Source organism: Treponema primitia ZAS-2 (genome assembly GCF_000214375.1).
In the GTDB taxonomy this organism is placed as follows: Bacteria; Spirochaetota; Spirochaetia; order Treponematales; family Breznakiellaceae; genus Termitinema; species Termitinema primitia.
On the sequence record NC_015578.1, the window covers coordinates 3,978,691 to 4,036,361 of the forward strand.

Annotated in this window: 61 protein-coding genes (2 of these 61 only partly in view); 18 read left to right on the forward strand and 43 right to left on the reverse strand. The window is 41.5% G+C overall.

Annotated features, from left to right (window positions below):
- The 3 genes in view from TREPR_RS17290 to TREPR_RS17300 are tightly spaced (at most 13 nt apart) and all read left to right on the forward strand, a layout consistent with a single transcriptional unit that may run on beyond the window.
- On the forward strand, positions 1 to 239 hold the 3' end of the coding sequence (locus TREPR_RS17290) for an alpha/beta fold hydrolase (protein ID WP_015709639.1). Its footprint begins 535 nt before the window's first position; the window shows 239 of its 774 coding nt (coding positions 536–774); its start codon lies off the left edge, out of view; its stop codon occupies positions 237 to 239.
- Positions 236 to 1,792 (forward strand): Mur ligase family protein, encoded by a 1,557-nt coding sequence (locus TREPR_RS17295; protein ID WP_015709640.1) that lies wholly within the window; start codon positions 236 to 238, stop codon positions 1,790 to 1,792. Before TREPR_RS17290 ends, TREPR_RS17295 begins: the two co-directional genes overlap by 4 nt.
- Before the next feature lie 13 nt (positions 1,793 to 1,805).
- On the forward strand, positions 1,806 to 2,984 hold the full coding sequence (locus tag TREPR_RS17300) for a D-alanine--D-alanine ligase family protein (protein ID WP_015709641.1): 1,179 nt from the start codon (positions 1,806 to 1,808) through the stop codon (positions 2,982 to 2,984).
- Between the two features lie 54 nt (positions 2,985 to 3,038).
- On the opposite strand, the gene TREPR_RS17305 is transcribed toward TREPR_RS17300, so the two are convergent.
- The 37 genes from TREPR_RS17305 to vapB all read right to left on the reverse strand — a co-directional run bounded on the left by TREPR_RS17305 (position 3,039) and on the right by vapB (position 39,144).
- A complete protein-coding gene (locus tag TREPR_RS17305; RefSeq protein ID WP_015709642.1) occupies positions 3,039 to 4,562 on the reverse strand; it encodes a polysaccharide biosynthesis/export family protein in 1,524 nt (507 codons plus the stop codon).
- Positions 4,563 to 5,205: 643 nt separating this feature from the next.
- Positions 5,206 to 5,415, reverse strand: a complete 210-nt coding sequence (locus TREPR_RS17315; protein WP_015709645.1) for a hypothetical protein — start codon at positions 5,413 to 5,415, stop codon at positions 5,206 to 5,208.
- Positions 5,393 to 5,626, reverse strand: coding sequence for a hypothetical protein (locus tag TREPR_RS17320; RefSeq protein WP_015709646.1), 234 nt, complete (start codon positions 5,624 to 5,626; stop codon positions 5,393 to 5,395). Before TREPR_RS17320 ends, TREPR_RS17315 begins: the two co-directional genes overlap by 23 nt.
- Positions 5,627 to 5,785: 159 nt before the next feature.
- Entirely contained in the window at positions 5,786 to 6,088 is a 303-nt protein-coding gene (locus TREPR_RS18290) for an AAA family ATPase (RefSeq protein WP_081468694.1), read from the reverse strand.
- Between the two features lie 867 nt (positions 6,089 to 6,955).
- On the reverse strand, positions 6,956 to 7,867 hold the full coding sequence (locus TREPR_RS17330) for a hypothetical protein (protein ID WP_015709647.1): 912 nt from the start codon (positions 7,865 to 7,867) through the stop codon (positions 6,956 to 6,958).
- Positions 7,868 to 7,882: 15 nt separating this feature from the next.
- A complete protein-coding gene (locus TREPR_RS17335) occupies positions 7,883 to 9,442 on the reverse strand; it encodes an MBOAT family O-acyltransferase (RefSeq protein WP_015709648.1) in 1,560 nt (519 codons plus the stop codon).
- Positions 9,443 to 9,533: 91 nt separating this feature from the next.
- Complete coding sequence (locus TREPR_RS17340; RefSeq protein WP_015709649.1) at positions 9,534 to 11,000, reverse strand: polysaccharide biosynthesis/export family protein; 1,467 nt, start codon at positions 10,998 to 11,000, stop codon at positions 9,534 to 9,536.
- Complete coding sequence (locus TREPR_RS17345; protein ID WP_015709650.1) at positions 10,997 to 12,004, reverse strand: Wzz/FepE/Etk N-terminal domain-containing protein; 1,008 nt, start codon at positions 12,002 to 12,004, stop codon at positions 10,997 to 10,999. The genes TREPR_RS17340 and TREPR_RS17345 overlap by 4 nt, the downstream gene beginning before the upstream one ends.
- Positions 12,005 to 12,015: 11 nt before the next feature.
- On the reverse strand, positions 12,016 to 13,206 hold the full coding sequence (locus tag TREPR_RS17350; protein ID WP_015709651.1) for a UDP-N-acetylglucosamine 4,6-dehydratase: 1,191 nt from the start codon (positions 13,204 to 13,206) through the stop codon (positions 12,016 to 12,018).
- An 11-nt stretch (positions 13,207 to 13,217) separates the two neighbouring features.
- A complete protein-coding gene (locus tag TREPR_RS17355) occupies positions 13,218 to 13,883 on the reverse strand; it encodes a sugar transferase (protein ID WP_015709652.1) in 666 nt (221 codons plus the stop codon).
- Positions 13,880 to 14,755: an NAD-dependent epimerase/dehydratase family protein gene (locus TREPR_RS17360; protein WP_041611288.1), complete on the reverse strand. Its 876-nt coding sequence runs from the start codon at positions 14,753 to 14,755 to the stop codon at positions 13,880 to 13,882. Before TREPR_RS17360 ends, TREPR_RS17355 begins: the two co-directional genes overlap by 4 nt.
- 41 nt (positions 14,756 to 14,796) lie before the next feature.
- Positions 14,797 to 15,537, reverse strand: coding sequence for a glycosyltransferase family 4 protein (locus tag TREPR_RS17365; RefSeq protein ID WP_201765750.1), 741 nt, complete (start codon positions 15,535 to 15,537; stop codon positions 14,797 to 14,799).
- Positions 15,538 to 15,541: 4 nt separating this feature from the next.
- Positions 15,542 to 15,916 carry a glycosyltransferase gene (locus TREPR_RS18840; protein ID WP_201765751.1) on the reverse strand — a complete coding sequence of 125 codons (375 nt, stop codon included), beginning with the start codon at positions 15,914 to 15,916 and terminating at the stop codon, positions 15,542 to 15,544.
- The gene (locus tag TREPR_RS17370) at positions 15,909 to 16,958 is read right to left on the reverse strand and encodes an ATP-grasp domain-containing protein (RefSeq protein WP_015709654.1); all 1,050 of its coding nucleotides are present in this window, start codon (positions 16,956 to 16,958) and stop codon (positions 15,909 to 15,911) included. Before TREPR_RS17370 ends, TREPR_RS18840 begins: the two co-directional genes overlap by 8 nt.
- Positions 16,959 to 16,978: 20 nt before the next feature.
- Complete coding sequence (locus TREPR_RS17375) at positions 16,979 to 18,418, reverse strand: DUF362 domain-containing protein (protein WP_148257371.1); 1,440 nt, start codon at positions 18,416 to 18,418, stop codon at positions 16,979 to 16,981.
- 114 nt (positions 18,419 to 18,532) lie between these two features.
- A complete protein-coding gene (locus tag TREPR_RS17380) occupies positions 18,533 to 19,525 on the reverse strand; it encodes a hypothetical protein (RefSeq protein ID WP_148257372.1) in 993 nt (330 codons plus the stop codon).
- 1 nt (position 19,526) lies between these two features.
- Positions 19,527 to 20,792, reverse strand: coding sequence for a nucleotide sugar dehydrogenase (locus TREPR_RS17385; protein WP_015709658.1), 1,266 nt, complete (start codon positions 20,790 to 20,792; stop codon positions 19,527 to 19,529).
- Positions 20,793 to 20,798: 6 nt separating this feature from the next.
- The gene (locus TREPR_RS17390) at positions 20,799 to 21,770 is read right to left on the reverse strand and encodes an SDR family oxidoreductase (RefSeq protein WP_015709659.1); all 972 of its coding nucleotides are present in this window, start codon (positions 21,768 to 21,770) and stop codon (positions 20,799 to 20,801) included.
- Positions 21,771 to 21,785: 15 nt separating this feature from the next.
- Positions 21,786 to 22,871: a glycosyltransferase gene (locus TREPR_RS17395; RefSeq protein ID WP_015709660.1), complete on the reverse strand. Its 1,086-nt coding sequence runs from the start codon at positions 22,869 to 22,871 to the stop codon at positions 21,786 to 21,788.
- The gene (locus TREPR_RS17400) at positions 22,859 to 23,962 is read right to left on the reverse strand and encodes a glycosyltransferase (protein ID WP_015709661.1); all 1,104 of its coding nucleotides are present in this window, start codon (positions 23,960 to 23,962) and stop codon (positions 22,859 to 22,861) included. Before TREPR_RS17400 ends, TREPR_RS17395 begins: the two co-directional genes overlap by 13 nt.
- Positions 23,959 to 25,131 carry a hypothetical protein gene (locus TREPR_RS17405; RefSeq protein ID WP_015709662.1) on the reverse strand — a complete coding sequence of 391 codons (1,173 nt, stop codon included), beginning with the start codon at positions 25,129 to 25,131 and terminating at the stop codon, positions 23,959 to 23,961. Before TREPR_RS17405 ends, TREPR_RS17400 begins: the two co-directional genes overlap by 4 nt.
- A gap of 69 nt (positions 25,132 to 25,200) precedes the next feature.
- A complete protein-coding gene (asnB, locus tag TREPR_RS17410) occupies positions 25,201 to 27,090 on the reverse strand; it encodes an asparagine synthase (glutamine-hydrolyzing) (protein ID WP_015709663.1) in 1,890 nt (629 codons plus the stop codon).
- Between the two features lie 25 nt (positions 27,091 to 27,115).
- Positions 27,116 to 28,207: a glycosyltransferase family protein gene (locus tag TREPR_RS17415; RefSeq protein ID WP_201765752.1), complete on the reverse strand. Its 1,092-nt coding sequence runs from the start codon at positions 28,205 to 28,207 to the stop codon at positions 27,116 to 27,118.
- 69 nt (positions 28,208 to 28,276) lie between these two features.
- On the reverse strand, positions 28,277 to 29,587 hold the full coding sequence (locus tag TREPR_RS17420) for an O-antigen translocase (RefSeq protein WP_015709665.1): 1,311 nt from the start codon (positions 29,585 to 29,587) through the stop codon (positions 28,277 to 28,279).
- On the reverse strand, positions 29,581 to 30,681 hold the full coding sequence (locus TREPR_RS17425) for a DegT/DnrJ/EryC1/StrS family aminotransferase (RefSeq protein ID WP_015709666.1): 1,101 nt from the start codon (positions 30,679 to 30,681) through the stop codon (positions 29,581 to 29,583). The genes TREPR_RS17420 and TREPR_RS17425 overlap by 7 nt, the downstream gene beginning before the upstream one ends.
- A gap of 56 nt (positions 30,682 to 30,737) precedes the next feature.
- A complete protein-coding gene (locus TREPR_RS17430) occupies positions 30,738 to 31,358 on the reverse strand; it encodes an HAD family hydrolase (protein ID WP_015709667.1) in 621 nt (206 codons plus the stop codon).
- A gap of 55 nt (positions 31,359 to 31,413) precedes the next feature.
- Complete coding sequence (locus TREPR_RS17435; RefSeq protein ID WP_015709668.1) at positions 31,414 to 32,355, reverse strand: transketolase family protein; 942 nt, start codon at positions 32,353 to 32,355, stop codon at positions 31,414 to 31,416.
- Positions 32,352 to 33,188: a transketolase gene (locus TREPR_RS17440; RefSeq protein WP_015709669.1), complete on the reverse strand. Its 837-nt coding sequence runs from the start codon at positions 33,186 to 33,188 to the stop codon at positions 32,352 to 32,354. Before TREPR_RS17440 ends, TREPR_RS17435 begins: the two co-directional genes overlap by 4 nt.
- A 45-nt stretch (positions 33,189 to 33,233) precedes the next feature.
- Entirely contained in the window at positions 33,234 to 34,109 is an 876-nt protein-coding gene (locus tag TREPR_RS17445; protein ID WP_015709670.1) for an NAD-dependent epimerase/dehydratase family protein, read from the reverse strand.
- A gap of 88 nt (positions 34,110 to 34,197) precedes the next feature.
- The gene (locus TREPR_RS17450; protein WP_015709671.1) at positions 34,198 to 35,280 is read right to left on the reverse strand and encodes an acyltransferase family protein; all 1,083 of its coding nucleotides are present in this window, start codon (positions 35,278 to 35,280) and stop codon (positions 34,198 to 34,200) included.
- Positions 35,277 to 36,347 carry an ATP-grasp domain-containing protein gene (locus TREPR_RS17455; protein ID WP_015709672.1) on the reverse strand — a complete coding sequence of 357 codons (1,071 nt, stop codon included), beginning with the start codon at positions 36,345 to 36,347 and terminating at the stop codon, positions 35,277 to 35,279. Before TREPR_RS17455 ends, TREPR_RS17450 begins: the two co-directional genes overlap by 4 nt.
- A gap of 57 nt (positions 36,348 to 36,404) precedes the next feature.
- Positions 36,405 to 36,668 (reverse strand): hypothetical protein, encoded by a 264-nt coding sequence (locus tag TREPR_RS18030; protein WP_052299752.1) that lies wholly within the window; start codon positions 36,666 to 36,668, stop codon positions 36,405 to 36,407.
- A 79-nt stretch (positions 36,669 to 36,747) separates the two neighbouring features.
- Positions 36,748 to 37,005: a methyltransferase domain-containing protein gene (locus TREPR_RS18035; protein WP_281054615.1), complete on the reverse strand. Its 258-nt coding sequence runs from the start codon at positions 37,003 to 37,005 to the stop codon at positions 36,748 to 36,750.
- A 265-nt stretch (positions 37,006 to 37,270) separates the two neighbouring features.
- Complete coding sequence (locus TREPR_RS18295) at positions 37,271 to 37,708, reverse strand: sugar 3,4-ketoisomerase (RefSeq protein WP_015709673.1); 438 nt, start codon at positions 37,706 to 37,708, stop codon at positions 37,271 to 37,273.
- Positions 37,705 to 38,103 carry a sugar 3,4-ketoisomerase gene (locus tag TREPR_RS17465; RefSeq protein WP_015709674.1) on the reverse strand — a complete coding sequence of 133 codons (399 nt, stop codon included), beginning with the start codon at positions 38,101 to 38,103 and terminating at the stop codon, positions 37,705 to 37,707. The genes TREPR_RS18295 and TREPR_RS17465 overlap by 4 nt, the downstream gene beginning before the upstream one ends.
- Before the next feature lie 422 nt (positions 38,104 to 38,525).
- Complete coding sequence (gene vapC / locus TREPR_RS17470; RefSeq protein ID WP_041611291.1) at positions 38,526 to 38,921, reverse strand: type II toxin-antitoxin system tRNA(fMet)-specific endonuclease VapC; 396 nt, start codon at positions 38,919 to 38,921, stop codon at positions 38,526 to 38,528.
- Between the two features lie 4 nt (positions 38,922 to 38,925).
- A complete protein-coding gene (gene vapB / locus TREPR_RS17475; protein WP_245534759.1) occupies positions 38,926 to 39,144 on the reverse strand; it encodes a type II toxin-antitoxin system antitoxin VapB in 219 nt (72 codons plus the stop codon).
- Positions 39,145 to 39,352: 208 nt separating this feature from the next.
- On the opposite strand from vapB, the gene TREPR_RS17480 reads away from it, so the two are divergent.
- Both TREPR_RS17480 and TREPR_RS17485 read left to right on the forward strand, forming a co-directional pair.
- Positions 39,353 to 39,943 (forward strand): type IV toxin-antitoxin system AbiEi family antitoxin domain-containing protein, encoded by a 591-nt coding sequence (locus TREPR_RS17480; RefSeq protein WP_041611292.1) that lies wholly within the window; start codon positions 39,353 to 39,355, stop codon positions 39,941 to 39,943.
- The gene (locus TREPR_RS17485; RefSeq protein ID WP_015706267.1) at positions 39,940 to 40,818 is read left to right on the forward strand and encodes a nucleotidyl transferase AbiEii/AbiGii toxin family protein; all 879 of its coding nucleotides are present in this window, start codon (positions 39,940 to 39,942) and stop codon (positions 40,816 to 40,818) included. Before TREPR_RS17480 ends, TREPR_RS17485 begins: the two co-directional genes overlap by 4 nt.
- A gap of 47 nt (positions 40,819 to 40,865) precedes the next feature.
- On the opposite strand, the gene TREPR_RS17490 is transcribed toward TREPR_RS17485, so the two are convergent.
- The 6 genes from TREPR_RS17490 to TREPR_RS17515 form a co-directional block, all read right to left on the reverse strand.
- Positions 40,866 to 41,267 (reverse strand): type II toxin-antitoxin system VapC family toxin, encoded by a 402-nt coding sequence (locus tag TREPR_RS17490; RefSeq protein WP_015706266.1) that lies wholly within the window; start codon positions 41,265 to 41,267, stop codon positions 40,866 to 40,868.
- Complete coding sequence (locus TREPR_RS17495) at positions 41,264 to 41,503, reverse strand: type II toxin-antitoxin system Phd/YefM family antitoxin (RefSeq protein ID WP_041610946.1); 240 nt, start codon at positions 41,501 to 41,503, stop codon at positions 41,264 to 41,266. Before TREPR_RS17495 ends, TREPR_RS17490 begins: the two co-directional genes overlap by 4 nt.
- A 154-nt stretch (positions 41,504 to 41,657) precedes the next feature.
- Complete coding sequence (locus TREPR_RS17500) at positions 41,658 to 42,869, reverse strand: ATP-binding protein (protein ID WP_015709677.1); 1,212 nt, start codon at positions 42,867 to 42,869, stop codon at positions 41,658 to 41,660.
- A gap of 76 nt (positions 42,870 to 42,945) precedes the next feature.
- A complete protein-coding gene (locus tag TREPR_RS17505; RefSeq protein WP_015709678.1) occupies positions 42,946 to 43,398 on the reverse strand; it encodes a hypothetical protein in 453 nt (150 codons plus the stop codon).
- Positions 43,391 to 43,678, reverse strand: a complete 288-nt coding sequence (locus TREPR_RS17510) for a nucleotidyltransferase domain-containing protein (protein ID WP_015709679.1) — start codon at positions 43,676 to 43,678, stop codon at positions 43,391 to 43,393. The genes TREPR_RS17505 and TREPR_RS17510 overlap by 8 nt, the downstream gene beginning before the upstream one ends.
- The gene (locus TREPR_RS17515) at positions 43,675 to 44,088 is read right to left on the reverse strand and encodes a VanZ family protein (RefSeq protein WP_015709680.1); all 414 of its coding nucleotides are present in this window, start codon (positions 44,086 to 44,088) and stop codon (positions 43,675 to 43,677) included. Before TREPR_RS17515 ends, TREPR_RS17510 begins: the two co-directional genes overlap by 4 nt.
- A gap of 342 nt (positions 44,089 to 44,430) precedes the next feature.
- Between TREPR_RS17515 and TREPR_RS17520 the strand changes: the two genes are divergently transcribed.
- From TREPR_RS17520 to TREPR_RS17580, 13 genes are all read left to right on the forward strand, one after another.
- Positions 44,431 to 45,228, forward strand: a complete 798-nt coding sequence (locus tag TREPR_RS17520; protein ID WP_015709681.1) for an undecaprenyl-diphosphate phosphatase — start codon at positions 44,431 to 44,433, stop codon at positions 45,226 to 45,228.
- Between the two features lie 117 nt (positions 45,229 to 45,345).
- On the forward strand, positions 45,346 to 46,029 hold the full coding sequence (locus TREPR_RS17525) for a nucleotide exchange factor GrpE (protein ID WP_015709682.1): 684 nt from the start codon (positions 45,346 to 45,348) through the stop codon (positions 46,027 to 46,029).
- A 41-nt stretch (positions 46,030 to 46,070) separates the two neighbouring features.
- On the forward strand, positions 46,071 to 48,014 hold the full coding sequence (gene dnaK / locus TREPR_RS17530) for a molecular chaperone DnaK (RefSeq protein ID WP_015709683.1): 1,944 nt from the start codon (positions 46,071 to 46,073) through the stop codon (positions 48,012 to 48,014).
- A gap of 57 nt (positions 48,015 to 48,071) precedes the next feature.
- A complete protein-coding gene (dnaJ, locus tag TREPR_RS17535; RefSeq protein ID WP_015709684.1) occupies positions 48,072 to 49,196 on the forward strand; it encodes a molecular chaperone DnaJ in 1,125 nt (374 codons plus the stop codon).
- Between the two features lie 206 nt (positions 49,197 to 49,402).
- Positions 49,403 to 50,806, forward strand: coding sequence for an electron transport complex subunit RsxC (gene rsxC, locus TREPR_RS17540; protein ID WP_015709685.1), 1,404 nt, complete (start codon positions 49,403 to 49,405; stop codon positions 50,804 to 50,806).
- Between the two features lie 11 nt (positions 50,807 to 50,817).
- Positions 50,818 to 51,870, forward strand: coding sequence for an RnfABCDGE type electron transport complex subunit D (locus TREPR_RS17545; RefSeq protein ID WP_015709686.1), 1,053 nt, complete (start codon positions 50,818 to 50,820; stop codon positions 51,868 to 51,870).
- Positions 51,867 to 52,478 carry an RnfABCDGE type electron transport complex subunit G gene (locus tag TREPR_RS17550; RefSeq protein ID WP_015709687.1) on the forward strand — a complete coding sequence of 204 codons (612 nt, stop codon included), beginning with the start codon at positions 51,867 to 51,869 and terminating at the stop codon, positions 52,476 to 52,478. Before TREPR_RS17545 ends, TREPR_RS17550 begins: the two co-directional genes overlap by 4 nt.
- Positions 52,475 to 53,083, forward strand: a complete 609-nt coding sequence (gene rsxE, locus TREPR_RS17555; RefSeq protein WP_015709688.1) for an electron transport complex subunit RsxE — start codon at positions 52,475 to 52,477, stop codon at positions 53,081 to 53,083. Before TREPR_RS17550 ends, rsxE begins: the two co-directional genes overlap by 4 nt.
- The gene (locus TREPR_RS17560; RefSeq protein ID WP_015709689.1) at positions 53,080 to 53,676 is read left to right on the forward strand and encodes an electron transport complex protein RnfA; all 597 of its coding nucleotides are present in this window, start codon (positions 53,080 to 53,082) and stop codon (positions 53,674 to 53,676) included. Before rsxE ends, TREPR_RS17560 begins: the two co-directional genes overlap by 4 nt.
- A gap of 12 nt (positions 53,677 to 53,688) precedes the next feature.
- Positions 53,689 to 54,507 carry an RnfABCDGE type electron transport complex subunit B gene (locus TREPR_RS17565; RefSeq protein WP_015709690.1) on the forward strand — a complete coding sequence of 273 codons (819 nt, stop codon included), beginning with the start codon at positions 53,689 to 53,691 and terminating at the stop codon, positions 54,505 to 54,507.
- Positions 54,491 to 55,324: a DUF6675 family protein gene (locus TREPR_RS17570; protein WP_015709691.1), complete on the forward strand. Its 834-nt coding sequence runs from the start codon at positions 54,491 to 54,493 to the stop codon at positions 55,322 to 55,324. The genes TREPR_RS17565 and TREPR_RS17570 overlap by 17 nt, the downstream gene beginning before the upstream one ends.
- A gap of 59 nt (positions 55,325 to 55,383) precedes the next feature.
- On the forward strand, positions 55,384 to 56,790 hold the full coding sequence (locus TREPR_RS17575; RefSeq protein WP_041611293.1) for an MBL fold metallo-hydrolase RNA specificity domain-containing protein: 1,407 nt from the start codon (positions 55,384 to 55,386) through the stop codon (positions 56,788 to 56,790).
- A gap of 15 nt (positions 56,791 to 56,805) precedes the next feature.
- A protein-coding gene (locus tag TREPR_RS17580) for an aldo/keto reductase (protein ID WP_015709693.1) crosses the window boundary here: on the forward strand, positions 56,806 to 57,671 show its 5' portion. 340 nt of this gene lie beyond the right edge of the window; the window shows 866 of its 1,206 coding nt (coding positions 1–866); its start codon is at positions 56,806 to 56,808; its stop codon lies beyond the right edge, outside the window.

Sequence of the window (57,671 nt, forward strand, 5' to 3'; positions counted from 1 at the left end):
TAAAGGTTATCAACGAAGACCTGACCCCCCTGCTCCCGCAGATTTCCTATCCCACCCTGATAATCTGGGGAGACGCGGATCTTGAAACCCCCCTGGAGGACGGAAAAACCATGGAACGCCTTATCCCTGATGCCGGATTAGTAACCCTGAAAAATGCCGGCCACTACTCCTTCCTGGACCAGAGCTTCACTTTTTCCCGGGTACTCGACTCATTCCTGAATATTACGAGGGCCTCATGACACTTATCCTGCAAATCGCAGTACTACTGTCCTTCATCATCTGCTATTGCCTCAGTTCTCTCTACGACTACCATATGTTTCAGCTCAATTCGTACAAACCTGCTACCCATCTCAAATGGATAGCCCATAATTTTTACAAAGCCTATTTATTACGCCACATACTGATACTGCCCATTTTCGGCGCAGCCTTCTTTCATTCCTACGCAGCCGCCGCAGTTTCATCCGCTTTGTTCTTAATACAAGCCTACTGTAACCGTCCCCGGAAAGCCAAAAAGCCCCTGGTGTTTACCAACCGGGTCAAGCGGATGCTGGTTACCAATATTCTGGCTTCAGGCGCCCTTGCTGCCTGTTCCTTCTCCCTGCCCCTTCCCCTGCAAATCGCCCTTCTTGCGCTGATAGTATTGCTAAGCCCCTTCTTTACGCTTCTATCCAATCTGATAAACACCCCCATAGAGAAGGGCGTAAACCAATGGTACATCAATGACGCAAAACGGATATTGCGGGGCATGAAGAACCTGACCATTATCGGCATCACCGGCAGCTACGGGAAAACCAGCACCAAGTATTTTTTGCACAAAATCCTGTCCGTCAAATACAACGTGCTCATGACTCCGGAAAGCTACAATACCCCCATGGGGGTGGTCAAAACCATACGGTCCCAGCTGCGCCCCTTCCACGACATTTTCATCTGCGAAATGGGCGCCAAGTATGTAGGGGAAATAAAGGAAATCTGCGATATAGTCCACCCCAAACATGGCATTTTGACATCCATAGGCCCCCAGCACCTGGAAACATTTAAAACCCTGGAAAACATCATCCGTACCAAATTCGAACTGGCAGAAGCCCTGCCAAAAGACGGGATATTGTTCCTGAATTATGAAAACGAGTATATCCGTAATACAAATTGTAATACCAAAAAAATCAGCTACGCCCTCTCAGTTGAAAACAGTGATTATACCGCCAGAAACATCTCCGCATCCGGTGAAGGCTGCTCCTTTGACCTACAATTATCGGATGGCAAAGAATACCGCTTTGTCACAAAACTGCTCGGCCTCCACAATGTAGAAAACATAGCCGGCTGCATTGCTACCGCAGATTACTTGGGCGTCCCCCCGGCAGATATGGTCACCGCAGTCCGTAGGCTTGAGAGCGTACCCCACCGACTGCAGCTTTTGAACCGTTCCGGGATGACCATCATCGACGATGCCTTTAACTCAAACATCAGGGGTGCTATGATGGCCCTGGATGCCCTGAACACCTTTGATGGCTTCAAGATACTGGTGACCCCCGGCATGGTAGAGCTTGGGGACAAACAGGACAGCTACAATCGTGATTTTGGAACAAAGGCCGCCGAACTTTGCGATTTTGTGATCCTGGTAGGGGCCAGGCAGACCGCGCCCATTGCGGAAGGCCTGCGAGGCGCCGGGTATTCGGAAGAAAAACTGTTCATTGCTGAAACGATAGAAGGGGCTTTTAAGAAGATTGGGCTTATCAACTCGGCGGGGAAGCGGAAGGTAGCGTTACTGGAAAACGATCTGCCGGATAACTATTAGGGGAGGGGAATCGATGCGGATACGGGTTGGGGTTTTATTTGGCGGGAAGAGCGTGGAGCACGAAGTTTCGGTCATTTCCGGCATACAGGCAATCAATGCCTTTGACCAGGAAAAGTACGAAATCATTCCGATTTATATGACCCGGGAAGGGGAACTCTACACCGGGGACGTAGCAGACAAGATAGAGGAATACCGGGATATCCCCGCTCTTTTAAAAAAACTCCAGCGGGTTACCCTGATCAACGAAGCCGGCAAATACCTTTTGATCAAATACCCGGTTAAAGCCTGGGGCAAACAGAGCTGCGGCGAAGTGGACCTTATCTTCCCCATAGTACACGGCACCAATGTGGAAGACGGCGCACTCCAGGGCTATTTGAAAACCCTGTCCATCCCCTTTGCAGGCTGCGATGTATGCGCCTCTGCAGTAGGCATGGATAAGTACGTTCAGAAAGCAGTCTTAAAGTACAACAATATCCCTGTGCTGGACGGTGTGCGTGTTTTATCCAGCGCCTATTACAAGGACACAGAAAAACTGCTCAATGAAATTGAACAATTCGCCCCCTATCCCATAATAGTAAAACCCTCGAACCTGGGTTCCAGCATAGGCATCAAAAAAGCCTTTAACCGCGAAGAACTGACAGACGCCTTTGAATACACCTTTCAGTACGCCCACACGGCCCTGGTAGAACACGCTTTGACCAATTTCAGGGAAATTAACTGCGCCGTGCTGGGCGATCAGGATTCAGCCATCGCCTCTGAGTGTGAAGAGCCCATCAATACGGACGCCATCCTGAGCTATAAGGATAAATACGTGTCCGGTGACAAAACAGGCTCCAAGGGGATGAGTTCCGCCAAACGGATACTGCCCGCGGACCTAAGCCCGGAACTCAGGGAAGAAATCCGTTCCCTGGCGCTGAAAACCTTTCAGGCCCTGGGCTGCAACGGGGTCTCCCGAATAGATTTATTTGTAGATAAAGACACTAATACTGTGCTGGTCAATGAGATCAACACCATCCCCGGTTCCCTGTCCTTTTATCTCTGGGAGCCCGTGGGAGTGCCCTACAAGGAACTCCTGGATAGGCTTGTCAGTCTGACCCTGAAACGGGAGCGGGAGGAGTCGAGCTTGTCGTTTTCAATAGAGACTAATATTTTAGTTAATTTTGCAGGCGGGGCTAAGGGCGGAAAGAGGTAAGGCAAAACACGGGCAATTAGATCCCGAAGGATTAGGAAAGTTTACCTGGGGCCATTAACGGGAAACAAGCAGAGTCACGCTGATAAAGGTGGTGACAATAGACAGCATGGTTGTTACCACCGGCGCATAGTGGTTAAAGTAATATAATCCGGCGTTAGTCCTGGCGGTTATTATTGTTTCCGGGCTTACAGGATCCGTCTTTTTCATCACCCGCCCGCCAATGTCCTGTATGGCCACGGATTCCCGGGAGTTCCGTTCCATGACAAACCCCCCGGCCAAGGCCACATAGTAATCCCATCCCCGGTCCGGAATGTAGGGGTAACGCCCGGGAACCGCGACCGCGCCGGCCACGGTTACAAAGTACTGCCGGAAAGGGATGATGAGCACATCGTTTCTTTCCACAAAATATTGGCTCCGGTAGCTTGAGTCGTACAGCATAGGGTTGATGTTCAGGGGAATCCGTTCCGCTCCCCGAATAACGTAGGCATTCTGGGTGTCCGATATGGCCGTGAACCAGACACGGTTCCGCTGCACCAGGGAGGCATAATTTTCCCCATGATTAAAGCGCACCGTAAGCCGATTCGCAACGTTGCTGCCGGCAATCACCAGGGAATCGCTGCTCTCCTGCACTGCGCCCTCCACAAACATAACCGGTATCAAGTCGATAATCGAAGGAACGGTAAGCTCATCAAGGTGATGCAGCGGGTAGTTATCCTGTATATCCTGCCCGGTAAGATATATCTTATCCCCGGAATCGGTTTCTGTTTCAATGTGGCGCACCAGCTCTATCCTGCTGGGATCGGCGACAGGCTCCAGGCCGGAAGCATAGCGCAGTATTAAATCTGATAAATTCTCCCCAGGTAATAATTGATATTCCCCGGGCCGCTCCACCGCCCCGTGAACGGCAACCACCCTGTCAATCCGGTTCACCTTAACAGTGTCCCCGGGCCGCAGGTAAGGATCCTGACCAAGGTCACCGTCACGCTGGGCCTTAAACAGATCATAGGTTTTACTTTGCCCGGACATGGGGATCACCGTGATATCCCGGATTGACGAATAGGCGCTTAAGGCGCCATCCATAAGCGAAGACAAACGGGCTAAAGCCCAGGCCGAATATTCCCGTGGCTCCAGGACCTCTCCTGAAACATACACCGTAAAAAGCGCCGGCTGGGTTAAAACCAACTGAACCCCGCTTAGGGGATAGTTATTGGTCACAATTGCCTCCGCCTCGGTTTTAAACTGCCGATATGTTTTCCCCGCAGCATTAACAATCCCCAAATTGGACACCCGCACACGATAACTGCTATCAACAACTATAACATAAATAACAGCTTTTCCTTCTGCCGCATAGGTGAGGGTATACATATCCCCGGCGGTTACTCTGTAATCGGGGCTGGACAAGGCAAGCAGGGCATGCTGCTCAATTGGCGAATCCTTGGAATTCCCAGGAACCTTAGAAAGCTCAGGAACTTTGGAAACCTTGGAAACTTCAGGATCCTTAGAATCTTTAGAAACCTCTGCATACACCCCAAAAATGATGGAGAAAAAGATACCCGCCAGGCAGGCCAAGCGCTTCATAGTTGTTTTCCTTGCTATTTTGTAATTGCTTACAGTTTCTTTAGATTTTAACCATAGGCATTACAAAAACCAAGGAAAACAAAAAAATATTTTAACGAATGTAGATAATACTACAAGATTTTCATGGAAAGTACCGATCATCGCCATTTCTTCGATAAGATTGTCTAAAAGCCTGTGGTAATAGTGCATTTATCATCCTTGTAAATATGGTATCGTAATCCCTATATTCTCGGGATTACGATACCATTATTTCACTATGTCAAATTTATCGAGAACTATGCGGAAAATACCCCTTTATTATGACGTTTTTCTAAAATGTGTCATTCTTGAGAAAAATAAAACAAGGTGACTGCCACCTTTGGTTTCATATATTCAGAGCCTCTTTTTGTTTTTCGATATAGCCGTTTTGGGCGGTGTTTATTCCGGGAGAGCGGAGAACATTGCGGATCCTTGTCCGGTGGGCAATACAGGCAATATGAAAAGCGTCTTTTGGAAAGCCGCTTATGCGGTACTTGGGGTTGGTGGGATGGGTTTTTCGGCTCCCCGGTAAATAGCGGAATCTGCAACGGCTTCAAGGGAACGGAGGGCATCATCAAAACTCTGTATTGCCTGGGTAAGACTACTTAAGGTATCAGTATCAGTTTCATGGCAAAACTGTAATTCCTGTTGCAAAAAGGTCAGCTCGGCAAGGATAAGAGTTTGGGGATCGGCGGTGGGTTTGGGCCTCTTGAAAAACGGTTAAAGCGCCGGTAATCCCCGTTTCATAGGCGATACGGCCTTCAAGACCTTTGCGGCCTAAATCAATATCGTTGGCATGGGAAGTGAGGTCATCAAGAAAGGAAATCAGAGCCATATTTCGCTACCGCCTCCGACAAATTCCAGCCGGTCTTTAAGAGGGCGCCAAGGCCAAGGTGTTCCTTGTAGAATTTTGCCAGATATGGCGCTAAGGGTATCTGTTTTTTAAGTTTTTCGGCCTCCACCAATTTACCCTGTTTTTCCAGTTCAAGGCTTTTCATTCGCATATCGAGTTTTTCACCTATGGTCATACTTTGGGCTTGCGGCATAAAAATTCTCCCTGATTTGAGTATACCGGGTTCTACGGGGGGCTGGGCAAGGGAAATTTCTTATAGAAGGGTAACCGCTAGGGGGAGAAATTGGGCTTTCACCGTTTTCGATTTTAGTTTCAAAGTTGTTTTATCCAGCCCATTTACTATAGATTCTCGTTAAATTAATTTTACAGCATTAATTGCCTGATCCAGAAAATCCTTCACGGCATAGCTTAAAGGATGCACCTCAATCTGAATATACCGCCCGGCCAAATAAGTCGCCGACTCCCCTGACAAAAGATGGGCATTGCTTCCGGTGATGTACAAATCGCATTTTTCTTCAGCAAACAAGGACCGCACTGCAATCTCAAACCGGATTATATCCTGAATCTCGTCAATAAATACATACTTTGCCTTTTGTGCATCAAGTCGGCTCGCAATGTGCTGATATAAATCACTATCGTTCGTATATCCCAGTATTCGGCCAACTCAGTATTGATATAAATGACAGCGGCCTGGGGGGTTTCCTTCCTGATTTCATCAATCAGCTAGTACAGGATATCGCTCTCTCCCGCCCGCCGCTAGCCGGCCAATACCTTGATAATATAGGAATTAATATAGGGCTGTATCCGTTAGATATAAAAGAGCCTAGGGGTGTATTTTGGGATGGATTCCATCATGATGGAAAGAGTAAATACATAGCAGAATAAGTTTATTATGACATTTTTCTAAAATCTTTCATTCTTGAGAGAAAATAAAATGCCACACCCCATCCATTAATGGTGCAACAATAAGTACCTTCTAAATATTGACTAAAAATTTCCGCGCCTTTATAGTTTAAATGATTAATTCCATCAATCATTAATTTCAATAAACAAAGACTATCTTTACAGATTTTTTACTCCATATCGAGATTTGTAAAATAATTTTCCAGATACTGACTGAATATCACAGCGCCTTTATGATTTAAGTGAGATATATCCATATAAGCGGATTCAGGCAAAAAAAAATTGGAATAATCTAGCTAAGTTGTACCTTGTAAATAAGTATCGTGATAGTTGATTAGCTTTTCCAAGTGGTAATATACTAGACAAAAAATATTTGATATGCAAAAAGCGATACTCAAGGATAAGATAATTCTAAAAACCTTATTTACAACTACCATATTTTTATGTTTTCAAATAACCCAGCTTTATCCAGTTTGATAATCTGGCATCATACAAAACAGGGACAACCAGATCACGTTTTCACAAAGACTATCTTTACAGGATTTTATCTTATTCAATGTCTGTAAAATAATCATCTAGATACTGACTGAATATTACTGCACCTTTATGATATCTAAAATTAGTTTGCTATCCCAATGTATCGCGTAATATCTTGTACCAACCGAGCGGTTCGGATTTCCCGGCCCTTCGAGTTAAGGTGGTAGGCTGTATCGTAAAAATAATTCGTAGGAAAGCAATAATCTTCCGGGGACGAGATAACCGTCATCGCTCGTTCTTCCTGTAAAGCCATATCTAATTCATTGATCATGTCTATAGAATATTGAAATGATATTTCCTCATAGGAAGGGTAAGTAATAAATACCTGAATCCCCTGTTTTTTAAAAGAATCGACAATACGATAAAACGCGGAAAGATAGGATGCGTTGATCTTTCCCGATACAGACAATGATTCAAATGGCTGATTTTCTAATTCTAGATGTTTTATGTAATCACCGTATTCATTAAACCCATCCCGTGAGTATGAAATAGGATTGGACGACCGAGGTATCAAAGCAAGTATCTTGTTTTTTGCATAAATAATGAAACTGTTTCCGAAAGGCATCTTATAAAACGATGAATGCTTTGCAAGCGGATAGTTATGCATATCAAAAATCAGCTCGTAAGCAGGTACACTACCATTCCAGGCATCAGTAAAACATTGGTATTCTGGAGCTATTACCAGTATATCGCCTGTACTGAGATAGGGCATTATGTCATCAAGGGTGCGACCTAAACCGATACCAACATGAATTCCGGTATTTATCACAGAAATATTTAGCGTTTCTTGCATCATTTTACTATCAATCCCAAATGCAAGATTTGACCCACCTGCAAGAACAATACGTGGCGATTCGGTGTTTGATAACCTTTGATGTTTATCAATAATCGCAAACAAATAATTATTATGTGAAGATGGAAGCAACACAATAATTAGCATAGGTATAAAAAGCAAGAAGAAAAGAACAACTAATTTATAAAATAATTTTTTCATTGTGTGCCAAATATTTTAAAAAGTAAAATAGATAAATTGCGAGGTATCCACATTCCAATTCAGAATGATGGCCAGAATCAACGCATAGTATCCAGCCCAACGAATGACCAGAGGGAGGCATATTACCCGTTTTGTCTCCGCAATAACTTTTGTCCACCAATCACCAAAGAGCAGTATTACTATCAATATCATAGAAAAGAACCAATTGAATAGTCCAAATCCCATAATTGAATGGATCACACCCTGACTTTTTGCCCCTAACTGAAACGCAATCCGTGCCGTACCGACAATACCCTGCTTCGGAATCAGTGCAAAATATTCCACACACTCAGCCAGGAGGGTGGTCAGTTTCCCAATTATAAGAACTGCATCCCTTGTAGTATTTGCGCGGAAAAATATCCAGGCCAAGCATACAAGCAAAAAAGTGAAACCCATCTGCAAAACTGGGATTTTCTTGAGCCCCTCACTAACCCGTTCGGGGATACTCCGTTCAATTACCTGGAATAGCCCATGTAAAAGCCCCCAGATTACAAAATGCCAAGCGGCTCCATGCCAGAGGCCGCTAAGCAAAAAAGTAAAAAGCAGATTCAGCTTTTGCCTGAACATACCCTTCCGGTTGCCACCCAGAGGAATATAGATATAATCTTTGAGCCAAGTAGAAAGGGAAATATGCCAGCATCGCCAAAATTCGGTGATTGACTTGGAAAAATAGGGCCTTCGGAAATTAGTCATCAGATCAAAACCCAGAACCCGAGCTGTACCGATTGCGATATCCGAGTAACCTGAAAAATCACAGTAAATCTGAAAAGTAAAAAAGAAAGTCGCCAAAAGCAGCGCCGCTGCAGGATATACACCGGGTTCACCATAGACAGTGTTTACATATACCGCGATACGGTCGGCAATAACAACCTTTTTGAACATCCCCCAGGTAGCAAGCTTCAAGCCTGAAGTTACCCGGTCGTAATTAAAGGTATGGTCAACTTTAAATTGGGGCAACAGGTTTCCGGTTCGTTCAATCGGCCCTGCAACCAGTTGGGGAAAAAAAGTGACAAAAAGGGCGTAGCTCACAAAATTCCGTTCCGCCGTCACAGTTCCACGAAACACATCAATCGAATAACCCAAGGCTTGAAAAGTGTAAAAGGAAATCCCTACCGGCAGAAGCACACTGAAGGCGGGAAATGTTGCGCTGAGTCTCATTTTGAACAGGAGAGGATTCACGGTATCAGCAAAAAAATTATAGTACTTGAAGAAAAACAGGATGCCCAAATTCAAAACCAGGGACTCGATAAGGATGAATTTCCGCCTCTCCTGCGTTGCCCCTGCCATCAGTATCCCAGACAGCCAAGTAACGACAACTGAAAATAGCATCAGCCCAAGGTAGACCGGATTCCACCAGGCATAGAAAAACAAAGATGAGGTAAGCAGAAGAAGTCGGGACAGGGTGTTGCTACCAATCACTCCGATAGGTTTACTAAGATATGCCGATTCTCGTCTTTTCGGAAATATGGCAATGACAAAATACAGCGCCGAAACGACCAAGAAAAATACCAGAAACTGCCAGGAATTGAAATTCATCGAAATTTCCTATCGCCTTTATTCAGAAGAGGAATATCAACTATTGAATTCAATGAGATTGGATTTTAGGAAAAATAGAAAAACTGGGCGTTTACTGCGTAATAAGCAACGTAATAGTAATGAAGGTAGAAACGACAGACAATACGGTGGTAATCACCGGCGCATACTGGTTAAAATAATACAGCCCACTGTTCGCCCGGGCATTGATGTTTGTCTCCGGGGTAATAATATCTTTCTTCGTCAGCTTCTTCCCTGCCAAGTCCACGATATCCACTTTCTCACGAGAGTTACGTTCAGGAAGGAAGCCCCCAGCTAGGCCAATATAGTAATCCCAGGAACGGTCCGGAATATAAGGGAAGCGTCCCGGAGAATAGACCGCCCCGGATACTGTTACAAAGTACTGTCGGAAGGGGATGATCAGGGTATCGTTATGCTCCACAAAATACTGGCTACGGTATGATGAATCATAGAGCATAGGGTTCAGGTTCAGAGGAATACGTTCAGCCCCCCGGATGAGATAGGCGTTTTTAGTATCCGAAATAGCCGAGAACCAGACCTGGTTCTGCTGCACCAAGGAAGCGTAGTTCTCCCCCATATTGAACCGTACCGTCAGCCGGGTAGCAGTGGTTAGTTCATCGCCTTCCTCGGTCACCCGGACCGCCCCTTCCACGAACATCACCGGAATCAGTTCGGTAATCGAAGGAACCCGGATAGTGTCCAGATGCTGCAAGGGGTAGCCGGCGTCAATAGCCTCCCGGGTCAGGTATATTTTATCCCCCGAATCGACAGCGCTTTCCACCTGCCGCACCAGTTCTATCCGGGAGGGGTCAGCTATCGGGGAGAGCCCACTGGCATAGTAGCCAATCAGTTCCCGAAGGCTTTCCCCGGGTAGAAGCTGGTATTCCCCGGGGCGTTCAATCTCCCCAGCCACGGAGACCACTCGGGTTATGCGGTTCACCGTAATCACGTCCCCAGGGCGGACATAGGGGTCCTGGGACATATCCCCGAAACGCTGTGCCTTAAATAGGTCATAGGTCCGGGTTTGGCCATTCAAGGCAGTTACCGACACATCCCTGAGGGAGGAATAAGAGGTGCGGTTATCAGCATCCAAAAGACCGGAAAGCCGGGCTAAGGCCCAAGTTGCGATTTCTTGGGAATTTCGTACCTCCCCAGTGATTCGGACTCGGAAAGAGGCGGGTTCGGTGAGAACCAACTGGACCCCGCTTAAGGGGTAGTTATTGGTAACGATGGCTTCGACCTCAGCCTTAAGCTGCTGGTAACTTTTCCCGGAAGCGTTAATCACCCCAAGGTTAGAGACCTTGATCCGGTAACTGGTATCCACGACGATCTTATAGATCACGGGGACAGTACTTGCGGCGTATTCCAAGGTATAGATATCCCCGGCGGTTACCCGATAATCAGAGCTCGAGAGGGCCAACTGGGCAAATTGGTTTAACGTATTGGATTCCGCTACTTCGGGAACACTTAACTCCTGCGCAAAGGCGCTCAGAGCATTAAGCAATAGCAAAAAACAGAAGATAACCGGTCGCCGCTTCACGTGTGGGTCCCCCGTAGTTTTGCCATAGCTTCGGGATCTTTTTTGACATTGTCTATGGCATTTAAACTAAAAGCGAGGAACACCGAGAAGAACCCAGCAGCAAAAGTGACGATGACACAGATCATTCCCCGACCGGGACCGGATTTCTGGTCCGGAATCTCAGCCATTTCTAGGATTTGGAAAACCGGTTTTTCACTAGCCATAGTTACCTTGAGGAGTTCATATTGGACTTTAAGCTGAGTATAGACCTGCTGCTGAGCGCCCAATTCAAGAGCGATACGGCGCTGTTCTAAGGCGATTGACGGGATACTAGCTGCCCCGCCACTTGTAACAGACATCCCCAACTTCTGGCTTTCCTGTTCCAAGTTCTGTATTTCCCGAAAGGTATTTTCAATATTCCTTTCCAGGTTTTCCCGTTCCAGTTTATTTTTATCAATTCCCAATTCATTAAACCAACTTTCAAGATAGTGCATACAGAAGTTAACTACCTTCTGGGCAAGAACTGGATCATAATCCTCAAAGGAAAAACTAAAAACACCACTTTTTTCTTCAGAAGATGCAGTTAAATGTTTTTTTAATACTTTACGACTTTCCGTGCGCGGAAATTTTTCAATTTTGTATCGGACAATAAGGCCAAATTCATCAACCACTGCGTCCAAGAAGGAATTAGTACTGACGAGATAAATTGCGAGGTCACTGAAGGATGAACCGGTACTAACTCCGGCAAGACCTGCCAACCCACCAAGACCGCTTGAATTAAGCATGGAGGCCATGCCACTGTTTGATGAGGAACTATTATTGATAAGCATGAGGGCTGTGGGAGTATATTGATTGGGAAGTGGAGATGTTTCAGGAGGCAATATGATGGAGATAATTGAAAAAGTTACCGTGCCAATTATTGCGATAATGGTAATAGCAATAATAATGATTTTTCGATGCCACAGGACCGCAAAAAGGTCAATAAGACTTATTTCACTGTAATCAATATTTTTCTCTTCGTTCATATCTTAAAATTCTACATCCTTCCATCAAGAAATTTACCCGTTTCTTGGTGATTAAACTCAGGTATCATTTGATTAAATAAATCTATTAGCTCCAACCTCGACCAGGTACCTCTTCGCCGCCAAACCGAAATTTCTTCTGAAAACATATTTAATTTGTGATCATCATATATCGGTGCATTTTCTATAATCCCTATCGATTTAAAGCGATCCATATCTAAAATTTCTTTTTCTGTATAGAACTCTTCAAAATATTTCTCTCCAGTAGTATCGCTCTTAAAAAAAAATACCGGGTATTTCTTTTGTTTCTTAAACTCTGTTACCCGCTGCCGGGCTTCTTCTTCTGTAGAGCATTGAACAGGCTCATATCCAATGTTTTCAAGGTATCGTCCCGCTATTTCACTAAAGGTTATCAGGTTCAGATTATTATCAAGTTTAGGGAAAAAAATATCCCTATTTTCACCTAACAGGCATGACATAAGGCATAGTTCCCCCGCCTCCTGGGGAGTTATAAAATACCGACGAACATCATTCGGCGCCGATAGGGGCTGTTCTTTCTCAATACGCCTATTAAACCCATACAAAAGACTGCCATCAGAGAATGCAACATTGGCAAAACGGGCGGTTGATACCGGTAATTCAAGAGAACGGCGCATCAGGAACATCTCCATTATTCTTTTTGAAGCTCCCATCATATTTACCGGATTTGCCGCCTTGTCTGTAGAAACACAAAAATATTTTTTTGACTCGATTTCCTTTGCTTGTTGTATATTTTTATCTGTATTAAAGATATTCACATCTATCATGCGCATAAGCGTATAAGGCTCTTTTTCACTCCGCACATGCTTAAGCGCAGAAAGGTTGAGAATATAATCATAGCCTTGGCCATTCTTGATGAATGCATCAAAAATATCGGATCCACAATCTATTGCAAAAGTAGTAAAATCGCCTTTAATATAGCCAAGGGAACTACGAATATCACGGACCAATTCCACCAGATTATTTTCGCTAATATCGACAACATGAAGCAATTTAGGGTTTCGCTTGAATATTTCCCGTATAACAGCGGAACCAATTGATCCAGCTCCGCCAATTACAAGAAAGCGCGAAGATGCAACGATGGTAGAAACTTCTGGTTCATGGGCCATTATATCTTGCAAAAAAAGCGGTTCTGAACGGCCTATGAGGGATAAGATAGAAAACATAATAACATATCCTAAATATACGATTTCAATTCATGCGGTACTGGCGGAATATCACAAAAATACTTTTTCCAAATACCCGTTTTATGATTCAACAAAACATTAATTGTAACTACAATGATTTTAAAGTAAACAAATAAACTTCTATTATCTATATACCAACTTTCAAGCATCGCTTTATATGGAATGATAACATTTTGATGGTACTTATTTTTATCTTCAAATTGCTGTAATATTTCTTCTTCATTTCTGAACACGATAGACCCTATACCAGTTAGCCCTGGTTTTGAATGATAGAGTTTTTGTTTGACACAATCGGGATATGCATTAAAATGCTCTCGAACGGTTGGCCTGTATCCAACAATACTCATTTGGCCAATAAAAATATTAATCAGTTGAGGCAGCTCATTTATTTTTGTTTTACGCAAGAATTTACCCATAGGGAGCATGCGCGGATCATTTATGCTGGTAAATAAACCGCCGGGCAAATTTGGGGATTCTTTAAGCATTGTTGCAAATTTCAATAACTCAAATTCACGGCCATAGCGTCCAATTCGTTTTTGTTCATAAAAAACATAGTGTTCTCCTGTTAACTTTAGCCCAATTATTATAGGAATCATGAATGGTATCAAGATAATAATCGCAATACCAGAGAAAATAATATCAAAAAATCGAATCATGGGACAGTCTTTATAGATTGAACGCAGCGTTGGATAGATTCTTCAAAAGTAAATATATTATATGCTTCTATATTTGGGGATAATTTTCTGTCATATATCCTTGAACCAAATATTTTTCTAATAAGCCCAATTCTTCTTGATACTAAATAAAGCAAAGGATTAAATATCGTAATAAAATGGACACTCTTCCCCTGGCATTTTCTTGCGCATTCTATGATACTACTTGTTCCTACATATTCACTATTTTGGGGGTATACAATACCCGTTATGTTATTATAAAGGCAATTTAGAACAAACTCACAGAGATTGAAAATATATATCATGCTTCGCTGATTAGGTATATCAGGAAATATCATTGCTTTTCGACTAAATGAAATCAGCTTTTGAAAATTGCCTTTACAATTTTCACCATATACCATTGGCGTTCTAATTACAGTAACACAAAAATCTTCACTAACTAACTGTAATAATTGAATTTCTGCTTCAAGCTTGCTTTTCCCATAAAAATTAGAAGGCTTTGGTTTCGTTGTATTAGTAATAAACAATGTTTCATTAATTTGTAAATCATCGCCAAAAACAATCATACTGCTAAAAAAAACAAATTGCTTTACGCCTGCCATTTTTGCTTTTTTTGCAATTAAAATTGGCAAATCGCGATTTATTGCATAATATTTTTGTTCCATTTTTGGATCTGTAGATATATGCGCTATTCCAATTGTACATAGAATTATATCATAAATGCTAAAATCACTATCCATCCATGTATTATTACGCGCGGATACAAAATCAACGCTTACATCTTTTTTCCGTTCGCAATGCTTGCCAAAGGATTGCCCGATATAACTGTGTTCACCCAGAACCCCAATTTTAATTTTTACTTCCCCCTAGGATTTATCAAAATTTGATCTCGGAGTTAAGTGAGTAATTTATTATAGATTTCTAAATGTGTCTCTATCACACTTTTTAACGAAAAATTTATTTCGGCTAATTTTCTTGAATTCTCTCCCATCGTTTTTCTTAATGATTTATCATCTATCAATAGTTTGATTTTTTCAGCCAATATCTTGCTATTTTTTATAGGTACCAAATACCCATTGTACCCATCGATAACGGTATCTTTACAACCAATTGAATTAGTGGTAATTATTGGCCTACCTGCCGCGCATGCCTCAATGAGGGATTTTGGAATTCCCTCTCCGTAATAGGACGGAAATGCGAAAATATGCGATTCTTCAAGAATTTCTTGTATGTCTGTCCTGTGGCCAAGCCATTTAATATACGTCCCATCAGACAAAGCTTCCAACTCGGATCTTGTAAGCGATCTTGGGTTATCGTCAATATCGCCGCAGAGCAAAAATTCGACTTTATCTTGATATGAGTCTTTAAGTATAAGAGCCGCATCAACTAATTCGATAACCCCTTTGTCTCTTAACATTCTGGCGGTAAATAGAACTCGGATTTTTTTATCAGCAGATTCGGATTTATATTTAAATACATCTAAATCAACACCGGAACCTTTCAGTTTATAGGATTGATTTTTCTCTATTATGTTATTATTAATAAATACTTTTCGATCTTCGTCATTTTGAAATATAACAATACAATTCATATTTTTATGGGCGAATTTAAGCGCTTTTAGTATTATCGTTTTCACGAATTTATTCATTGCTAAAAATAATCCCTAAACCGCTTATTGCATTGACAACATTTTTTATGCCAGCTATTTTTGCGGCAATAGTTCCATAAAGAATAAGTTTCAATCCAACATGATGTATAATATCTGGTTTATTATCTTTATATATTCGTAGTAAATATAGGAATATATTGAACTCTTTAAATATATTCTGGATCGATCGTGGTTTAGGCAAATTAATAAAATTCAACCCCAATGATTCTATTTTATCTTTATTCCCAGTATCATAACTTATTATTGTAACATCAAACCCACTATTTTTTGCGGCAATAGCGATTTCCTTTCTATGGGAAAGAAAAAACCAGTCTACAATTACAACAATAAAGAGTTTTTTACTCATGATCCATAAGGATATTTTTTAGTATTTCTTCCGGGGCGTTCAGTGGTTCATCATACCAATTTCCATTTCTATCAAAATAACCTTTTGATTGTAAAAGCGTATTATGCGAAAAGGCGTAACTCATTTCAACAATTAAACCTTTCCCTGTATCAGAATTAACAACATAATCATATCCCATACATTGGAACCCTAGTTTATCACTGGCCTCAAAGGCGGAATTTATTATATCTTCGGTAATTAATAATTTATCGAAAAATATATCCCCTCCCCCAGACGCCCTAAAATCATTCTTTCTGACACGGCGCCCTATAAAACCAAGTTTGTTACCCACTACTATTATTTTCAAATCATATCCATAATTAGGAATAAACTCTTGAAAATAAACATATCCCCTTTCACGAGGAAATCGTGATGCATGTTTAAACGTTTTTAAAAACTCCGGGGTTCTTTTAATTCTTGATTTCATCAAATTCCAATTCTTCTTTGAAGAATCATAATTAGCCTTTGCCTTACCAAATATGCTGGGATGTGGACTATACCCATGTCCAAACATCTGTTTAGAATAATTCATTATTTGGCGCTTTGATCTTAATAGTTTTACGTTATGGGCGCCTGAACCATTTCTTAATTTAGCGATAATTGGCAACTGCCGTACTTCGTCTGTTAACCATTGTTTTACACTTTCGAGAGAATAAAACATATAAGACTCAGGAGTTGGAACATCGGCTGATTGCAATAGATATGTTTCAGCTATTTTATCATCAAAATGCCATACATCATTATAGCCAGGGAATATTTTTATATTTAGATGATTTGCAGTATATAAGATATTACGGGACATCTGCATATCCGTATGACTATAATTGTTAATGTGCCATAAAAGACAATCATAATTTTTTAATTTTTCTATAATATGTGCTTCATAACAGTCAACTATTTCATAATTTAATTTAGTTTTATCACAATACGATATCCATGCCTCTGTCCAAAGTGTCGAATGATCAAAAATTTTTTTGTTTTGATGTATTGCAATTCGTTTCATATATTTATCTCGATTCAAATTTAATTATTGATTATTTCTTCCCATGCTGAATTTGGTTTAAACCGCCAATCCATAGGAAATGAGATATTATTTAATAAAATATTAGATAAATCCTCTTGATTAGAACACATACTTATTTTATCAAGCGAATCTCTAAATAAAAATTTATTGCCAATTGAGTTTTTAACAGTCGGAATAAGGGTATAATCAAATTGAGCTATTTTACAAAATATATAATCAAATAATGCACTATTATTTGACACCAGAATTATACCCAACGGTTTAGGCGAAGGCTTTAATGGGCCTTCTTTTTCGCCAGATATAATCATATCGCCTATAGTAAGAATATTTCGTGGCGGCGAATTAAAATCAAGGTTACCATCTGCATGTCCATAAAGCAGAAGTGAATTTACATCTAAAATCGTTCTCCAGATTGTATCATTTCCATGCCATCTCCCATTGAAAAAATATTGCCCACTGGCAAATATATTTTTATATTTCATAATACAATATTGCATAAAACCGTAAAAAAACTGCATAAAAATATTTCTTTTTTCAATGTTTTTGCATCGTTGTCGGTCAAGCAAGGAAAAAATTTTACCTAATATAGATAATTTGTTACTTTCATCACCGCTATTCTCGGGTGCTCCAATTCTATAATGTGGTAAATAATCCTTTTCTGAACATATTCCAATAAAATTCTTTTGCGCTGCTGTTATTCCAGCAAATCGATGTGATTTTGGTTTTGGTAAATTTATTATCAAATCAGCTGTAAATATAGATTTATTAATTAAATATTTATGGTGATTTTTATTATGTCGATTATTAAGCTTATCATCCGGATAATTTATACTTCTATATCGTTGGTTTTGTTCTATATTCCCAAAATTGGAATTTCCTACTAAATCAAATTCAACAACTTCACATCTATTTTTATTTTTATTTTGTAATATAATTCTTTTTGATAAAAAATATTTAGATACAGTTATTCGAAAATCACTAACTAGAATATCAACACCTTTATTACGAACATAATCAAATAAACGGCGATACCCATGTGTTTCCATAAGAAAATCAAAATTACAATCTTGTATAGGCGCATCTCCGATTTCAATTATTTTCGCTTTAGCAACAACACAATAGTCAATTATACATCTTATTACGGATGGATGGGTAACAGTACAATCCAATCCTCCAATTTTGTTAACATGGTTCACCCAATTTGGTTTTAATAATATTCTTGATCCTGGCCTTACATAGTCTCCCAATGGGTTCCATTCTTTATTGCCAAAGTTTTCGCTATCCAACCCCATCCCGAACAAAGAATATCTGACCATATCATATACTTCGTTTTTAAATGGACTAATTGTATCATCAGAAAATGGATACTCTGGATAATGAATATGTGGACTGAAATATGCCTCTGAAGACGGATATGTGAAACAGTCACGTTTTTCCAAGTATATTTTACAATTCAAGGCTAATCCTTATTCAGCTAAAATAACTATAAGTCAAATCACATATATTATTAGGAATATTAAATGTAAGACACTTTATAGCGGCTATGCCTTTTATTACTCTTTTTTTGCTAAAATAAAACAAGATGATGTGTCATAGTCCTCATCAGACATATTTAAAAATCTGTCTGACAATTTGCTTCTTTTTATTGTTGGCCGCCCATATTGAGTTGCAGAATGGCATTCTTTTTCAAGAATAATAAATTTATTTCTTTTTAAGAATTCTAAATGAGTCGATAATGGTTCTCTATTAATTAAATATGGTCGCGCTCCTCTAATTTTTTTCCACTTTTTATTAGATATGGCCCAATGCCCATTCCATTCATATGTCTCTCCATGAGATTTAAAATCAATTTCATGTGAGGTAAAGCAACCGGAGTTTAATATCTGGGCCATAACAAAATAAAACTGTGGCAAATTATCTATATGTTCAAGTACTGCCTGAGATAATACAAAATCAACATTTGGATAATTTCCGGAATAATTTTCCCATGGCACAATATATTTAATTTTTATATTACCACTTGTATCTAGTGATGACTCTGTTAATAATTGTTTGATATTGTTAATCCGTTTATCTGAAAGAGCTTCATTTAAAATATTTTCATTAAATATATGAGAAGGAAATGAATAATCATCTAACAATGGCTTAATATTTGAAAATTCATTATTGTCCGGTATAGGGCTTTTTTCTTTAAACAAATTTATCAACTCATTGAAAATAGCAAGATTGGTACTTTTATTTGCATGCTCAACGATGTCAAAGGCATAATATTCATCTACCCCGGCAAGCATCATACATAATCCAATTCCCAGCGAATCGCCAGGTCCAAATTCCGCTATACTTCTTGGAATTTGTTTCATACCATTATTAAATAAATGAACAATATGCCTCATACAAATTGAATAACAATATCTTGCAGAATTAGTTCCACCAGTTCCTCTCTTTGGCTTAAAATCAGGATACTTTATTTTAATAATTCTTATACATAAATAATAAATTTTTCTGATAAAATATAATACCAAAAAATATAATTTTGATTTTTTCAATTTAAAGCCTTCCATCAACTATTGATTTATCCAGTACAGCCTTAGCATCATAAACAACATGAGAAGTTTTTAATAGCGATAAAACATCAATGGTATCAAATATCTTATGTCCAACCGCCAATACTACGCCATCAAATTTTTGTGTGGGACATTCTTTTATTATATCAATATTATATTCATGTTTAACTATCGCTTTGTCAGCTAATGGTTCATATATTGTAGTATTGATATTATATTCTTTAAAGACATTATAAATATCTATTACCCTTGTATTACGTACATCAGGGCAATTTTCTTTAAAAGTAAAACCCAATATTAAAATATTAGAATTTAATACATTTAACTGCTTTTTTATCATTAACTTTATTACCTGATTGGCGACATATTCTCCCATACCATCATTTGTTCTACGTCCTGCAAGAATAATTTCCGGGTGGTACCCATAATTTTGCGCACACTGCGCTAAATAATATGGATCAACGCCGATACAATGCCCGCCAACTAATCCAGGCTTAAAAGATAAAAAATTCCACTTAGTACCGGCAGCCTCTAATACATCATGGGTATCTATTTCCATTAAATTAAATATTTTTGATAATTCATTTACAAAGGCTATATTAATATCCCGTTGAGCATTTTCTATTACCTTAGCCGCTTCAGCGACTTTAATTGAAGGCGCCAAATGGGTTCCCGCTTCAATTACAGATGCATAAACTTCATTTATCTTTTTACCCGATTCATAAGTTGATCCTGATGTAATCTTTTTGATTTTTTCAACCGTATGCAATTTATCGCCGGGGTTTATTCGTTCAGGAGAATATCCTGCAAAAAAGTCTTGATTAAATCGTAATCCCGAAATTCTTTCAACGATAGGGATACATTCTTCTTCTGTAACTCCCGGATAAACCGTCGATTCATAGACAACAATATCTCCGTTTGAAATAACTGCGCCTACGACTTCACTGGCTTTATAAAGCGGCGTTAAATCAGGGTTATTATTCTTGTCGACAGGCGTTGGAACTGCCACAATATAAAAGTTACATTCCCTTATATCATCTATGGTGGAGGTACATATAAACCCATCACGTAAAGCGGATTGTAATAATTCGTCTGTAATTTCTAAGGTTGTATCATGGCCTGTTAATAAAGCTTTCACCCGTTCACTATTTATATCAAAACCAACTGTTGGATATTTAGTTGAAAACAACCGTGCCAATGGGAGACCAACATAACCAAGGCCAAGTACAGCAACCTTTATGTTTTCCATAAAAACCTACTTTAAGTTTTTCCAATACCAGTCTATAGATTCTTTGAGGCCATCATATATATTTTGCTTTGGAATATATCCGAGTAACTTTTTTGCCTTCTCGATGCTAGCCAATGAATGTGGAATATCTCCTGCCCGCTCTTTTCCATGTAAAATTTCAATTTTTTCTATCTCTGAATCATATTGACATAGTAATTCCTTCAAATACACAACTAATTGATTTAATGTCGTTTTCTCTCCGCATGCAGTATTATAAATTTGATTAAGGGCTTTCTGGTTATCAGTATTTATTGCTAACATATTCATCTGAATCACATTATCAATAAAAGTAAAATCACGGCTATATTGTCCATCTCCATTAATAACAGGACTTTCGTGATTTATAAAATTTTTTATGAATAGAGGAATAACCGCTGCATAGGCGCCAAAAGGATCTTGTCTTCGGCCAAATACATTAAAATACCGTAAACCTATACATTCAACACCATAGGTCTTAGAAAAAACATCTGCATAAAGTTCATTTACGTATTTAGTTACGGCATAAGGGGAAAGAGGCTTTCCTATCACATCCTCTTCTTTTGGCAATATTTCGCTGTTTCCATAGGTAGAAGAACTTGCAGCATATATAAAACGTTTTATTTTTGCATCACATGAAGACACAAGCATATTAAGAAAACCTGAAATATTAACTTCATTAGTTGTTATAGGATCTTTTATAGATCGTGGAACTGATCCTAATGCCGCTTCATGTAACACAACGTCAACTCCTTCAACCGCTTTCCTACAATCAGAAATATTACGGATATCTCCAACTTGCAATTCAAATGTATTGGGGTATTGTAGTAAAAAATTAGTAATATTTTCGACTTTTCCGGTTGAAAAATTATCAAAACATACAATATTATGAGCATTTTTCAAAAAATATTCACAAAGGTTAGATCCAATAAAACCCGCTCCGCCTGTAATCAATATTTTCACTATGGATATCCTTTTTCATTGTACCGCTTTTTCAATTGCTTCTATAAAATGATTAATAGAACGTTTCTCTAACTCTCTATCAAATAACTCTCGATTGGATTGTGTATCTGTATTTAAGCATTCCATAATTTTTTTCGCTAAATCATGTACATCATCGGGGTTACAGATATACAATCCTTTTATATATTCACTTTCCTTAATAAATCTTGTAGCAACAATTTTTGTATTCTGAGAAATCATTTGAAATAAAACATTTGGGGAATTATCTATTATTGATGGTACGACACATAGCTTTGCATTTCTAAAATATGGATATACATTATCAACATATCCAAGTAAATGAACTTTTTTATATAAATTTAATTTTTCAATTAACTTATTTAATTCTTTCTTATATTCCCCATCGCCAAGAATTAACAATGAACAATCTTCGAGATTTAATTCTTTGAATGCCCTTATTAAAATGTGAAAACCTTTTAACCAAAGAAGCCTGCCAGCAGCCACAATATAATTATTTGCTATTCCATTATATTGAAAGAGCGATTTTTCACTAGCCTGAATATATTTCAAATCAACCGGATTAGGAATAACCTTTATTAATATTTTTTGAAAAAGTTCTTTTTTATGAAATAAAAAATTCTTATTCATTTCATTTGTCTGATGTATAAGCAAATCAATTGCCGAATACCCAATATTTAATAATAGGTTACAATAAAAAAATCGTTTAATAATATTTGGCTCATCAAAATACATTTCGCTATCTCTTCCGATAAAATATTTTATATTTATAATTTTTAATTGCTTTAATAAACCAATAAATGAATTACAGTAAACATGGCTTGTAAATCCATATGTATATTCACACTTTGTTTTTTTCATGATGAAAAAAAGTTCTATAAATCCAAATATTTTTGAAGAAGTATTAGTATACATTAAATTTATTTTATCTTTTAAATCTTTCCAATAGTCAGCCTTTGGTTTTGTCAAAAAATATACATCAACAGTACATCCGCATTGAATAAAATAGCTGGCGATCATTTTCAAAACCTGTTCAGCGCCACCAACTGCATCGTCGATCGAACAAATCATTATTTTTGACATTTGTCAAATATTTCCAAATAAAATTGCTGCAATTTTTTTACAGCCTGAATAATATTATATCCGGATTTAGTTACCTGGTCATACATATCATGCCGTATAAATCCATCCTGATATACCAACAAACGAGTAACCCATATACTAATTTGGTCAATAGGCAGAAATTCTACCAAATCGGTAATTTTAGTCTCTCTTGTTATAGTATTTGACAATAAACACGGAAGACCCATAGCCTGCGCTTCGATTACCACACCCGGAAGTCCTTCCCACAAAGAGGGTAAAACAAATATATCACCAGCCTGCATCAAATCAGGTATATCATCTCGAAATCCAAGTAATTGAACGGCATTGTCTATTCGCAATTCAGATATTTTTTTAACCAATAATTCAAGCATGTTTCCCTCACCAGCAATTAGCAATACAGCCCGAGGGCACAATTTTAAAAAACCAGCGAAAACATCCAGAAGAAATGATTGATTTTTTATATTACTTAATCTTCCTATATGAAGAATAACAAAATTACTGTCAATATTTAATGTTTTTCGAATTACATCTCTGGATTTTTTATTATATATTAACCTGCTTATATCTCTTGCATTTGGGAAAAGAATAACTTCATTATTTATTATGGCTTTCTTTCCGAATAAGGCCGATCCTGCTTCACTTGAACACGCCAACATTTTAGTTGTAAACATACGCAGCAAAGGACGCAACAACCGTTCTAGCAGAGAAATATTTTCTCTTGCATTTCTTGAATGAACAATTCTGATTGGTACACCGCATAGCCATGCTATAAAAACATCAAAAAACACTATGGGTGTCGAATGATGAATATGTATCATTTTATATTCTTTATGTTTTAACAGTATAGACATTAAAATAAAAGTGTTCATAATAACATTTTGCGTTCTCATAGGGCGCCGAAAAATGTGAGATCCTAAAGCAATTGCTTCCGTTTCATAATAATCATTATAAGTTGTTATAAGAAAATCAAACTGGATCCTTGTTCGATCTATATTTCTATAATAATTCATGATTGTTGTCTCAGCGCCTCCGCAATTCAGAGATCCAATAATATTTAATATGCGAATCATGATATATATCCAGTGTAATATTTAACCCTATCGGACATGTAAAAAATTGAACAATAAATTAAGTATAGATAATTAATATATTCTACAAATGGCCTTTGATACATAGTTCCAAATAATATTAGTAAAAATGCAATAAGTGTTTTTTGAAAACCAAGATAACTAAATGCGATAAAGGAAACCATAAAACAATATATACAAAAAAAAATAAATCCATATCGTAATATAATATTTTTGTATGATGATGATCCATCTCGAAATATATAATAATCAGCTGTTTTACTGTCTATACCCCAAAAATAATTATTGGTTTTTTTATATCTATTATACCCATAATCAAAAAATTGATTTGTCCTATTGTCACCTATTAATTTTCCGTTTTTTATTTCCAATCTGCGGAAAGTATAATTTTTAACAAATTCATTTTCATTAAATACATATAAAAACAAAATTGATATGATTAAAAGTATAACTATTTTATACTTCACCTTTAAAAATAATACAATATATATAAACATTAGCAAATAAAATGCAAATGATAAAGAAAGTAAACCTGCAATTAAAATAGGAATATTGGCTTTTCTTTTTATAGTAAATCCATTAGCAATGAATAATATACTACACGCAGTACCTAGTTGTCCTGGTTCCGAATAATAAGCACAAAACCTCAATACATTAACAACATTAGGGTGGATAAGGAAAGGAAAAGCATTATAGCTGTAGTCTCTTGCAGGTATTGATATTATTATGTTTGGAATTTTAATCCTAATAAAATATACCAAAATGTATATAACAATTGATGGTATAAGCATTATAGAAAATAATATTAAATATTTTCTAAATGTATTTTTTAGAAATATTGGTGAAGCTATAAATAAACTCCAAAATGCTAATGCAAGTCCAAAATTCATATTAGTGTTTTTAAGTGAAACTATTAAATACAAATAAAATAATATCGAAATACAAATTCCATTTTTTTTATTTGGTGCAAAGTTAAAAATAAAAATAGCCGAACAGACAACTATAGAATATTTATATAATAAATTATTCCACGTATAAAATGGCTGCCCTGTAAAAAAAAGAAAAATGACAAATATCCATTCAAGTATAGACTTATATGAAACATTTAATATTTTTATTTTTCTAAATTTAAAATATAGAAAATTATTCATTTTTAATTTCTCTATTATTGATACTAGTCTAAAACCTGGATTAGGATCCTATTATTAGTTTATAGTAATTCATCCAAGCCATTTTTCTTTCCACATCTGAAACATTAATACAACCCAAAGTCTGGTAAAATTTGCTTTTTTATTGGATATATAATCATCTCTTAATTGAATTACACTTTCTGTATTAAATATATCTTCATTTTTTAATTTATCGACGCTTAAATACTGCATTATATACTGTTTTAATTCATCCCGAAGCCATATATCTATAGGAATACCAAATCCTTTTTTAGGTCTATCCATCATATCTTGTGGGATATATTTATGTGTTATCTGCTTTAAAAGATATTTTTTGGTACCATTTTTTATTTTCAATGCAGGATCAAGCCGTGCAACATACTCAATAATTCTATGATCCAGTAACGGCTCCCGTCCCTCCAGGCTAACCGCCATTGTCGCCCTATCTACTTTCATTAATATGTCATCAACCATATATGTCTTATAATCGACCGAAAGTAAATTATCCAACCATATACCACGTAAACGCTCGTCAAAATCAGTAGGAGGTATTTTATAATCAAAACTTACCAATTCTTTTAATTCATTCCCGGTAAATCTTGATGCATCTATAGACAATATTTCATTTTCATCACATCCCAACATATAAGACCAACGAAGAAGCCGTTCCTTTGCATTATACATACCAACTGAATCCGCAAAAAAGTGAGTTGTCGGGTTCCTTAATATCCATCGGTAAAATCTATTAGCCAATGGCGGTGTGGATTTTAAAGCTCGGTATTTTTTGTAAACTGTGTTATATTTATAATACCCCCCAAACGTTTCATCCCCTGCATCAGCGCTTAAAGCTACGGTTACCTGTTTGCGGGCTAGTCGGCTTACCAGCAAGGTTGGTATCGCAGAGGAATCAGCGGCAGGTTCGTCCCACATTTCTGGTATTAATGGCAATATGTCGATGGCATCCTGGGAAGTACAATAATATTCCGTATGATCTGTTCCTAAATATTCAGCTATTTTTTTTGCCTCTTGCGCTTCGTTATATTTTTCTTCACGAAAACCAATAGTAAATGTTTTTATTTTTTCAGTTCGGTTTGCCTGTAAAATTGCGGTGACAATAGTAGAATCATAGCCGCCGCTTAAAAACACACCAACAGGAACATCAGAAACCATACGGTATTCAAATGCTGATTTTAATATCTTTTCAGTTTCATCAATGGCTTCTTGTTCAGATATTTGCAATTTTGGCTGGCGATAACAGTCCATCACATCCCAATATTTTGTATCGGTTATATTTTTATTCCTTAAATTTATTGAAAGAGAGTGCCCTGCTTTTAATTTATGGCAATCATTAAATATTGTATAGGGCTGAGGAATATAGCCATATTTAAAATATAATGCAAGTCCATCATTGTCTAATTCTTTAACAAAATGCGGATGCTGATGAAAGCTTTTTAATTCGCTTGCAAACAAAAATAATCCATTTTTAAAATAATAATATAATGGCTTGACTCCGGCGCGGTCCCGGAATAAGCGTACTGTCTGATTTTCTTTATCATATAGAGCAAAAGCAAACATACCATTAAATCGGCTAATCATATCCGTGCCCCAACAATGGTATGCTTTTAATATAACCTCAGTATCCGTATTTGAATCAAAAGAATAGTCCTTTTTTTCAAGTTCGGCTCTTATTTCCTTAAAATTATATATCTCTCCATTAAAAATAATGGTTAGATTTCGAAAATGCATCGGCTGATGTCCCTGCATGGATAAATCCAAAATAGACAGGCGGCGATGCCCAAGCCCTATATAAACTGATTCGGTTTTATCCAGATAATAACCGCTGTCATCAGGCCCACGGTGGTGCAAAATATCCGTCATTGATCGCAGGATAAATTCCTCTGTCCTGCAGTTAAAATCAAGAAAACCTGTTATTCCGCACATATAACCTCATCAAATAATTTTCTCATTAAAAATTATTCCATACATCAATATATTGTTCAGCTATTTTTATATAATTATGATTTTCTTCAACAAACGCTCTGCCTTCATAACCAATTTTTTCAATATTGTTTTTATTATCCAATATCCATTCAACTTTTCTTACAATGTCATCAACATCTGGTAAAATATTAATTATCGGTGACTTATCTACTCCTAATAGAGCTAATGATTCCGGTTCAGCACCTCCCATTACTATTTTCCCCATAGCCAACGCATAGATAGCATTCATCCCACATGAATATCCATATGTTTGATCTACAACAACATTAGTACGCCTCATAACATCAAGATAAATATTTAAAGGCATCTTTCCATCAATGATAAGTTCAAGATCGTGTGGATATTTTTCTTGCAATATTTTAAAAGCCTTTTCTATAAATCTTGTTCCCTTAGAACCATATCTATTTAAACCATGAAATATAACTATTTTATCGCGAACAATATTAGGAGAATATGATATACTGTCAGTATTTATTGGCAGAGGAATAAATTTGCGACAATTATTATGAATTTTATATGAGATCGCGTATTCATAGCTAATTGGAATAATTCCTTTACAATTATCCGCGATAAATTGATTAAAAGCAATAAAATCAGGTTTTTCACAAACAGATTTATTCTTTTTTATATCATATTTAAGGCTATCTTCAAAAGGTCCATATCTTAATTGTTTCCGTCCATATTTCCAATAATAAGCATCATCTCCAGCTGCACTTAAAAAGGTTTTTTTATTGTTTCTTAATAATGACTTTATTATATAATAAGAAGGGAAAAATTTTAGGCGTAAAATCCATGGATTTATTAATTGTACTATATCATACTTTTTTATATTTGATAAAACATGATACCACTTATAACGGTATTTTAATTTTTCTATAATATTATTATTATTCTGCTTTATCAGAATATCAACATCAATATTTTTCCACCCATCTCCAGAAGCTATTACTCTGGAATTATGTCCAAGTGCCCTTAGCCCTTCATTTAGGTTTTTATTAAATCCGCTAAATTCCCCTAATAAAACAATATCCATAGATCCAATCTTTCCTTTTTTCATACACCTTTTAACATAACTAGCTTCAATAAATTAAGTTTATATATTCATAAGGAGCTATGACATTATACTTTATAGATCAGCTTCTAATTTAAAGCCGTTGTTAATTAATAAATAAACCATTAAAGAAAAATATATAAAATAATTAATCGCATATCCCAACATAATTCCTTGCATGGCTATCAAATTACTCAATAAAATTGATAGAATGATTTCTAATGAAGAAAAAATAATTTCAGTACTTATCAAAAGTTTTGCCATGGCTTTAGCGTGCATAAGATAGGCAATTAGCCAGCTTGCCACTTTAAAAAAATCTCCAATGAGCCTCCAAAAAAGTAAATTAGACATTTCATAAAATTCAGAAGAAAACAAAATGTCAATTATTAGAAATCTATTAAAATAAACACTACTTAAGCCTACCACTAAACATGGAATAATAACTTTACAAGCCGTTTTTATTTCGCGTTTTATACTAACCGCGCTAGATAGTTCGGATAATTTAGGTAAATAATAAACACTAAAAGATGATGTAATTATCATTAAATATGCATGGGACAGTCTATTTATACCTTCCCACCACCCAGCTGCCTGCATTGAAAAATTATCAATTATATACCTCCTGAGTATAAGCTGTGAAACCGGTGTACAAAAGGCTGAAACTAAAGTCATCAGAGAAAAACGAAAAAAATGCGCAGCCTTTGACTTATCAAACCTGTTCCAAATATAATTTTTTGATAGATAAGGAACATTCGCTTTTTTAATTAAAAAAAGAAGAATAATAAATACAAAGCTTTGACTAGTCACTGTATTTATCAAAGCGCCATTCACACCAAACGGAATAACTAAGCATAATGAAAGACATAATCCAATGATACTTGATATGATTGAAATTTTTACATATAAATTGAATTGTTTATATCCATTGATAATGGCAAGTAATAAAGTATTACCAACATAAAAACTTAATGCTAATCCGAATATAATAAATATAAAACTATATTTTGTATCAAGTAATATTTTAAAAGCAAGAAATCGAGATGTCAGTATTAAAAGTAATCCACAGATAAAGCTTAAACTGAGAGTTATTTTAACTGCAGTACCAATATACGCCCTAACAGCATCTGTATCATCTTTGTATTGAGCTATATATTTTATGACTCCAGTTATAATTCCTCCAGTTGCAATAGCCATTATTATGGAACTAAAATTGTTAAGTTGGCCAACAAGGGCTACTCCAGTAGGGCCAATAATTACAGCCACTACCTTAACGCCAATAAACCCAGATGCCATCTTAACTAATGTTGAAATTGAAGTAAATGAAAAAACCTTTATGATATCTAATTTAAAAATCTTTTTTATTTTTCGTGAAATTCTATTTACCATTGATTAACCGTATCAATTACATATTGAATCTGATTATCTGTAAGCATTGGACTCATAGGCAAACTCAATTCTTCATCATGGATTTGTTCAGTAATGGGGAATGATTTATCATTCCATTCTATATAGCATTGTTGTTTATGGGGCGGTATAGGATAATGGATTAAGGTTTGTATGCCATTTTTTGCAAGATATTCCTGCAGTTCATCTCTCCCCTTTGTACGAATCGGAAATATATGAAATACATTATTGCTGTAGTCCATAACATTTGGAAGTATGATCTTTGAATTGTTAATGCCATTAATATACTTCTTAGCAACTGTTTTTCGTAAATTGTTATCTTCATCTAGGTATTGTAATTTAATAGCAAGTATAGCCGCCTGAATTTCATCAAGGCGGCTATTGCGCCCCAAATATTGAAAGACATATTTCTTTGACGAACCATAATTAGCTAATGAATGTACCACATTAGCTAATTTCTTATCGCTAGTGGTTACTGCGCCAGCATCCCCCAAAGCGCCGAGGTTCTTTCCGGGATAAAAGCTGTGCCCTGCAGCATCTCCAAGAGAGCCCGTTTTCCGCCCATTAAATAAGCATCCATGGGCTTGGGCATTATCCTCTATCAGCTTTAGATTATAGTTTTTACAAATCTGCCCTACCTTTTCGGTATACGCACAACGTCCATACAAATGGACAATCATAATTGCCTTTGTTTTTTTGGTTATCGCAGCTTCAATTCTTGAATCATCAATTTGATAGGTGTTTATATCCGGTTCAATTAAAACAGGAACAAGTCGGTTCTCAGTGATCGCCAATATAGACGCGATATAGGTATTTGCAGGGACAATTACTTCATCACCGGGAGAAATAACACCCAGTTCGATGTATGCTCGTAATATCCAGATGAGAGCGTCAAGGCCATTGGCAACACCAATAGTATATTGTGTTCCGATATATCGGGAATAATTTGCCTCAAATGCAGTATTTTCACTACCTTGTAAATACCAACCAGAATCTATAACACGGTTTACCACATTGTGGATTTCTTCACTGTATTTACCGGTTATATCTTTTAACGATAGAAAAGGAATATCCATTTTGTCCTCGAAATATACAATTAACTGGGAGATAATTTTTCTATATTAGAACTAGATTATCTATTTAATAGTGTACTAATGTCATAAATATTATCTATAATTAAATCAGGCGTATATTCAAAAAGTGCTTCTCTTGATAAAAAACCATAACTTACTGCTATAGTTTTTAAGCCAAGTTCTTTTCCATTTAAAACATCATGACCAGTATCACCTATAAGATAATCATCTGAATGAATTGAACAATGGTCTTTTACTATTTCTACTTTTGTCATTTTTTGTTCTGTAATAAAAACATTTTCAAAATATTCTGATAATCCAAATTTTTCCAATTGATTATATACCATGAAAGAGCTTTGGCGGGCCGTGACTAAATTAAGATTATAATCCGTCTTTATTTTCTCAAGAGTTTCTTCAACACCATCATAAAGTACATCTTTTTCAAGATATTCAGAGGTCTCTATTAAATTCATCCATTTATTTTGAAAATAAAAAAACTCAGTTTCAGAATAATTAAATTTTTCTATAAGGATTTTCTTATGATTTATTTTACTTCGTTTTAAATCCCAATACCCTGTAATTGTTAATTGCGATTGTGGAACAAGATATTGAAAAAGATCATAAAGCCTTTTTTGAGCATTAATTAAAGTTCCGTCTAAATCAAAAAATATCTTGCTCATATATTCTCGAGTTTAATCTTGAAATGCAGCAAAGCAATCAATGTAAATGCATCTACTAGGGGTGGAGGCAATCCCTTTTGTCATTATAAATTATTTTGCATTTTTCATAAATATGTAGTGGAGACAATCCATACATTCTCTTTAAATCCTGATGCCATCCATAATCATTACAAAAAGTATCATTAAATCCCATAATATCAAATATGACAGTAACACCTGCCTTACATAAAACTTCACTAACGGCACACCCCAATCCTCCTATAACATTATGCTCTTCGACGGTAATAACCTTTTTCGTTTTCAGAGCAGATTTAATAATTGATTCTTTATCAATAGGTTTTATTGTTGACATATTAATAATTTCCGCAGTTATGTCATCTTTCTTCAACATTTCCGCAGCTTCAATTACATCTGCAATAATAGAACCTGTGGAGATTATTGTTATATCTTCCCCCTCAGACATCAATGTGCTTTTACCTATTTCAAATGGCGAGATACTTTCATATATTTCTCGCTCAAAAGCTTTCCCTAAACGAATATAAACAGGACCGTTATAATCTACACTTTTTTCCAAAACAACTGAAACTTCTTTTGGACTTCCGGGAGAAACTAATATCAAATTAGGTAATGCCCGTAAAGCCGCAATATCTTCAGTTGAATGATGAGTTGGACCAAGAGTATTTGCAATAACACCAGCAGCCAATCCAATTATTTTTACATTGCGTTTCTGAAGACATATATCATCACGGATAAATTCCAATGCACGGTAGGCCAAGAAACTATTAAGCGCATATACAAGGGGGATATATCCTTCCTTCGCAAATCCTGCAGATATTGCAATCATATTAGATTCAGCAATGCCAAAATCAAAAAATCTATCCGGGTATTTATTTTTTATTTTTTTATATTCAGATAAATCACTATCAGATACTAAAAATACAATTTTAGAATTTGCGCCTAAGAGATCATAAATATATTTTTCAAATACTTTTCTCATAATTCCTCAAAATCTTTTTTAGTTATCCCCAATTGTTCAATAATGATATTCAATTCTTCTTCAATTGGTACTCTTCCATGCCAATTCTCTTTATCTTCGCATAATGGGATCCCCTTCCCCTTGATTGTATGCAAAATAATTGCGCGTGGTTTTATCGGCAAATTGAATTTATCAACTTTCAAAACACTTATTAAATCATTATAATTATGCCCATTTGCTGAAACAACATCAAAGCCAAATGCTTCCAGTTTTTTATCCAATGGATCAATATTCATTACTTCAGAGATTCTTCCATTAACTTGTCTGCCATTATAATCAATAATCCATATTAAATTATTTAATTTAAAATTTGTAATCGACATTGCGGCTTCCCAAATACACCCTTCCTGACATTCCCCGTCTCCTGTCAAAACATAGGTTAAATGCGATGCTTTCTTTAATTTTGCAGATAAAGCTATCCCAACTCCAAAAGACAATCCATGTCCCAAAGATCCGGTTGCACCTTCAATTCCCGGGATTTTTGGCGTTGGTTCCGCGCCAAAAATTGTACCGGGTTTACAAAAAGTCATTAATGAATTCCATTGAAAAAATCCTGCCTCGCATAAAACATTATACAATGCCAATGCAGCATGACCTTTACTTAATATAAATCGATCTCTTTCTTCCATTTCCGGGTCTTGGTTATTAAATTGTAATATATCTCCAAAATATAATGTGATCAAAATATCGAGCGCTGAAAGTGAAGATGTAATATGTCCACCTTTACCCAACCAACATAATTTTATAATTTTTCTCCTTAAATTAATTGCAATTTTATCTAAATCATTTTTCATAATTTTATTACTTTCTTTTTATAATTAATTATAGCGAAGCCACAACTATTTATAACTCTCATAAGCTTCTTTTAACCCCTCATAATAATCTATTTTAATACCATCATAATTTTTTACTAACAGATTATTATTGTAAATCGTATTATGATATATTTTTTCATTTATAATATTTTCAATCATCAAATTTTTTCCACTTATTTTTATCAAAATATCAATTAATGTTTTTATTGATATATTCTGATCCGAAACAATATTAATTATCTTATCATCAATTTTCTTAAATAATGATTGGTAAATTACTCTTGAACAGTCAGATACATTGACAAAAGACTTCAATTCATTACCGCCATTAAAAACAACTGGATTTTTATTTTCCCTAATATTCTTTATTACCGTCGGGATAATCCACATCTGAGGATCTTCAGGTCCGTAAAGAACACCCGATCGAAATATTTGATAGTCAATATTATTTTTTTTACAGAATGATTCTATTATTTTTTCACAAAATAATTTAGATGCCCCATACATAGTATCTGGTTTTGTTTGTGTAGTTTCATCTATTAAATCATCATTTTTACTATTATATACGCTTATAGAACTAATAAAAATAATTTTAGTCGGCAGACAAGATAAATTTTCCAATAGGTAATTTGTGGTCATTATATTTTCTGCAACATTATCAACACAATCTAACGATTCGTTACTCTTTGGGCTAAATGCCCCCATATGTATAAGAACATCAATGTTATGCGGTAATTCATCTCTGCCATACGTATAATTTTTATGTATTATACAATTGTAACCTTCAATATTCTTTGAAACTAACAAAAAAATTTTAATGGCATTACTTTTATACTGCTGTATATATTTTAATAAATTTTTCCCCAAAAATCCACTTGCTCCTGTAATTAGAATATTCATAATGTATGATTCTCCCGTTTTATTTTTTGCCCTTCACCATTCATCAACTGTGGTTTTATATCAATGCCTTAATTACAAAAGTCGTCTTTTATAGGTACTTTAATTTTCTATCCCCCGTTAATATAGGAAAATGTTTTTGAATAATTATTATTGGGATTATAGTTAATAACACATTTACTACTGATACTATCATTATAATCATCAAATTTACTTCGATACCAATTATGTTTATAATTCTTAATAAATATCCGTTTAATAATTGATGGAATGCCAATATTATTACTGTTCCATTTGATAATATTGTTATTATTTTGCTACAATTACAATATAACTGTGATAAGTTTATTGTCGATATTATTCCTACTATTCCAAATGTATAAAATAATAACCCATCTTTTCCATATTGAAAATTATTAATATCTACTCTCCCATTATAATTTACGCCTAATATTATTAGCATATAACCCAATATTGCAATTAGAATTTTGATTAATACCTTCAACTTATTTGCGTTTAAGTTATTTGTTTTTATTAAGTTTTTCATTCGTGAAATATTCCCAATGGCATAAAATGGAAATGCTAAAATCGCACAATCAATAGATAGTATCAAGCGTTTACTTAGCAATATAAGCATGAATATAATAATAACATCTATCCCCATCCCCATTATATAATACTCAATCCTTTCCTTGACAATCATAAAAATTATTTTGTGAATTATTTTTACAAAAAATAGACCCCACAGAAACCATAATGGAGGAATAAGCATAATTGAATATGGTGTATTACTGCCTATCCCTAATAACATTCCTATAATAGGTTTGCCTAGTGCTGATATAATTGATTCATCTACATATAATTCCTGATGACGTAAAAACACAGCTACAAACCAATATGTATAATATAGACTGTATAACAATATATAGGGAATTATTAATACTTTTATTCCCTGTATTATCGTTTCTTTGAAATTCCTATTGTTTTTTTCTAAATAGCCAGATATAAAAAAAAATAATGGCATATGAAATGCCAAAATAAAATTATACATAGTTTCTGGAATCACCGTGTGTCCAAAAACCACCAACCATATTCCAAATGTTTTTGCGAAGTCAATCCATAATATTCGGGGAGGTTGTTGTGAGGGGGCAACAAGTCCCTTAACGATATTCAAAATGTGATAACCTCTTGTTTAATTTCTTTTCTGGTCATTAATCGGGGCTTTGAATCCATACCCCGCAACCACAAAAGACCGTCTTTTAAAGGATTTATTTTCTTATTCAGCTTAGGGTACTCATTATATAACGCCAAATCTTTAAATAATACCGGCATATTCAAGCCAGCCTGGGTAAAAAAAAGAATTGTTGTAAAAAATCGAGATATATTAATCTCAGTCGGATTTGGAATACCATCTTTATTATAGGTCAAATCAACACCAAAAATACCATGGGGTTTATCGGAAACCGCCTTTATTGATTTAATGGCTATTTCATCAACTAAGATGTCAGAACAGGTTTCACCTACCTTCGTAACACCGGTAATTCCAGAAGCGCTTCGGTTTCCATGTACCCATCCAGTCCTTTTCCTGGTTTGAGCCACAACCAACTCACCTTCATACCATATAGATAACCAGGTTATGGTATCAGCGGTTAACATTTCGGCCGCAACAAAATCACCCCAACCATTATTTCGATTTATCCAGCCCCGCGCTAATTCAAAATCATTGGTCGGAATTGAACCTTTACCACCGCCGCCTATAGAGGCGGATCTGAGCCAAATATTTCCATCTTTATCGGATAATTTTTTAAAAGCCTTTTGCAGGTCATTCTCATTTTGTATCATTAAATTTTCAGGAACTGTAATTCCAGCCGATTTGAATCGCAAATACGATTTATATTTATGGACACAAATGTCGATAACATCATGTTCAGGCATAAATGTTTTTACACCTAATTCATGGATATAATTTCTTAAAAAAGAAGCGTGATATATTTCTAGATCATTTTGAAAATGTATAAAATCCGGCTTCTCTTTTTTTATTATTTTTATTAAAACATCTTTGTAATCAGGTGAATTCGCATAAGGTATATAATATTTTCTCTGTGCATTTGATAAAACCAAATCTGTCGGTTCAGAACCTATTCCAATAATTGTTTCCTTTTTTTCCGATAATAACAATGAATTGATAACACCTTCAGATGGCGCACCTCCGGCACCACCGATTAATATTTTTTTTAACATAATTTTGCCTTCTTAAAAAGAAAGATAAAATTTAGCAATTCCACCATCATTAAGTATTCACGATTTTGCAATAATACAGATTTCACCTACAATATCAGGCATTTTCTCTCCAAGATAAAAAAATGCATCTATCATTTGATTAGTATAATATGTTTCTATTTGCATATCAGAGAATGGTTTCAACCAATATCCTCCAGTAACAACCTCATCAAGCCCTGCTTTTATAAAGCATCCCGAAAAAGAATCTATTCCAAATATTCTTCTGTGTCCATGTCGTTTATCTTTTTCGCCAAAATCATCTAGCCTTGATAGAAGGCCCATTTGTACTGCTGTTTGCCGATGTAAGCTGTTTTTATTAGGAACTGCAGCTAATATTACCCCTCGCCCCGTCTTTCTTTAGTCATTTTTTGCATGAACTCAGAATAGAAACCGGATCTAAAATATGCTCAAGAACATGTCCTAATATAATATTATCATATTTTTCACTTACAGATGAATTAAATTCTTCAAATATGAAAGTTGCAGCGTTAATACCTGGATATCTATTTTTAATCTGATCGGTAAATATTGAACTCCCATCAACAACTGTATACCCGTCTGGGCGTATAGGATACAATTTATCTGTCATTATTCCTTCAGCAGGCCCTAGCTCAAGTATGTTTCCTGGCCTAAGATATCACAGGAATATTTTACAACAATATTCTTGCGTGATTTTGCTTATTCCATGTGAATAAATGGAATTCTTAGCTATTTTTTCCAATCTTTCTTTTTCTTCCATAAATGCTCCTCGGAAACTACAAGCGTCCTATATATTCGTTTTTCCAAACTGAATATTCTTGATATTCCCTTATATAATCATTCCAATGCCATCGCAACTGTCGCAACTATATAAAATTGTACTATTCTCTGAATATGGAGATTCACTATATTTTTTTTAAATTTAAATTGGCCCGCCATTTTAAAAAACTTTCATAATCGCGGAGATAATCCATCTCATCATAAGCGTGAGAAGCCAGCACAAGGCAAACAGAACCAGATGAAAAGCTATCTAACTCCCGCCAGATACCGGGAACTACTAATAAACCTTGATATGACCGATTTAGGGTGAATACTCGTTTAATATTACCGTCATTTAAGATGACATCAAAACTACCTGATGCCGCGACAATCAATTGTCTTAACTCTTTGTGGGCATGCCCCCCACGGGATTCTCCTCCAGGGATATCATATAAATAATAAATCCGTTGTACATTAAAAGGAACTTCTTTTTCATTTTCAACTACTGTCAAATTCCCTTTTTCGCGGTGATTTATTGGTAGTTCTATTATAGAACAATCATATACGGTAGTTATATTCGTCATTTTCTTAACGACAAAAATTCAGTATAATTAAGAATATAATCATTTTTATTATATTCCACATTCGACACTATCAATGCTAAAGAATTAGTTGAAAAATTGTTTATTTCTCTCCAGTATAATTTAGGGACGTACAAACCATAATACGATCTGTTTAAATTATATGTATTTTTTTCTTTTCCATCATCAATGATTACATCAAAACTGCCGGATAGAGCTATGATAAATTCCTCATTTTTTTTATATGCATGTCCGCCACGGAATTCCCCACCGGGCACATCATAAATCCAATACGTCCGTTTTATCCTAAAAGGGATCTGATTGTCATTTTCAAAAAAAGAAAGGTTTCCTCGTTTGTCTAATATTTTAGGAAGATCAATGATTTGAGGTTTTTGCATATTTAAACTATTACTTGTAAAAAAATAATTTATATCGTTATCTAGATGATTGTTTCCGATATAATAGGATAACTACATTTTTTAAAAATTGTTTAACACTCATAAACATTTATTTTTTAATAAGATAGACTAAATATCCTGGCAGAATGCAGAACCATGCAAAAAACCGTTTATGTCCTTTGTTCAGTTTTTTTATTGAAAGAACTATTTTTTGTTTCGTTTCAAATGAAAATCGAATAAAATTGAGATAATTTTTTACTATTTCAGGAAAATATAAATGCATTTTTTATGGTATTTATTTATTACTTCCTCAAGATAGAATACCTGACCAGTGGAATGCAATCCTTTTTCATGTGTTGATGCGTGGTAGTTTCCATCATTTACAGACCTTTTTCGGTAAAGGCCTTTGCCTTGTATGCGGTTTATACCCAATTCTCTAATTTAAGTTTTCTAATTCTCTGAAATTCCTGCACATTATTTGTTACAAAAATATAATCCCGGCTTAAAGCCTGGGAAGCAAGCTGCATGTCATAAGGGCCTATAACTTCTCCATTCCGTTCCAACTCGGCCAGTATTATCCCGTAAATCTCTGCATCCTTAAGATCAAAAGGAATTATTTCAAATGATGTCAAAAAATCCCGTAAGGCATTTCTGTTTTTTTCGGGATAGGCGCTTTTGGCAGCCCCATATTCCATTTCAGCTATTGATACAGCCGATATTTTTATCTCTGCAGGTTCATGCAGACTAATTTTCTCTATGATCTTTTGCGGCCGTTTATTAATTATATAAATGCAAATATTAGTATCTAATAAATACACGATACTAAAAACGCTTCTGCATCGGAGGTTGATTTCTCCCATCAAAAAGAAAATCATCTGAAAATTCAGTTAGGCTTTTCTTAAATAATTCCCATGGATCATTTTTCGGGAAAAGGACTATTGTATTGCCAATTTTATTGATACATAGCTCATCTTCATCAACTTGATATTCCTTGGGAATACGTATTGCCTGGCTATTTCCGCTTTTAAAAACCTTCGTCATTTGCATTGTACCACCGCCTGTATTATTTAGTATATACAGGTGTGTATACAAAGTCAAGGGCCGCAGCTTGGCCAATTTCTTTAGGTTTCTCGATATATCGAGGATTTTCTCGTGATTGCTTGAATATTCTCGATATATCGAAATTTTGTGTTTTTATCCCTTGTTTATCTCCAGAAAGTATCGTATATTTGTACTTACCGGAGATACAATGATTAAGACCCATTTGATGGTTATGGATGAACTCGCAGGCTATGCTTCCCCCCAAGCGCGGCTTACCCGGCTTTTAAAGGCCGGCGCCCTGGTACAGTTGCGGAAAGGCCTCTTTGTGGACGATCCCGCAACTCCCCACCCGCCTATTGCCCCGCTGCTCTACGGACCTTCCTATATTTCCTTTCAGTACGCCCTGGCCGATGCAGGCCTTATCCCTGAACGGGTACGGGTGGTAACATCCGCAAGCTTCAATAAAAACAAGGACAAGGTGTTCCGCACTCCTCTGGGGGAATTCCGGTATTTCTATCTTCCCCCTACGGTGTATCCCTATGGCATTACCGTGCGGGAAGAGGCGGGATTACCCTATCTTATCGCTTCGCCGGAAAAGGCCCTCTGCGATATGGTCTATAAAAATCCGTCAATTACTTCCCTGAACGATATGGGGTCCCTGCTCCTAGAGGACTGGCGCATTGACCGCCAAGATCTCCGCAATCTGGATGGCGCCTTTATCCGCTGGATTGCTCCGCTCTACCGCAGAAAATCACTGCTGGCCCTGGCCGATTGGCTGGGCAAGGAAGTATACCAATGAACACCAAATCACCGGTACAAATAATGTTTGAGCAGTACCATTGTACTACTACCGAAGAACGCCGGGACGCCCTCAAGGAGATTATTCAGGAAATCACCCTGGCAGCCCTTGACCGCGCCCATTTTTTTACCCACGCTGCTTTCTATGGAGGAACGGCCCTCCGTATCTTTCACCAGCTCGACCGTTTTTCCGAAGATCTGGATTTCAGTCTTATGGAACCGGACTCATCCTTTGACTTAGGTCTCTATCTGAACGCTGTCTGGGACGAGCTGGGATCATACGGTTTTGACATGACCGTAGAAACGAAAGAAAAGGTGACTGACACCGCCGTTCAGTCAGCCTTTATTAAAGGGGGAACCCTGCTTCATCTTTTAAAGATAGGTTCCATCACCCCGCCGGTTCCCGGTGTTCCCCCAAATGAACTGATTAAGGTCAAATTTGAAGTTGATACGAACCCCTACCCGGGCGCTGGCTACGAAGTCAAATATGGCCTTATGCCGATCCCCTATTCGGTCCGGCTCTTTGACCTTCCATCGCTTTTCGCGGGCAAACTTCACGCGCTCCTGTACCGCTCCTGGAAATCCCGCGCCAAGGGCCGTGATTTTTACGACTACCTCTGGTACCTTTCAAAGGGCATCCCGGTCAATCGCCGGTACTTAGAAGCCGGCATACGCCAGGGCGGGCACTGGGCCGGGCCGGAGCCTCTCGCCCTAAAAGATATACTCCGCTTGCTAACAGACCGCTTTTCATCGGTTGATTATAAGCAGATAAAAAACGATGTGCTCCCTTTTATCAGGGACACCCGCCCACTGGACTTATGGAGCAAGGATTTTTTCATTTCCCTTTCACAAGAAAAGCTGCGCATCACCCCTTGAGCAACCTTTCCACGATATAGATACTTTCTGCATAAGTCAGAACGATTCTACCAAATATATTTTAATCCATCTTTTTTATATAATTCATTCTTGGTATCGCGGCTTACAAATATATAGTTATTGCGTATGCATTGATAAATCAGCATCCGGTCGAATGGATCCTTATGTTTTTCTTTTTGCGCTAAGGCAAAGCTTTCCAATGCTTCCACAGGATTTAACGGTATCAGTTCAAAGCCCATCTTTTTGCAATAATAGGGAATATCTTTTATATCAAAAGAGCTAAGAACTAATTTCCCAATGCTCTGTTTTAATGCCAGTTCCCATAATGATACGGCGCTTACTAAAATATCATTATTAGTATCTTCCAGTTCCTGTATAACTTTTTTTGATAACTCATCGCTTTTCCCTATAGACCATAGGAGCGTATGGGAATCCAGCAGTAATTTCATTTTACAGCGAGCAATTCTTCTACGGTCATTTCAAAATCGGGCATAAATTTCACGGTCATCTTTCCGTCCAAAATTCCTATTTTCCTCTTTTTAACTTTTTCTTCAACGTACGGGACAATCATAGCGACCGGTTTTTTGGCCCTGCCGTATAAAATCCCCACCGTGCTTCCCTGCCTCACTTCTTCAAGGACCTCTGAAAAGTGCGTTTTAACTTCCCCAACCGGCATTGCTTTCATATGTTTAGTATCGCTCTATTTTGTCAACTTGTCAAGTATATGGTATGTCGCTTTCTCTGAGCAGTCTCAGGCCTTGCTGCAACGGTGATCCCACTCACCATAATAGCTATTTCTGTCTAGTTAAAAAGCCGGCGTCCCGGCCTGTACCAGGGCTTTACCCCGCAAATTCCCACGCCGGAATTACCCTGATTGTCTTCCCGTCCTTGACGATAAGGTCCCGGGTGTCCCGGGTAACAATCACCCCTTCCTTCAGTTCAAAAAAATCCAGGGCTGTGCAAAGCCCCTTTATTTCCCGGTCCTCATTATCAGCATGCAGTTCATAGCATACCTGAAAACACTGGCGTTCTTTCTTTTTGCCCTGGGGAGCAACAACAAAATCACATTCCCCGGCGTCATCTGCAAAGTAATAAATTTCCTTATAACTAAGCCGCAGCTGATTAAAAACAAAGTTCTCAAGCAGGGCGCCGGAATTCTCCATCCCGGAAACCGAGCCGGTCCGGATTATCCCGGTGTCCGCGATATACAGCTTCTTGGGGGCCAGGCTCCGGGCTTTTACGGACCACGCAAATCGCGGCACCAGAGCCAAGAGGTAAGATGCCTCTAAATAGGAAAAATATTCCAGTATGGTTGAAGGCGACTTAACGCCCGCAACATGGATCAGCTTGCTGGGCGAGACCAGCTGCGCGGCATTCGATACCAGGTATATATAAAGCTGCCTGAGGGAAGCACTGTCCCGCAGCCCGTACCGTACCGCAATATCCCGGTAGAGGATATCCGTTTGCAGCTGCTCCAAAATCTCCCGGTTCCCCGTCTTGAGATATTCGGGGAATCCTCCGGACCCCAGGTAGTGGTCCAGGCTCACCGCGCCGGGGTCTTTCCCGGTAAAGCGCAGGAACTCCCGGTATGAAAAAGGAAACAGTTCCCGGGAAAGGTGCCGCCCGGTTAATTTGCTTCCCAGTTCCCGGCTCAGAAGGGATGCATTGGATCCCGTCAGGATAACCTGAAACCCTTCATCCAGTTTCTGCCGGACATACAGTTCCCAACGGGGCGCCGCCTGGACTTCGTCAAAAAAAAGAAGCCCCGGCAACGATTCCGCCATCAGCGTATCAAGGAGCCGGTAATCGGCGGTGGTAAAATCCGCCAGCCGGAGATCCTCAAAGGTCAAATAAAACGAATCCCGCCCCAAAGACCGGACAAACTGGTGGAGCAGGGTGCTTTTCCCGCAGCGCCTGATGCCGCTCACAATAAGGGCATGGGTTTTCGTGTCCGGCAGGTCCGGCAATATATCCCGTTCTAGCCCGGTATCCCGTGCCCCGGCAGCCTCTTTTTGAGACCGGCCAATCTCCCGTAAATCGGACAACTTCATAGGATAAGTATAACCGAAAACAGGATATTATTCCAGTACTAATGGAATATATGATTTGTTAGTATTGGAATATCAGTTAGCTGGTCCTGGTGTACCGTTCACAATACTGTAAAAAGCGCTCGGCAATCGAAAACACCCTAGGCGTTGCTTCCAAAACCGCCGCAAACAGGTCTTTTAAATCATTTGGCTCGTATTCGTGGGTTATCTCATTTCTAAGATCTTTGAGTTCCCGCAGAGCCGAAACTGAATCAATAATCCCCCGTTTTTCTGCCCGGTTGGCGGCGTCTATTATACTGCCGCTATCTGTTAATTCAACTGTATCCAGGCTTCTAAACAGCTTGCTTATAAGAAGATCCGTTGTCCTTGCGTAACGGGAAGTAAGGTTTTCAAACTGATCGTATTCATCGTCAGTATATTCGTCTTTAATAGTCAGAACGGTACAGCGTTCAAAGGAACGGCGCAGCCAGGTTAAACTTGAATTAAGATTCCCCAGATCCCTTTGCAGGTTCTCTAAAGCTAAATCACCCATCCAGCCGTATTCCCTTCTCCACCGCTAGGCGGAAAAACGGCTCATCGCCCTTCGCAGAAACTACAATGTCGATTTTTTGCTCCCCCAGGGAATCCACAATGTTTCTGCGAATCTTCATTCGCCCGTTTATATCAATTTTCGGGGAAAGGACCGCGATGTCAATATCTCCGCCCTTCTTTGCATCATCTGCCCGGGAACCAAAAAGCCACACATGGGCATCATGGTCAATCTCCTGTACAGCCTCGGTCAGGACTTTCCGTTCAGCTTCGGTTATTCTCATGGCGTCACCGGTTGATTTTCTTCGGCCTTGCTTTTCCTGAACAAACACCGGCAGACAGGCAGTGCTGCAGCGGCGCCTAAAAAAGAGCCGATGGTATCTGCAACCCAGTCCCAGACATTGCAGTCCCGGCCGGGGACAAAATACTGGTGGATCTCATCACTTATTCCATATAAAGAACTGATGAAGGTGGCTAACAACAGGGTCCTCAGCCGGTGAGATTGCCATTGTTCCCGGGGAAACCAGGGGACTATAGTCCCCGCCAAAACCAGGTAGGCTATCAAATGCTGGAGTTTGTCAAAACCCAGGAGGCCCTTGGGGCTGGGGAGTATACTCTGGGATGAGAGAAAAAAAATCCCTCCTATTACAACAAAGGTGGGTATTTTGGGCAGTATTTTCTGGGTGATGTTCACTATCTTCCTTCCGGCGGAGTAAAACGGCTTTTGCTCATCCTATGAGCGCACCAGGACCACTGGCGTGGCTTGAAAAAGCCGTCAGTCCATACCTTACCCCTATAGAGAAACCCAGCCGCCGCCGAAACTGGCTTGCCGGATTTGCGGACGGAACGCGGCCGCTGTCTAAAACAACCATATCGTACTCATAAAAAAAATACAATACTCCACTTCAAAAGTTGTTCAAAAAATGAACAAACTTTTTCCGGCAAACCGGGGATTCCACTCCGGCTTGCACAGACCTGGATATATTATTATGGTAACTTAAACAGTGCACGGCTACCGTAAGCCGTGGAGGAATTTATGAACATTTTCGAAGCAATTATCCTGGGAGTGGTCCAGGGGCTTACTGAATTTTTGCCCGTAAGCAGCTCCGGCCATTTGGTACTTTTACAGAAGATCTTCGGCATTTCTGAACCAGTACTGCTTTTTGACACCATGGTCCATCTGGGGACCTTGGTTGCTGTTTTTATCGTACTTTGGGAGGATATTTGGTCTATTCTGCGCCGGATTGTCCAGCCCCTTACGGGTTTTCTTATCCTGGGGACCATTCCTACGGTTATTATCGCCCTGGTCTTTAAAGACACCATCGAAGGGGCCTTCCAATCGGCGGCCTTCCTGGGCTTTTCCTTCCTTTTCACCGCAGCGGCCCTCATGGGGTCAGAATTTCTGTCCCATCGGCCCGGAAAAGCACGGCCCCAAACTGCTATGGGCTGGTTTGATGCCTTGATTATCGGAATTTGCCAGGCAATTGCCATTATTCCCGGGGTTTCCCGGTCCGGGCTGACCCTTTCGGGGTCCCTGTCCCGTAAGCTAGACCGGGATTTTGCCGCCCGCTTCTCCTTTCTCCTGTCCATTCCGGCGATCCTGGGCGCCCTGGTATTGCAACTGAAGGGTGTCCTTGACGGGGAGCCCCTGGGCAGCATCGGGATAGCGCCCATCATTGCCGGGACCCTGTCCGCCGGGGTGGTGGGCTTCTTTGCGATAAAATTCATGCTGCGGATCGTGAAAACCCGCTCCCTCCGGGGCTTTGCCCTCTATGTAGCCATCCTCGGCGTCCTGGTCCTGGGAGATCAATATGCATTTCACTTCTTTTTTTAATCTTTTACTTGACCTTTGCATGGTCCTATAAGTATTTTTTCATTATATAAGCAAAAACTATAAAAAGGCTTTCTAATCCCAAGGACTAGGGGGCTTTAAAAAGTACAGGAAGTTTTCATGCCCAAAAATGCATCTCACGAGAAGGACCAGGAAGAAACCTCAGAAAATACCGTGAACGGCGTTTCTGGCGTGGAAAACCCGGGTGGAGAGCCCGGGGCCACCGATTCTGTGGGGCCGGAACCCACAACTGCCGGGACAGAGGCGGCTGGCGGCGATCCTGCTATCGAGGGCAGCCAGGCCCCGGAACTGACGGCGGAGGAGCAGATTGCAGCCCTGGAGGAACAGCTCCGGGAGGTAAAGGACCAATATCTGCGGAAGGCAGCGGATTTTGAGAATTTCCGCAAGCGGATGAACCGGGAAAAGCAGGAGGCTATCGACTTTGCGAACCAGAGCCTGCTCCTGGACCTTATCCTTATCATCGATGATTTTGAGCGGGCTATTAAATCCGTGGAAAGCCTGAGTTCCGCTTCGAAAGAATTTGACAGTTTCTATGAGGGCATCAACATGATTGAAAAGCGCCTTACCTCCCAGTTGGAAAACAAATGGGGGCTTAAGCGCTTTGACTCTGCCGGGGAAGCCTTTGATCCGAACCGGCATGAAGCCCTTATGATGGAAAAATCCCCCGAAATTGCCGAACCGGTAGTCAAGGAGGAGTTTCTCAAGGGGTATACCCTTAAGGACCGGGTTGTCCGAAGCGCCAAGGTTAAGGTTTTGATGCCCGGAGAAGCCACAGAGCAATAGATTTTAGTATATTATAGTATATAGAAAGGAGCCGATGTAAAATGGGCAAAATTATTGGTATTGACTTGGGAACCACAAACTCGTGCGTAGCTGTCCTTGAGGGCGGCGAACCGGTGGTTATCCAAAATTCTGAAGGGGGACGGACTACTCCCTCCATCGTGGGTTTTACCAGCAAGGGTGAGCGGGTTGTAGGTCCGCCTGCAAAAAATCAGATGATCACCAACCCCGAAAACACGATCTATTCCATTAAAAGGTTTATGGGCCGCCGGTTTTCCGAAACCACGGATGAACGGAAACTGGTTCCCTATAAAGTAGTGGAACAGGGTGATGATGTTCGGGTGGACATTGACGGAAAAATGTATTCCCCCCAGGAAATTTCCGCCTTCGTCCTTCAGAAGATGAAGAAGACCGCCGAGGACTATCTGGGCGAGGCGGTTACCGAGGCGGTTATCACCGTCCCGGCCTACTTTAACGACGCCCAGCGCCAGGCCACCAAGGATGCGGGAAAGATCGCCGGCCTTGATGTTAAACGGATCATCAACGAACCCACTGCGGCCTCCCTGGCTTTCGGGTTCAACAAGGACCAAAAGAAAGAAAAAACCATCGCCGTCTACGACCTGGGGGGCGGCACCTTCGACGTTTCCATCCTGGAACTGGGGGAAGGGGTCTTTGAGGTAAAGTCTACCAACGGCGATACCCACTTAGGGGGGGACGATTTTGACCGCCGTATCATGGAGTGGCTTATCACCGAATTCAAACAGGATGCGGGGATCGATCTTTCCAAGGACCGCATGGCTTTACAGCGGCTTCGGGAAGCATCGGAAAAGGCCAAAATAGAACTTTCCGCCATGCAGACCACCGAGATAAACCTTCCCTTTATCACTGCTGACCAGAATGGTCCCAAACACCTTCAGAAATCCCTGACCAGGGCAAAGTTTGAGCAGATGGTATCAGACCTGCTGGAACGGTCCAAGGAGCCCTGTAAGAAAGCCCTGATCGATGCAGGGCTCAACGCGGATCAGATCGATGAGGTTATCCTGGTAGGCGGTTCCACCCGTATTCCCGCGGTTCAGCAGATTGTCAAAGACCTTTTCAAAAAGGATCCCAATAAGGGGGTCAACCCCGACGAAGCGGTGGCTATTGGCGCCGCCATCCAGGGCGGTATCCTGGGCGGGGATGTGAAGGACGTGCTGCTCCTGGATGTAACTCCCCTCTCTCTGGGTATCGAAACCCTGGGCGGGGTTATGACCAAGCTCATCCCCAGGAACACCACCATCCCCACACGGAAGAGCCAGATCTTTTCCACCGCCGCGGATGGTCAGAACGCGGTTTCCATCAACGTGCTCCAGGGTGAGCGGGAAATGGCTAACCAGAACCGCACCCTGGGCCGCTTTGACCTGGTAGGTCTGCCCCCGGCGCCCCGTGGGGTTCCCCAGATTGAAGTTGCCTTCGATATCGATGCCAACGGCATAGTCCACGTCTCCGCCAAGGACCTGGGCACCGGCAAGGAACAGAAGATCCGCATAGAAAGCTCCTCGGGGCTGAACGACCAGGACATTGAGCGTATGGTCAAGGAAGCGGAACTCCACGCCGAAGAAGATAAGAAGGAACGGGAGAAAGCGGAGGTCCGCAATGAAGCGGACACCATGATCTACAGTACTGAAAAGAACATCAAGGATCTTGGGGACAAGATAAGCGCTGAGGATAAGTCCAAGACCGAAGAGGCCATTGCGGACCTGCGCCGTGCCCTGGAGAGCGGAGAAATCCAGACCATCAAGGACAAGACTGAGGCGCTGAAGCAAGTGTCCTACAAGATCGCCGAGGAACTCTACAAACAGCAAGCTGCCCAACAGGGCGCAGCCGGTCCCGGACCGGGCGCGGGCCCCGAAGCAGGGGGTCCCGGCAGCAGCGGTGATTCTTCCGGCGGCAACAACACCAAGAGCGCCGAGGATGTAGACTACGAAGTTGTAGACGACAATAAGTAAACAACGGCCCCGCCCTTAAAGGCGGGGCACGTTAATTCTGTAAAAGGGTGATATAAATTGGCAAAGCGCGATTACTACGAAGTATTGGGAATACAAAAAGACGCCTCCAAGGATGATATAAAAAAGGCGTACCGCAAGCTTGCCATACAATACCACCCGGATAAAAACCCGGGGAACAAGGAAGCGGAAGAGAAGTTCAAGGAAGCCACCGAAGCCTACGAGATACTCTCGGACGACCAGAAGCGGCCCGCCTACGATCAGTTCGGCCATGCCGGGGTTGAAGGTATGGGCGGCGGTCAGGACTTTTCCCAGGCCTTCCGGGGATTTGAGGATATATTCTCCGGGGATTTAGGCGGCATCTTTGAGACCTTCTTTGGGGGCGGCGGGCGCCGGTCTTCCGGCGGGGGACAGGGCGGGGTCCGGCAGGGCGCCAACCTCCGCTACGATATCGAAATACCCTTTAAGGACGCCATATTCGGCAGCAAAGTTGAGATACAGTATTCCCGGAATGAAAGCTGCCCCACCTGCAAAGGTTCCGGTGCGGCCAACGGCGCAGGGAAAAAGGTCTGTCCCACCTGCCAGGGTTCCGGTCAGGTCCGCCATAGCCAGGGATTTTTCTCTGTGGCCAGTGCCTGTCCTTCCTGCGGAGGGGAGGGGTACATCATTGAACATCCCTGTAAGGACTGCGGCGGCACGGGAACCCAGAAAAAACGGCAAAAGATCATGGTCACCATCCCGGCGGGGGTGGAAAACGGCAGAAGGGTGGTTATACCCCGGCAGGGAGACGCCGGCCCGAACGGCGGGCCTCCGGGGGATCTCTACGTGTTTATCCGGGTTAAAGCCCACGAATACTTTGAACGCCAGGACGATGACCTCTACTGTGCGGTACCCATTTCCATAACCCAGGCCAGTCTGGGGGCGGACATACAGGTGCCAACTCTGGACGGAAAAACCATTAAAGTTAAAATTCCCCCGGGAATCCAAAACGGCAAACTCCTGCGTATCCGTGATGAAGGGGTTCCCAACGGGTCCCGCCGGGGTAACCTCTACATCAAGGTAATAGTCCAGATACCCGCAAAACTCTCCAAACGGGGACGGGAACTTATGGAAGAACTGGCCAAGGTTGAAGGAGAGGTGGATTCGCCAAAACCCATTTCCCTTTCCGAGCTGGCCGGGCAATGAGCCTCCGCTGTATCAACTAAATTATGCGACACAAATTGTTAATATAGTTTCTTATATATATATAATAATAAAACTTGACGGCTACTCAATTAAAGACTAATATGTCCTTACCCATATTTGATCATATGCTTTTACCTAATACAAACTCTAAATTTTTGTTCTAAACCTGCAATTTAGACAAATTTTTATTAAAGGAGAAGCCACTAATGGCGGTAAGCACATTTAAGAGAGGTCTGTTGCTTCCAACCCGGAAACATGCGACCGAGGGGACGCCCGTAGAACTGGCCCCCCTTCCCAAACAGGTGGTAATTCCCATTAACCAGCACTTCGGCGCGCCGAATAAGTGTCTGGTAAATGTAGGAGACCATGTCAGACGGGGACAGAAGATTGCCGATGCGGCGGCTCCGGGCCCAATGACTGTACCGGTCCACGCATCCATAAGCGGTGTAGTAAAGAAGATTGAGCCCCGGACTCAGTCCAATAACACCGAAGGGATCTGCGTAACTATTGAAGCGGATCCGGACGCAGCGGGTGGGGAAGAATTTCTCCCCCCCCTGGACCCCTTTACCTGTACCAAAGAGGAAGCCCTGGCCCGGATTCGGGAGGCGGGGATCACCGGTATGGGGGGCGCGGCCTTCCCCTGCCACGTAAAACTCAACCCGCCACCGAATAAGCCCATTGATTTTATCATTGCCGACGGCGCCGAGTGTGAGCCCTACCTTACCACAGATGAAGCGGTATTGACCGAAAAACCCAACATGCTGATCCTTGGCCTTACCATCGTCATGAAGATCACCGGGGTCAAAAAGGCCATCATCGGGATGGAGGACAACAAAGAAAAACTCATCCCCATGATAGAACGGGAAATCCGGCTGAATGAACAAGCCGCCTCGGTAGGTGAAATCAGCATAGGGCTCTGTAAGACCCGGTATCCCCAGGGTGGGGAGAAACTGCTCATCACCGCCCTGACCGGCCGGGAGGTTCCCTCCGGGGGGCTGCCCATGGATGCGGGCTGTATAGTCCAGAATGTAGGGACCCTGGTGGCTATAGCCGAAGCCTTTACCCTGGGCAAGCCCTTGGTGGACCGGGACCTGACCGTAAGCGGCGGCGCCTGTAAGATGCCCAAAAACATCCGGGCCCCCATCGGCACCCTGTTAACTGATCTGCCCCCGGTATTTATGGAAGTTGATTACGATAAACTCAAGAAAATTCTTTTCGGCGGCCCCATGATGGGCAACGCGGTACCGAACCTGAATATTCCCATACAGAAAAATACCTCCGGGATCATCCTCCTCACTGCTGCGGAAACCGTGGCGGAATTGGAAGGTCCCTGTATCCGCTGCGGACGTTGTATCAGAAACTGTTCGGCCAGGCTTTCCCCGGTCATCATGAACATGGCCCTGGAAGCGGGAGACCTGGACGAAGCGGTCGCCGCCGGGCTGATGGATTGTATTGAATGCGGCAGCTGCACCTTCATGTGTCCCGCCCGGATTAAGCTGGTCCAGCGTTTCCGGATCGGGAAACAGCGCCTGAGGATACGACAGCAAGCCCAACAGGCTGCTCAAGCGGCCAAGGCGGCGGCTGCACAGCCCGCCCCGGCAAAAACCTAAGGAGCATTGTAATGGCACAAAATGAATCTCTCTCTCAGGAGCTTTTCCTCTCCTCAAGCCCTCACATTGCATCAAAAGTTGCTGCCCGTAACCTGATGACCAATGTGCTGATTGCCCTGGCGCCTGCCACGGTCTTCGGGGTGCTTATCTACGGAATTCCCGCACTGTTGAACATCCTGGTATCCATAGTGGCAGCGGTAGCGGGGGAATCCCTGTTCCGGTGCATCACCAAACAAGATATCCGGGCTAAGGACCTTTCCGCCGTGGTAACCGGGCTGCTTTTAGCCCTGGTACTTCCCCCCACAACCCCCCTCTGGATGACCGCCCTGGGAGCGGTTTTCGCCGTGGTGGTGGCCAAGGAATTCTTCGGCGGCCTGGGGGCCAATGTGTTTAACCCCGCCCTCATCGGCCGGGCTTTTCTCCTCATGAGTTTCCCCGCTTCCATAGCCACCTGGGCCCGGCCCCTGGGCTTTGGAACCACCCTGACCGATGCGGTAACCGGCCCCACTCCCCTGGGAATTTTTAAACTGAGCGGAGGTTTACCGGGGGTGGGCGCGGACTTTGTCGCCGCCGGGCTGGCCAAAACTCCCGACTACTGGACCACTATAAAGACCCTCTTTATCGGTATCCACGGGGGCACCACCGGTGAATCATCCATACTGCTTATCCTGGTCGGGGCGATCTTCCTCCTGGCCACAAAAACCATTGACTGGCGGGCGCCGCTCACCATGATTGTGTCCGCCTGTATCCTGTCCCTGATACTGGGGATGGATCCCCTTTTCAGCATATTTTCCGGGGGGCTCATTTTCGGTGCCTTCTTCATGGCCACTGACTATGTATCCGCCCCCCTCACCGCCAAAGGAAAACTCATCTTCGGCTGCGGCGCGGGGATCATCGCGGTACTTATCAGGGTATTCGGGAACTACCCCGAGGGGGTTTCCTACGGCATCCTGATCATGAACGCCGCCACCCCATTCCTCAACCGCTTCCTTCAAAAAAAATATGGCTTTGTGCCTAAGAAAAAGCCCGCCCCTGCCGGCGGCGCACAGGGGGGTACAAAATGAAGGGAACGAAAGTTTCAGGTATTTTAAAACTCGGTATCATCCTGACCCTCTACGCCACTGTGGCCTGCGTGGGCCTGGCCTTCGTGTATTCCGCCACGGAAAAGGTTATCGAAGAGCGTCAGCAGGCGGATCTGGAAGCCGCCCTGAAGGAGCTGTTTCCCGATGCAGATGGCTTCGATGATCTTAAGGGTGCAATTAAAAGCCCCGACCCGTCGGTTAGCTTTGGGGACCAATACAAAGTTCTCCGGGGGGGCAGCGTTATAGGCGCCGCCATCCGGGCTACCGGCGCCAGTTACGGCGGGCCGGCAACGATCTTGGCCGGTGTGGACACCGGCGGAAAAATCAGCGGCGTTAAAATACTGGAGAGCTCCGATACCCCCGGGCTGGGGGCAAATGCCGGGTCCCCCACTTATTTTGTGGATAAAGCAAAGGGCTTAACCTTTTACGGCCAGTTCGCCGGGAAATCTGTAAACGACCCCTTTGAAGTGAAGGGCGATGTGATCGCCATTACGGCGTCCACCATCACCAGCCGATCCATTACCCACATCGTTAAAACCGCAGGATCCGCGGTCCGGACTTGGCTGGAAACTTCAGGAGGCGTTAAATGAACCGGTTCTTCAAAATATTTACCAATGGCTTGATAAAGGAAAATCCCCTGCTGGTGCTGATGATAGGGCTCTGTTCATCCCTGGCAGTTACCACTTCGGTGGTTAACGGTATAGGTATGGGGCTTTCCATGACCTTCGTGCTCCTCATGTCGGAAGTGGTGATCAGTATCTTCCGGAAACTCATCCCCGAGTCCATCCGTATACCGGTGTTCATCATCGTTATCGCCGCCTTTACCACCGTAATAGACTATATGCTCAAGGCCTACTTTCCGGATCTGTCCAAGGCCATGGGGGTCTTTATCCCCCTTATCGTGGTTAACTGCATCATCATGGGCCGGGTCGAATCCTTTGCATCCAAACAGCCCTTGGGAAATGTAATCTTTGACGCCCTGGGCATGGGCTTGGGGTATACCTGGGTACTTACGGGAATATCCCTTGTCAGGGAACTTCTGGGGAACGGCACCATCCTGGGTATCCAGATCTTCCCCGACAGCTATACCCCGATTCTGTTCTTCATCCTGCCCCCGGGAGGGTTCTTTATCTTTGCCCTCTTCATCAGTTTCAATCTCTTTCTTAAATCCAAGAACAAGGAGGCCCGGACATGATCCTCTTCAAGATCTTCATCTCCGCCTTTCTCATTAATAACGTTGTGCTCATGCGCTTTATCGCCCTTTGCCCCTTCATAGGGATGAGTACCGATGAGGACAAGTCCGTCGGTATGGGCTTGGCGGTTACCTTCGTAGTAGTCCTGGCAACCTGCGTTACCTGGCCTATTTACCGCTTTATCCTGGAACCTAACGGCCTGGTGTTTCTCCAACTTCTGGTGTTCATCCTGGTTATTGCCGCCCTGGTTCAGCTGGTGGAATTCTACCTTAAGAAATCCGCCCCGGCCCTCTATGGGTCCATGGGTATCTACCTGGCCCTGATCACCACTAACTGCGCCATCCTGGCAGTTACCCTGGAGGTGATTAATAATAACTGTGTGTTCACCGGAAAACCCTATACCTTTGTGGAGTCCGTAGTGTACGCCGTGGGGGTTGCCGCAGGCTTCCTGCTCGCCCTGCTCCTCCTTTCGGGGATACGCAGGCGGATAAGGACCAGCCCACTTCCTTCATTCCTTAAAGGGACCCCCATACTGTTTGTTTCGGCGGCCCTTCTGTCCATGGCTTTCATGGGTTTCTCGGGATTAGTTAAATAAGGAGCTGCCGGTATGAGTATCGTTTTAATTACCGCCCTGTTTGCCGCCATTCTGGCCTTTGTTTTAGGAGTGGCCCTGGGCTTTTTCAAGGATTTCTTCGCCGTTGAAGAGGACCCCCTTAAAGGGCAGGTCCGCGAGTGTCTGCCTGGCGCCAACTGCGGCGCCTGCGGGTTCCCGGGCTGTGACGGTTACGCCACTGCGGTTGCCTCCGGCAGCGCCGCAACCAACTGCTGTTCCGTGGGTGGAAAAGATGTGGCGGAAAAGCTTTCCGCCCTCATGGGAGTAAGCGCCGGTTCCATAACCCCGCTGGTAGCCATCATCGCCTGTCAGGGCACGCCGGATAAGGCCCCTGCCAAGGGAAACTATACGGGCCTGCAAACCTGCCGGGGAGCCAAGCTCTCCACCGGGGGAACCAAGCTCTGTGTCTGGGGTTGCCTGGGTTACGGGGATTGTACCGTGGTATGCCAGTTCGGCGCCCTGAGCCTGGGCGAAAACGGCTTGCCAAAAGTGGATCACACCAAGTGTACGGGCTGCAAGGTCTGCGTGGCCGAATGTCCCCAGGGCGTCATCAGGGCCGTTGCCAAGGATTCCCAGGGCGCCGTGGTGACTTGTTCCAACCGGAACCCTTTAAAAGCTACTGTGTTAAAGACCTGCAAGGCGGGGTGCATCAAGTGTGAACTCTGTGTAAAGAACTGCCCGGAAAACTGCATCACCCTGCAAAACGGCATCCCCGTGGTGGATTATGCCAAATGTACTTCCTGTGGTACTTGTGGAGAAAAATGCCCCACCAAGGTATTCAAGATACTTCAAAAAGATGTCATTGCAGTTTAAACGTTTCTCCGTTCTTTTTCTGTTACTGTTACTGTTACTGGCTGTTGCCGGGACAAGCTCCTCCGCCACCCTGGAGGAGCTTGTCGGCACTGACCGGGCGGCGGCCCTTTCCGGGCCGGAGCCTATTACCGAAGCCCAGCTAAAGGATCCCCAGCCCAGGCTCATCCCCATGGATGCCGGCCTCCGCCGCTTTGTTGACGAAGCCATGGATGCCCTGGACCCCAGCCTGTTTGTGGAAAGTCTCTCCTTGTATAAAAAACCCCCCAGCGCCGCCGAACCCTGGACCGAAGCGGAACGGAACGCCCTCTACAACGAAACCCTAGCCATCAGCACCCTTGCGGGGATAGAGTACTTTTCCGTCAGCCGGAACCGGATGCGGACTTTTTACGAAACTTCTACGGTTATCGACGGGCCCGAAACCAAAAAGCCCCTGACTGATCCCGTCTATACCACCCCTCCGGCAGAACTGCGTATCTATGCCCGCCAGAAGGACCTGACCTTCGGAGACAATATTTACCAGTATACCTACTATACCCGGACCGATGCCCTGATCTTTGTCCAGGAAAACCTCAGTCCCATGTCCGTGGGGCCCATTTCGGTGGTTAGGAAGAACCGTCTGCGCTCGATAATCGCGGTTATTGACGCCGGAGACAGCCTGCTGGTATACGTGGCCTCCATGGCAAAGGCCGCCTCCTTTCCCGGCATGAACGAGCGGGCAGGGCGCTCCTTTACCAACCGGGCAGAGGCTATCCTGACATGGTTCTCCGTCCGAGCGGGGACGGCTTTTGAAAAAGCAAAAGCCGGGGCATCCTCCTAGCGTATCGGCGGCCTGGGTAAACCCTATTTTTTATGCCTGAAAACAGGTATCCTCTTCCCATGGGTATTACATTCTATTCCCTCGGTGCAGCCGAGGAGGTAACCGGTTCCAAGCACGTTATCGAAGTAGACGGCGCGTCCTACCTTGTCGACTGCGGCGCTTTCCAGGGGGCCCGGGCTGAGGCGGACCGGAAAAACCGGAACTTCGGTATTGAGCCGGATCGGATTGAGGCGGCGGTCCTGACCCACGGTCATTACGATCACTGCGGCCTGCTGCCCCTGCTTACCAAGCGGGGCTACCGGCGGAACATCTTCACCACCCCGGCTACCCGGGATCTGGCCAACCTGATCATGATGGATTCCGCTAATATCCAGTCCCGGGATGCGGACTATCTCTGCCGGCAGGCCCAGAAGCGGGGGGAACAATTCAACTGGGAACCCCTGTTTGACGAAAAGGACGTAATCCGGGCCACCAGCCAGATGGTGGGGATTTCCTATAAGCGGCCCATCTTTCTGGGCGAAGGGGTGGAGCTGGAATTCTACGATGCCGGTCATATCCTGGGTTCCGCCATGGCCTACATCACCGTAAAGAAAAACGGCAAAAAGACCCGCATCCTCTGCAGCGGGGACCTGGGCCGTAGTAATAAGCCCATCATCAATGACCCGGATATAAGCCCGCCGCCGGACTACGTGGTGCTGGAAAGCACCTACGGCGACCGCCGCCACGATTCGGCGGATGACGCCCTGAAGCGGCTGGGGGAGATAGCCCAGCGGACGGTCCGCAATAAGGGGCGGATCATCATCCCCGCCTTTGCCATAGAGCGTACCCAGGAACTGGTCTACTACTTTCACCTCCTGGTGGACCGGGGGATCATTCCGGAAATCCCGATTTATGTGGATTCCCCCATGGCCACCAACGCCACCACCATCTTCCAGGTCCACCCGGAATGTTACGATAGCGATGTCTACGAGGCCTTTATCAAGCACCATAAAAACCCCTTCGGCTTTAACAGCCTGCACTTTACCACCAGCGTGGAAGAGTCCAAGGCCCTCAACAAACATCCCGGCCCGGTGATCATCATCTCCGCCGACGGCATGTGCGAAGCGGGCCGCATCCAGCACCACCTGATCAACAGCATTGAGGACCCGAACACCACCATTCTCACCGTGGGCTACATGGCCCAAAACACCCTGGGCCGCCGTATCCGCAACAAGGAGACGGACCTGAAGATCCACGGCCAATGGTTCAAACGCCGGGCGGAGGTGGAGGAACTCAACGCCTTCAGCGCCCATGCCGACTACTTTGAGGCGGGGAAATGGCTGGACTCCCTGGACAGGTCAGGGCTGAAGAAGGTCCTCCTGGTCCACGGCGAACCTAAGGCCCAGGCGGCTTTTAAGAAGTACCTGGAAGAAAAGGGCTATCCCACAGAAATTGTGCAATACGGAAAAACCTACAATCTGGACTAAAAGAGAGGGATAAAAATGCAGTATCGCTTGGATAAAAAAACGGGGAATAAGCTGTCCGTATTGGGGTTCGGCAGCCTCCGGTTTCCAAAAAAATTCGGGACCACGGACTTGCAAAAGACGGAGCCCCTGGTGATGCGCGCCATTGAGGGGGGGGTGAATTATTTTGACGCCGGGTACTTTTACTTCGGCAGCGAGGAAGTGCTGGGGACCATATTTGAAAGAAACAAGATACGGGAAAAAGTCCACTTCGCCACCAAGATGCCCCTGGTCTTGGTCCGGGGTCCCGAGGATTTTGACAAATTCTTTAACAAGCAATTGGAACGGATACGATCGAATTATATTGATTACTACCTGATCCACATGCTCCCGGATATTGAATCCTGGAAAAACCTCTGCAAGTGGGGGATTGAGGACTGGATACGGGAAAAGAAGCGGCAAGGCGCCATCCGGTCCATGGGCTTTTCCTTCCACGGCCGACAGAATGAATTCCTTTCCCTCATCGATGCCTATGACTGGGATTTCTGCCAGATCCAGTACAACTACTCGGATGAAAATTTTCAGGCCGGGGTTACGGGCCTGAAAAAAGCCTCCGCAAAGGGCATGCCGGTGATGATCATGGAGCCCCTTTTGGGGGGCAAGCTGGTAGGCGGCCTTTCCCCCAAGGCGGTGGATATATTCAAACAGGCAAACCCCGACTGGTCCCCCGCGGGCTGGGGCTTCCGCTGGCTCTGGAACCAGAAAGAGGTGACTGTCACCCTTTCCGGCATGACCGATATTTCTCAGATTGAAGAAAATCTTAAGGCTGCGGATACCGCTGCGCCGGGTTTGCTCAGCCAGGCGGATATGGAGGTCTATGGCCGGGTGCAGGAAGAATTCAAATC

Excerpts from the sequence above, each read along its gene's own strand:
- TREPR_RS17295 (WP_015709640.1), top strand. The coding sequence starts at position 236 with ATGACACTTATCCTGCAAATCGCAGTACTACTGTCCTTCATCATCTGC.
- TREPR_RS17505 (WP_015709678.1), bottom strand. The coding sequence starts at position 43,398 with ATGGGTGATTTAGCTTTAGAGAACCTGCAAAGGGATCTGGGGAATCTT.
- asnB (WP_015709663.1), bottom strand. The coding sequence starts at position 27,090 with ATGTGCGGAATAACAGGTTTTCTTGATTTTAACTGCAGGACAGAGGAA.
- TREPR_RS17480 (WP_041611292.1), top strand. The coding sequence starts at position 39,353 with ATGATTAAGACCCATTTGATGGTTATGGATGAACTCGCAGGCTATGCT.
- TREPR_RS17440 (WP_015709669.1), bottom strand. The coding sequence starts at position 33,188 with ATGAAAAATGATTTAGATAAAATTGCAATTAATTTAAGGAGAAAAATT.
- dnaK (WP_015709683.1), top strand. The coding sequence starts at position 46,071 with ATGGGCAAAATTATTGGTATTGACTTGGGAACCACAAACTCGTGCGTA.
- TREPR_RS17510 (WP_015709679.1), bottom strand. The coding sequence starts at position 43,678 with ATGAGAATAACCGAAGCTGAACGGAAAGTCCTGACCGAGGCTGTACAG.
- TREPR_RS17570 (WP_015709691.1), top strand. The coding sequence starts at position 54,491 with ATGTCATTGCAGTTTAAACGTTTCTCCGTTCTTTTTCTGTTACTGTTA.
- TREPR_RS18840 (WP_201765751.1), bottom strand. The coding sequence starts at position 15,916 with ATGAGTAAAAAACTCTTTATTGTTGTAATTGTAGACTGGTTTTTTCTT.
- TREPR_RS17565 (WP_015709690.1), top strand. The coding sequence starts at position 53,689 with ATGAGTATCGTTTTAATTACCGCCCTGTTTGCCGCCATTCTGGCCTTT.
- TREPR_RS17550 (WP_015709687.1), top strand. The coding sequence starts at position 51,867 with ATGAAGGGAACGAAAGTTTCAGGTATTTTAAAACTCGGTATCATCCTG.
- TREPR_RS17315 (WP_015709645.1), bottom strand. The coding sequence starts at position 5,415 with ATGGCTCTGATTTCCTTTCTTGATGACCTCACTTCCCATGCCAACGAT.
- TREPR_RS17430 (WP_015709667.1), bottom strand. The coding sequence starts at position 31,358 with ATGAGCAAGATATTTTTTGATTTAGACGGAACTTTAATTAATGCTCAA.
- TREPR_RS17500 (WP_015709677.1), bottom strand. The coding sequence starts at position 42,869 with ATGAAGTTGTCCGATTTACGGGAGATTGGCCGGTCTCAAAAAGAGGCT.
- TREPR_RS17435 (WP_015709668.1), bottom strand. The coding sequence starts at position 32,355 with ATGAGAAAAGTATTTGAAAAATATATTTATGATCTCTTAGGCGCAAAT.
- TREPR_RS17520 (WP_015709681.1), top strand. The coding sequence starts at position 44,431 with ATGAACATTTTCGAAGCAATTATCCTGGGAGTGGTCCAGGGGCTTACT.
- TREPR_RS17420 (WP_015709665.1), bottom strand. The coding sequence starts at position 29,587 with ATGGTAAATAGAATTTCACGAAAAATAAAAAAGATTTTTAAATTAGAT.
- TREPR_RS17370 (WP_015709654.1), bottom strand. The coding sequence starts at position 16,958 with ATGAAACGAATTGCAATACATCAAAACAAAAAAATTTTTGATCATTCG.
- TREPR_RS18295 (WP_015709673.1), bottom strand. The coding sequence starts at position 37,708 with ATGACGAATATAACTACCGTATATGATTGTTCTATAATAGAACTACCA.
- TREPR_RS17415 (WP_201765752.1), bottom strand. The coding sequence starts at position 28,207 with ATGAAAAAAGGAAAGATTGGATCTATGGATATTGTTTTATTAGGGGAA.
- TREPR_RS18030 (WP_052299752.1), bottom strand. The coding sequence starts at position 36,668 with ATGGGCCTTCTATCAAGGCTAGATGATTTTGGCGAAAAAGATAAACGA.
- TREPR_RS17560 (WP_015709689.1), top strand. The coding sequence starts at position 53,080 with ATGATCCTCTTCAAGATCTTCATCTCCGCCTTTCTCATTAATAACGTT.
- TREPR_RS17320 (WP_015709646.1), bottom strand. The coding sequence starts at position 5,626 with ATGCCGCAAGCCCAAAGTATGACCATAGGTGAAAAACTCGATATGCGA.
- TREPR_RS17385 (WP_015709658.1), bottom strand. The coding sequence starts at position 20,792 with ATGGAAAACATAAAGGTTGCTGTACTTGGCCTTGGTTATGTTGGTCTC.
- TREPR_RS17455 (WP_015709672.1), bottom strand. The coding sequence starts at position 36,347 with ATGTTAAAAAAAATATTAATCGGTGGTGCCGGAGGTGCGCCATCTGAA.
- TREPR_RS17465 (WP_015709674.1), bottom strand. The coding sequence starts at position 38,103 with ATGCAAAAACCTCAAATCATTGATCTTCCTAAAATATTAGACAAACGA.
- TREPR_RS17330 (WP_015709647.1), bottom strand. The coding sequence starts at position 7,867 with ATGAAAAAATTATTTTATAAATTAGTTGTTCTTTTCTTCTTGCTTTTT.
- TREPR_RS17425 (WP_015709666.1), bottom strand. The coding sequence starts at position 30,681 with ATGGATATTCCTTTTCTATCGTTAAAAGATATAACCGGTAAATACAGT.
- TREPR_RS17495 (WP_041610946.1), bottom strand. The coding sequence starts at position 41,503 with ATGAAAGCAATGCCGGTTGGGGAAGTTAAAACGCACTTTTCAGAGGTC.
- TREPR_RS17350 (WP_015709651.1), bottom strand. The coding sequence starts at position 13,206 with ATGTTTTCTATCTTATCCCTCATAGGCCGTTCAGAACCGCTTTTTTTG.
- rsxE (WP_015709688.1), top strand. The coding sequence starts at position 52,475 with ATGAACCGGTTCTTCAAAATATTTACCAATGGCTTGATAAAGGAAAAT.
- TREPR_RS17490 (WP_015706266.1), bottom strand. The coding sequence starts at position 41,267 with ATGAAATTACTGCTGGATTCCCATACGCTCCTATGGTCTATAGGGAAA.
- TREPR_RS17405 (WP_015709662.1), bottom strand. The coding sequence starts at position 25,131 with ATGAATAATTTTCTATATTTTAAATTTAGAAAAATAAAAATATTAAAT.
- TREPR_RS17300 (WP_015709641.1), top strand. The coding sequence starts at position 1,806 with ATGCGGATACGGGTTGGGGTTTTATTTGGCGGGAAGAGCGTGGAGCAC.
- TREPR_RS17305 (WP_015709642.1), bottom strand. The coding sequence starts at position 4,562 with ATGAAGCGCTTGGCCTGCCTGGCGGGTATCTTTTTCTCCATCATTTTT.
- TREPR_RS17525 (WP_015709682.1), top strand. The coding sequence starts at position 45,346 with ATGCCCAAAAATGCATCTCACGAGAAGGACCAGGAAGAAACCTCAGAA.
- TREPR_RS17355 (WP_015709652.1), bottom strand. The coding sequence starts at position 13,883 with ATGATTCGATTTTTTGATATTATTTTCTCTGGTATTGCGATTATTATC.
- rsxC (WP_015709685.1), top strand. The coding sequence starts at position 49,403 with ATGGCGGTAAGCACATTTAAGAGAGGTCTGTTGCTTCCAACCCGGAAA.
- TREPR_RS17335 (WP_015709648.1), bottom strand. The coding sequence starts at position 9,442 with ATGAATTTCAATTCCTGGCAGTTTCTGGTATTTTTCTTGGTCGTTTCG.
- vapB (WP_245534759.1), bottom strand. The coding sequence starts at position 39,144 with ATGACGAAGGTTTTTAAAAGCGGAAATAGCCAGGCAATACGTATTCCC.
- TREPR_RS17575 (WP_041611293.1), top strand. The coding sequence starts at position 55,384 with ATGGGTATTACATTCTATTCCCTCGGTGCAGCCGAGGAGGTAACCGGT.
- TREPR_RS17445 (WP_015709670.1), bottom strand. The coding sequence starts at position 34,109 with ATGAATATTCTAATTACAGGAGCAAGTGGATTTTTGGGGAAAAATTTA.
- TREPR_RS17485 (WP_015706267.1), top strand. The coding sequence starts at position 39,940 with ATGAACACCAAATCACCGGTACAAATAATGTTTGAGCAGTACCATTGT.
- TREPR_RS17345 (WP_015709650.1), bottom strand. The coding sequence starts at position 12,004 with ATGAACGAAGAGAAAAATATTGATTACAGTGAAATAAGTCTTATTGAC.
- TREPR_RS17400 (WP_015709661.1), bottom strand. The coding sequence starts at position 23,962 with ATGATTCGCATATTAAATATTATTGGATCTCTGAATTGCGGAGGCGCT.
- TREPR_RS17395 (WP_015709660.1), bottom strand. The coding sequence starts at position 22,871 with ATGTCAAAAATAATGATTTGTTCGATCGACGATGCAGTTGGTGGCGCT.
- TREPR_RS17545 (WP_015709686.1), top strand. The coding sequence starts at position 50,818 with ATGGCACAAAATGAATCTCTCTCTCAGGAGCTTTTCCTCTCCTCAAGC.